Raw genomic sequence first — 57,671 nt, forward strand, 5'->3', positions numbered from 1 at the left:
AAATTCTGGGGTGTATCGTTGTCCACTCATAATGTTCTCTCCTATGCAAAAAGAATAGACGATATTTGTCTAGGAGAGTGGTGGCAGTCCATATCTAACTAAAAGGTGTCTACAAAATTAGTGGCTATTCAATTTGATTGATAAAACAAGTGATGGATTGTCATGATAGATGAAGAAAAGCCTTTAGATTTTGACGATGATAATGAGCCTCAAGATTTCGAAGATGAAGAATTTATCGACGATAAGAAAGAGGATGAGATGTACAACGCTATTACTAAAGATGGCTCAAGTGTTGACCCTGCAGATGATGGAACTCGTCATATTCGACCTGAAGATGGGGATCCGATAGAAGTTGAAGAGTAAAGAATAGCCCAATTCAATATTGGGCTATTTATTTTCTGTGAGGTGGTGGACATGAATGAAACAATATTTCCAATCCCCCGATTCTGACCTCAGCAATGTCACTCGCAACGTGCATCATTGAAACTAAAATTAATGAACTGGTAGATCAACTACTCAATAAAATACCCTAATTTAGGGCATCAGTGTTTTAAAATCCAAAAAAAAGCGAGAGTTTAACTCTCGCTTTTTTAAATCATGCTTGCAGTCGGCAAGCGTGATTTTTAAATTATAGTGCTACGATGTTTACAGCATTCGGGCCTTTTTGACCTTGAGCGATGCTGAATTCAACTTGTTGGCCTTCAGCCAAAGTTTTGAAGCCATTACCAGTGATTTCGCTGAAATGAGCGAAAACGTCAGGGCCATTTTCTTGTTGAATAAAACCAAAACCTTTAGTTTCGTTAAACCACTTAACAGTACCTTTTACAGTATTAGACATAATAAAATCCTTAAAAATGTTTTTAGCTTATTGAAAAGCCAGATAATTTAACTTGAAAATAAGAATGGAACTTTAAATCTGAAAAACGAAGGATTATGACTAAAACTGCGAAATACAAGAAGATTTACCAGAGCAAACTATTTTTCTAGTTGGCTTTAAGCATACAGCTATGTTTGAAATTATGCAAATGAATAGCTACCTATTGCTGCTTTTTATAGCTCAAATTTGTAACTTAATAATTATGTTCAATTAAATTAATAACTTAAAAATTAGTTGAAAATAAAAAATTCAATACAAAGTCTTTTTTAAACCCATGAACTTAAAATAGAGCTTATTCTTTATGTACTTGATTTTAGTTTGCTCATGATTTTTTTGGATATCTTATTTTGATGATTTCGTATTTTGCTTAACTTTGATTATGATAGGAGGCAACAGGAGAACATTGATGAAAAAGTTATTCACTTTGATGGCATTGGTTGCTTTAGTGGGCTGTGCTGAAAAGAAGCCATTAACACCTGAAGAACAGTGGAAAGGTTATTGTACGAGTATGGGTAATGCGGCAAACAATATTATGTATGATCGTCAAAATACCATTACCAAAGAGGCAGCTATAGAACATGCCAACAAGATTGAAGATGAAATCACCAAAACCTTTATTCTGGATATTATTGAACAGGTCTATGCATTTCCTATAGATGAAATTAATAAAGATCCGGAAGCAAGCCGTAATCAGTTCAAGCAGAAAATTACTGAAAAATGTATCGCCACGCCGCATGACAAAATGCCAAATTACAAACCGTTCTAATGAACGGTTTTTTATATTGATGCATAAAATAGCCTAAGCAAATTAAAAAATAAATTGTCACATTTGCTTAAGTAAAAATATAGAAAAGCTTATCTTGTTATTGAATAATGAAATCAAGAATTATAATGACTGGAGTAGAAATATGGATGTGATTGGCTACTTACATCATGAAGATTTGCTCTTGGAAGATGAGCACGGTGTAGCAATTATTGGCGGTGCAAATTATGTCCTGAGTGTGGGAGATAAAGTCTTTCTCCGCAGAAAATTGGCAGATCAGCATTATCCTCGTTATTTAGTTGATATTTCATTCGCCAGTAATCAACATCAAGGCCTGTTTGAAGATGAATGTGCAGTTAAATTTACCGGGAATCGTGCAGAATTAGCTCAATATTTAACAGTCACCACTGTCCACTAAGGTTGAATATTTTTATATAAGCAAAACAGGCAACATGGAGTTGTCTTTTTTGTGTTGAATGTTCCATTAAAAGTAACTTTTTTCATCATTAAAAAGCTTTAAAAGTGAAGGATTTGCTTATTGTGTAATCGATATGCCCATTATTTAGCTATAAAATAATGGGCATCACAAAGAAACACTGTAGTTGCATTAACTTTTAACTGGAATTTTAGTAAAATTTAGCAGTCCATATTATTTGCGAAGCTTTGCATAAGCTGGAATTCGTAAATAATTTTTTAAAAAAGAGGAATAACACTGTGCTAGAAGCTTACCGCCAACACGTTGCAGAACGTGCCGCACTCGGAGTCCCACCGAAGCCACTTGACGATGCTCAAACAGCTGACTTGGTTGAACTATTAAAAAATCCACCAGCTGGAGAAGAAGCATTTTTAGTTGACTTGCTTGAAAACCGTGTTCCAGCAGGTGTTGACCAAGCTGCTTATGTTAAAGCTGCTTTCTTGGCTGCTGTGGCAAAAGGTGAAGCGACTTCACCATTAGTTTCTAAAGAACGTGCGGTTTACTTACTGGGTACTATGCTTGGTGGTTATAACGTTGCGCCTTTAGTTGAACTTTTAGACAATGCAGAATTATCAGGTTTAGCTGCTGATGCATTGAAAAAAACTCTTCTTGTATTTGATGCATTCCATGACGTAGCTGACAAAGCGAAAGCGGGCAATGCAAATGCACAAGCTGTTATGCAGTCTTGGGCTGATGCTGAATGGTTCACTAGTCGTAAAGACGTTCCAGAAGAAATCAAATTAACTGTATTCAAAGTTACTGGTGAAACTAACACTGATGACTTGTCTCCAGCTCAAGATGCTTGGAGCCGTCCTGACATCCCATTACATGCAAATGCGATGTTGAAAAACGAACGTGATGGCATCAATCCTGAAAAACCGGGTGAAGTTGGTCCATTAAGCCAAATTAAAGAACTTGTTGCGAAAGGCAACCAAGTTGCTTACGTAGGCGACGTAGTTGGTACAGGTTCTTCTCGTAAATCTGCAACTAACTCTGTTCTTTGGTTCTTTGGTGACGAAATTGCTCACATCCCGAACAAAAAAGACGGTGGTTACTGCTTAGGTGGTAAAATTGCTCCGATCTTCTTCAACACAATGGAAGATGCTGGTGCGTTACCAGTCGAGATTGACGTTACCAACATGAACATGGGCGACGAGATCACACTTAAAATCGACCATGCTGCTGCTAAAGTAACTGCATTCAAAGATGGCGCTCAAATTGCCGAGTCTGAACTTAAAACTCCAGTGTTGTTAGATGAAGTACGTGCTGGTGGCCGTATCAACCTGATCATTGGTCGTGGTTTGACTGGTAAAGCGCGTGAAGCTTTAGGTCTTGCACCTTCAACTTTATTCCGTACTCCAGTTCAACCTGAGAATACTGGTAAAGGCTTCACTCAAGCTCAAAAAATGGTAGGTCGCGCTTGTGGTCTTCCAGAAGGTCAAGGTGTTCGTCCAGGTACTTACTGCGAACCTAAGATGACAACTGTTGGTTCTCAAGATACAACTGGTCCAATGACTCGTGACGAATTGAAAGACTTGGCTTGCCTAGGCTTCTCTGCTGACTTGGTAATGCAATCTTTCTGTCACACAGCTGCGTATCCAAAACCAGTTGACGTTCAAATGCAACACACGCTTCCTGATTTCATCATGAACCGTGGTGGTGTGTCTTTACGTCCAGGTGACGGTATTATTCACTCTTGGTTAAACCGTATGCTTCTTCCAGATACCGTTGGTACTGGTGGTGACTCACATACTCGTTTCCCAATCGGTATTTCATTCCCAGCAGGTTCTGGCCTTGTAGCGTTCGCTGCAGCGACTGGTGTTATGCCACTAGACATGCCTGAATCTGTTCTTGTGAAATTCAAAGGTAAAATGCAGCCTGGTATCACTCTACGTGACCTTGTACATGCGATTCCTTACCGTGCGATCCAGGAAGGCGATCTTACTGTTGAGAAAAAAGGTAAGAAAAACATCTTCTCTGGTCGTATCCTAGAAATCGACCTAACTGAAATGGAAACTGAATTAACAGTAGAACAAGCATTCGAACTTTCCGATGCTTCTGCTGAACGTTCTGCTGCTGGTTGTTCAATTACGCTTTCTGAAGAGAAAGTTGCTGAATACCTCCGTTCTAACATCACTATGTTGAAATGGATGATTTCTCAAGGTTATGGCGATGCGCGTACTATGGCTCGTCGTGTTGAGAACATGGAAAAATGGTTGGCTAACCCATCACTTCTTAAAGCTGATGCTGACGCTGAATACACTAAAGTGTATGAAATCGACCTAGCTACAATCACTGAACCTGTTCTTTGCTGCCCGAACGATCCAGATGACGCTAAACTTCTTTCTGACGTTCAAGGCATTAAGATTGACGAAGTATTCGTTGGTTCATGTATGACGAATATCGGTCACTTCCGTGCTGCTGGTAAATTACTTGATAAAGTACCTGGTGGCGTATTGTCTACTCGTTTATGGTTGGCTCCGCCAACTCGTATGGACGAGCACCAATTGATGGAAGAAGGTTTCTATAACATTTATGGTAAAGCTGGCGCTCGTACTGAAATGCCAGGCTGTTCATTATGTATGGGTAACCAGGCACGTGTAGCTCCGAACACTACTTGTGTATCAACTTCTACTCGTAACTTCCCGAACCGTTTAGGTCAAGGCGCTAATGTTTACTTAGCTTCTGCTGAACTTGCATCTGTTGCTGCTGTACTTGGTAAATTACCAACTCCAGAAGAATATCAACAATATGCAGCTCAAATTGATAGCATGTCTGCTGACATCTATCAATACTTGAACTTCGACAAGATGGGCGAGTATACAGATGCTGCTAAAGACATCGATACCAAGAAAATTGCTGCTGCTCAATTGTCTTGATTGAATAAGTAGTTGAAAATAAGGGCTGATTTATCAGCCCTTATTTTTTGGAGTAATGACAAGTATAGAGAGTTGGTATTCTGGACTTTTTAAAAGCCTCAATGAATTTATACAAACGTCTGATCTTTGCTGAAAAGTAATGTTTCCAAGCACTCTAATAGAACAATGACTTTAAATATTCAATAAAAGTGCGAATATTTTGTTGAGATGGAATATGAAAAGCGCGTTTAAAAATTACTGAGTTTTTAAAAATAATCAATTAATATTTTCTTATTAAAAATAAATATTTATTGAATAAGTTTAGCTAAACAATTTAGAATAAAAACTACACAGTTCTAGTGGTTATTCAAGTCCGTGAATCTACCAGCTACTCACTATTTCTTGTTGATTTACCCAATTTGCTTAATTCTGATTGGTACGGCCTTTATTGTTGCATATTTAAGGTTTAAAGCACCCAAGTATTTAATGTGGATGGGAATTGGTTGTATTCAGTTATCTGTAGCATTCGCTACACAGACATTGATGACAAATACACAACTACGGCTAACAGCGCCTTGGTTTGCAATTCTGTATATAGGTGGGGTTTGGGCAGTCGTACATGGAATGTTCTTAAAAGCTAATGCTAAATTAAATATATGGATCTCTTCTGGCCTTATTATTGCGGGTATAACTTTACTTCTATATTTCACCTATATCGATGAGAATTTATGGTCACGAGTGGTCATAGTTAGTGTGGTTGTTTTATGCTTGGAAGCTTTAGCCCTACCAAAAGTATATGCTTTATTTAAAAAAACCTATGCTTTAGAAAAACTTTTGTGTTTGAGTTATTTTTTCGTCGTTATCTATGCATTTATTAGAGCTTTAATAGTCATTGTGTATCTTCAAGAACTGCAACATATGACCGTTGCGACCACAACTTGGTGGATGATGCTGATTTCTATAAATGTTTTTATCAGTCTGTGGTTTGCCATTATTCTCTCGGCCGTAGCTGTAAAAGAAATGTTTACTAGCCTTAATGAAGAGCGGTTGAGAGATCCTTTAACCAAATTGTATAACCGGAATGGCTTCCTGGAAAAAACCAAAGACCTGTTTGAGAAAAAACAGTATGGTGAAGTTTATCTTGTGATGTGTGATATTGATAATTTTAAGAATATAAATGATACATGGGGACATGTTGTGGGAGATAAAATTTTATACGCATTTGCCGATATATGCAGATTTAATATTCGGGAAGGTGATATTGTTGGGCGGTTTGGTGGGGAAGAATTTATTATCTTGCTGCAAAGTCCAAATGAGGAGGCTTCATGGGTTTTGGTTGAGCGTTTACGTAAAAAGGTTGAAGATCAAATTTTTATTCATGACATTAAAATTACTGCAAGTTTTGGAGCGGCTAAAATAGAGACAGAATCCCAGTTTATGAGTGCCTTGGAAATAGCAGATAAGCATTTATATGAAGCCAAAAATAGTGGACGAAATCGGGTATGTTTTAATTAAAAAAATTAGATTTACCTTTAATGTCCGGATTTTGAATTAAATAAAAATTATAGAACGCCATTATTTTTGTTCATCATATACAAGTAATAAATTTTAGGCATTAAAAAGCCCCATGGTTAGGGGCTAGTCGTATATAAGATCTAAGCTTATATACTGTAAGAGGCTCATCTCAAACTAAGTGTATTAGAACATAATTTTCTAAAATTGGCGATGTATAAATGCTTAAGCCAAGAGTTCTTTTCCAATCACCGACCATAAATTTTGATGAGACTTCTTAAACATCAGCATATGACCAATCGTTTTATGTCCGTAGCTTTTCGGTTTTAGCTCAATCATTTGAGTGTCGGCATTCGGGTACAGGCGTAATAAATCCTTTACGTTGGCTTCCGTTGCAATTTCATCATCCGATGACCACAGTACCGTAATCGGGCAGCTAATTTGAGTGTGATAATCTTCAAACACGCTTTTGCCAATCGCATTGATTACATAACCCGGTTTACTACAAAATTGTGCCCATTGTGTGGCGACATCTTTAGGTAGATTTTCTCCCATTCCAATTGCTTGAGTCGGAGCATAACCTTTGGTGATGCGAGTCAATGGAAAAAGGACATTAAACATGACAGAAGCCAGCAATTTGGTGCGGCCCTTTAAGCCTTTAACATGCCCGGTTGAACCTGAAACCGCAACAACTTTGGCTACTTTTTCATGATTAGGCACAATCCCCAAAAGCTGACCGCCAGCACTGTGACCGACTAAAATGACCTGATCGGCTTGAGTTTTATATAACAAGGTCTCTATTGCAGCTGGAATATCCAGTTTACCCCAATCTACAATACTGGCTTCAGATTGACTAACCGGACCATGTAAAGAACGACCAATTCCGCGGAAATCGAAACTCAAAACATCATAGCCTTGTGTGATTAACCATTCTGCAAAAGCTTGATAAAAATTCTGGGTAATCCCGGTTGCTGGACAGATGAGGACTGGGTAATTCTTTTTTTGCGTAGCGCTGGCTGCATAAAAGTGGCCGCTAAGTGAATATCCATCTTTACAGGTAATTGTTAATGATTCAAAAGTGTTCATATGGAGAATATGGAATAAGTATATATGGTAACTACTGTAGCCAAGTTCTAAAAAGAAACTTGTATAATTCATGACTTTAAAGTCAAAATAACGATCTAAAAATAAGGATATAAATGAATGGAAGCGGAAAATTTAACACAGGCTGTAGCTTGGGCCGTGTTGTTTAGTGGTATTTTTCTTTGGGTGGGCATGCTGACCGGGGTATGGAAATATTATCAGATTCGTCATTCAGCACAGGTGCGGGCTCATTATTATGTCGATATTGCACATAGAAGTAGCTTGCTCTATGCACCAGCTAGCCTGATTATTGCAATTCTAGCCTATTTTTCAGTTTGGAGTGAGGGACTTAACTTTACTTTTGTATTGATCAATCTTTTCTTTTTTAGCTTTTCAATTTTAAGTTATGTGTTACATGGCTGGCTGAAAGATACGACCAATCAGTTTAAGCAACCTCATCAAATGGGACGTTGGCACTTGCCAAAATGGATGCTAAGTAGTGCAATGATTTTTCTGATCATTGGAGAGTTGGGTGCTACAGCAGGATTATTGCTTGGTACAATGATCGGCCTGGTGAAGGTTTTAACTTGATGGTTGGTGATTTGGGTATAAGTTCTGGATGATTAATTATTATTAAGATGGGTGATAGTTCACCCATCTTTTATTCTGTAGAAGTATTCTGCTTTTGTTGACGGTATTTCTGATCGACCACAGCCCACACATAGAAAGCTACCGATACAATAAAAGCATACATAAAGAATTCAGGTTTTAAGTTGCCTTGAATTAAACCATGAATAATGAGTGTCACAATCAGAGCAACCGTAGTACTCAAATAAGTGACCATATTCTTATTTGCTTTTAGAGCGTTAATGAAGATTTCTTTATTGAAATGTAATGATAACATCTCCACTCCTCCGGTTATATATTGACCTAAACCTAATTGTTTTAGTCAGATTAGTTTCTATTGTTGTACTTGGTATTTCGATTCATTTCAATAGTTGATGTCACTATTTTGTCATAAAAATATGTTAGACATAAGTTTATAGCCTGATTTTATTCAACATATAAATGCTGGATATTTCTTCTGAATATGCAATTATCCTCCTCATTCATTCTTAGCAGTTAAAAAGATGTCAAGATAATCAACAATAGTGAGTATAAAAGAAGCAATATTGATGCCAGTCTAGAAGTGTATCAAGGTTTGGGATGGGATACGGCAAGATCAGTCTAATCGTGACTGATTGTATTTTATATGTTTAAGCAACCATGTTGGATTGATGAGGATGTAAACAATAAAACCCAGTTTGGGTAAAACATGATGTTTTATTGATCACGGTTAAAATCAGGTTTGGGTAAAACCAGATTTTAAGCACATCAACTCAGTTATTTTCTAACTTTATCGATGACGATAGCGATAATCAGCACAATAATAGATGGAATCAGCCATGCTAAGTTTTGTGCGTTTAACGGTAGATTTTGAATGAAACCGGGTAAGTAGGCTTCAAGTCCTGCAACTTTCAGGCCGTCAAAAATACCGAATAACAGGGCTACTGCAGTTACTGGTGCAACCACATAAGCAGGCCTGTTGAAAAATTTCCACAAGAAGCTCAGTAGAATCACTGCAATTGCTGGTGGATAAATGGCACTTAAAACAGGTACAGACACAGCAATCAGTTTGGTTAAACCGAGGTTTGAAATGATGAAAGCGAAACCAACCAGAACAAACACTAAAATTTTATAAGGAATTTTAGTCAGTTCCGAAAAGTATTCTGCACAAGCACAGGTTAAACCAATCGCTGTTACCATACAGGCCAGGAAAATCATGCCGGTCAAGAATACAGAACCAATATCACCAAAAGCATGCTGCACATAGGCATGCAGGATCACTGCACCATTGGCTGCATTTGGAGCGACTTCATGGCTGCCTAAACCGAGTTTAAACAGGCTTAAATAAACCAAGGTTAAACCTGCACCAGAAATCAAGCTGGCAATCACGGCATACTTGGTCACCAGTTTTTTATCTGTTACACCACGTGAATGAATTGCGTGAATAATAACAATACCAAATACCAATGCACCCAAAGTGTCCATAGTTAAGTAACCATTGACAAAACCTTCAGAAACTGGGGCAGTCGCATAGTTGTTAATTGCTGGTGAAATGAACCCAGCAGGAATGACAAATGCAGAGATACCTAATACTGCCAAAGAAATAATCTTTAAAGGTGCCAGGAAGTGGCCGACAGTATCGAGCAGTTTGTTGGGGTATAATGAAATAACAGTGACGACTGCAAAATAAATTGCACTATAAATCAGCAGGCTGCTACTTGATGTACCAAAATAGGAAGAGAAACCGATTTCATAGGAAACTGTGGCTGTACGAGGTGTTGCAAATAGAGGACCAACAGCTAAGTAACATACAATGGTTAAAATCAGGCTGGCGATTTTACCCAGAGGTGAACTTAAATTCTGGATTGATCCTTCTACACGTGAAAGTGCCATAATGGTGATAACAGGCAGGCCAACTGCAGTAATAAGAAAACCTAAAGCAGCTAACCATACATGTTCACCCGCTTGTTGAGCGACAATTGGTGGAAAGATAATATTGCCCGCACCAATAAAAAGTGCAAAAGTCATAAAACCCAAGGCAATAATATCCCTTGTGCGGAGATTCGTCATAAAAAGGGAGAGGAATTAAACAAAAAAGCGATTTTAGAAGATATTAGTGCTTTTTTACAGTTCATTTTATGCAGCTTATAAGTTTTAGAGGTTCAGTAAGCTCTTAAACTAAACAACTGAAGAGTTTAAGTTTATTTATATATTTGATTAATTGGTAAAAAGCATAAAAGTATAGGTGATTATGCTTTTTTAATTTTTTAAGCAGATTTTGATTTTTTTATAATGATCGTTTAAGTGTATATAAATTAACCGCATGGTTGACTAAAAATACTCAAAACTCCGGTGTTTATCTGCTCATATTAAACAAAATTAAAGTAAAAGGACTATAATCATAAGCCTTATTTCTGAGGATGATGCAATGAAAGCTTCCACTATTACCATTAAAACTGAGCAAGATTTAGAGAAACTCCGTATTTCTGGACGTTTGGCTGCTCAGGTTTTGGAGATGATAGGGAAGTATGTCAAGCCTGGAGTAAGTACAGAGTATCTGGATGATATCTGCAATGACTTCATTGTGAATACCTTAAAAGTCATTCCAGCCAACGTGGGCTATTATGGCTATACCAAAACCACCTGTATTTCTCCAAATGAGGTGGTGTGTCACGGTATCCCATCGCCAAACACCATTTTGCAGGATGGTGACATTATCAATATTGATGTGGCGATCATTAAAGATGGGTATTTTGGTGATACCAGCCGGATGTATTATGTCGGAAATGTAAAACCAGAAGCGAAAAAACTGGTTGAAACCACTTATGAAGCCATGGTAGCCGGCATCCATGCGGTGAAACCGGGCGCAACTTTAGGTGATATCGGTTTTGCCATTCAGTCTGTGGCTCATCGTGAGGGCTATAGCATTGTCCGTGAATACTGCGGTCATGGCATTGGTAAGGTCTATCATGAACAGCCGAATGTGCTGCATTATGGTCAGCCTGGTCAAGGTCTGATCCTTAAAAAAGGCATGGTTTTTACCATTGAGCCGATGGTCAATGCAGGCAAGGCGCGTGTTAAAGAGCTTAAGGATGGCTGGACTGTTGTTACAGCAGACCGCTCTTTGACAGCACAATGGGAACATATGGTTGCTGTAACGGATACCGGTTTTGAACTGTTATCTCCTTGGCCAGAAGGTACTGGCTCATATCCTGTAATTTAAGCGAAGAGTTAAATGAAATATACAACTTTATACTTTAGTATAGAATTGTGTATTTTTTGTTCATATAAAGTTTTAATATCTATGATATTAAGACGTAAATTTATGATTTTTTAGATAAAAATGTTTTTGCTATACTTTTTTGATATCTTTTATCTATTAGATATTTACATTTTTTCTTTGTAATATACAACTATAGATTCTAGCTGTAGTTTCTTATTTTCCTTATTTAAAGTTTATAAGCTTATCCACCTCGGATAAGCTTTTTTTTTATCTAAATTTATGTATTACTCAAGTAAATTTTATGTTTTTGTAACAATAAGATTTACGGTTTTTGTAATGTATTCATTAGCAACTCAAAGGCCTCTGTCGATGGGTTGAAGATAGCCCTGTGATTGCTTTTTTTACCCAGATCCATAAAAGCTTAATGCTTACTGAGCTGTTCCACCAAATAGTCGATAAAGACACGGACCGCAGGTAACAGGCCACGGCGTGAAGGATAAACCGCGTGGAAAATCCCATGTGGCGCTTTCCAGTCCGGCAATACACGTACTAATTCACCACTTTGAACATAATCCTGCACAATGCTATCGGGCAATAACACAATTCCGCAATTTTGTCGTGCCAGTTGTGCCAGCATCATCAGGTCAGAACCCATAACTATAGGATTGACCTTGATTTTTTTCTGCCGGTTTTTATCATCATGCACAACAATGTATTGGTCTAAATGTTCATCTGACATACTGAGAATTTGATGATTGCTTAAATCCTCAGGCTGTTTTAAGTCACCAAATTCATTTAGATAGGCTTGGCTGGCAAACAGGTGCTGCTCGATATTTTCAAATTTGCGTAAAACCAGATTCGGGTCATCATCCAGATTGGAACGTACCCGAAGTGCCACATCAATGCCTTCATTGATGATATCGACACGGCGGTTACTGACAATGAGCTGCACTTTAATTTCCGGATAGGTTTTCAGGAATTTTGGCAAAATCTTGGCAATTTCATTTTGCGCAATTGAAACAGGCAAACTGACCTTGATTACACCACGCGGCTGAATGCTGAGATGATCAACCAGATCATGGGCCGCTTGTGCAGCATTCATCATGACCTGGGCATGGCGATAAATATTCATGCCAATATCGGTTACGGCAAAATGGCGGGAACTGCGCTGGATGAGTCGCACCCCTAAGTGTTCTTCCAGATTGTAAACGCGACGGCTTAATTTTGATTTTGGGATATCGGTTGCGCGTTCTGCTGCACTAAAGCCTCCATGTTCAACCACCAAGGCAAAGCAATAAAAATCATCAAGATCAGACAGCATTTAAGAATTCCATTTATGCAACAATAAGCTGATTAAAATTTTATTGTTGCATTATGTCAATATCTGTTTTGTGGTTTTGTTATTCAATAGAAAGGCTTATCGTGATTGTCGCAATATTTTTTTCAGGTATTGCATGCCTTGAGTAGCGATCATCACAATTTTCTGGAATTGGGGCGGAAGCTGCTGCTGATCAGCTTTGGGGTCAATAGAGTAAGCGTTACAATTGGCTGAAATTTCATGGATTAGACCTGCCACGGGATAAACCTGTAGGCTGGTACCAATTACGATAAAAATATCGGCATCCTGTATGCATTCTTGTACATCTGCATAGGCGCAGGCACAGCCTCGCCAAACCAGACCACATGTGGACGTAAAGGATAGCCATCTTTGCAGAAGTGTTTACTCAAATCTAGCTCTGCACCTTCGACCGGAAGAATTCAGTACTGTACTGAGCGTTTGGACTCGAGCTCTTAGCCAGCCGAATATTGCCATGTAGATGAATGACCTGACTGCTTCCAGCACGTTCATGCAGGTCGTCAATGTTTTGGGTAATGACATGCACATCAAAAACATCTTCAAGTTCGGCAATCAGCAGATGAGCAGCATTGGGCTTGGCAGCTAGAATATTTTTGGCCGTTCATTATAGAAGTGCTGTACCAGTTTCGGATCGCGTTTCCAGGCTTCAGGTGTGGCCACGTCTTCAATTCGATACTGTTCCCATAAGCCATCACTGTCCCGAAAAGTGTTGATGCCACTTTCGGCACTCATGCCTGCACCAGAAAAGATCACCAGTTTTTTCATTTTGACTCCTGACATCATTCAATTGTTTAAGGTTTATAAGCCGCATTGGCTTGCAGAAATGCACTAATTTCTCGTGCAAACTTTAGCGGTTCAGTAAGCAAAGGAGTATGTCCAGATTTTTCAAAATGCACTTGTTTGGCATGAGCAATACTCTGCGCAATCAAGGTTTGACCTTTCACCGGATAAAGCTTGGATTGCGTGCCACTGAAAAAAGTCACCGGACATTGCAGTTTTTGAATAGCTTCGCGGTAATCTTCCTGATGGTATAGATAATTGTTGATGTACCAGGCCATATAGTCGACCCGCTTGGAGGGCAGTAATAAACTTTGCAACCGCGACTGGTTTAAGACCCATTCAAAGGTTTTTAAACGGTATCTATTGCTATTTTGCAGGCCAATAAACTGTAGCCAAAGCTTGGCAATCTGTCTGCGGGCTTGGCTATTCAGGTCTTTTATATATTGAATGTGTTGATGCTGAGCCAGTAACTGCGACAGCTCTGTTAGAATAGAAATAAATAACTGATGCTGTTGACCAAATAAACCATAATCCCAGCTATCATCTACCGAAATTTTAGTGGTCTGGTCAATATGTAAATAGGCTGCAATGTGTTCGGAAAAGTTGCCATATTGCATGCCATGCATCGCCGTGGTGGCACCCATGGAATAGGCAATCACCGAAAACTCGTTTAACTGAAGCTGTTCAATAAAGCTGTCAATATCACGCCAGTGACTGGAAATGGCATCCATTTCGGGAATGACACACTCTTGCGAACCACCAAAGCCGCGCCAGTCCGGAATAATAAAGCGATGTGTTTTAGCATGCCGATAAAGAAATGGAAGCCATTGCCAGCTTTGCATACCCAAACCTGATAGGACCAACACCGCTTGTCCTTGTCCAAACTCACGCACAAACAGTTGTTCATTATCAGGCATCAGGTAGTGTGGAATACGCTTATCCTTTCTTTATGTCTTATCTTCAAAGGCTTTTAACTGTGGAATCATGGTTTCTAGCCACTTGATCCAGCCTATTTCCAAGTCAATCCCCAGTTGCAGAATCATTTTATGAATAAACAGGGTACGGTCTTGATCCTGTGCATCGGCAAAATCCTTGGCGAAAATCGTTTGGTAAATTTTTAAATTTTGTTGATGCAAGACCAGATGTCTTTCCAGTTCCGGCAACACGGCATTGCCACCGAGTTGAGCTTCGGCACGCAAACGGACCATTAAGTCGTCACGCAATTGGGCAGGCGGGCTTTGCTTGACCATCCAGTCGGCCAGTTCGGTACGCCCCAGAGCTTCAACCTGATAAGTCTTTTTACGTGTATTGGAGCCGTGATCTTCAAGTGTGGATATCCAGTTCTTTTGTTGCATGGCACTGAGTTCACGGTAAATCTGCTGATGGGTCGCATTCCAGAAAAATCCCATGGAGCGGTCAAAGCGACGAGCCAAATCAATACCGGTACTGGGTTTTTCAATCAGGCTGGTCAATAAAACATGGGCTAAGGACATAAACGGCTCAGTCAATAAATCTTTACAAGTTCATTATGCAACATGTTGCATAAAAATAAAATCTGGAATATAAGTTATGCAACAAGTTGCATTAAAAGATATTCGCCAGCTGAGAAAGCACGCCAAGGAGATTGTATGTCTAATTACCCGCATTTATTAGCGCCTTTAGATTTAGGCTTTACTACACTTAAAAACCGGGTTTTGATGGGGTCCATGCATGTAGGGCTGGAAGAAGCTCCACGTGGTTATGAGCGTATGGCGGCATTTTATGCAGAACGTGCACAAGGAGGTGTAGGGCTGATTGTGACGGGCGGGATTGCACCGAATGATGCAGGTCTGACCTTTGCGGGTGGAGCAAAATTAGACTCTAAGGAAGAAGCGGAAAAACATAAAGTCATTACCCAGGCGGTGCATGATGCCGGGGGTAAAATTGCCATGCAAATTTTACATACCGGGCGTTATTCCTATCAGGCTGATCTGGTTGCACCATCTGCCATTCAGGCACCGATCAACCCGACTAAACCGCATGCCTTAACCAGCGCAGAAGTACAACAAACTATTGCTGACTTTGCCCACTGTGCCAAACTGGCGCAGTACGCAGGTTATGACGGCGTAGAAATTATGGGATCGGAAGGCTATCTGATTAATGAATTTATTGCTGCGCGCACTAACCATCGGGATGATGAATGGGGAGGCAGTTATGAAAACCGGATCAGTTTCCCGATTGAAATCGTCAAGCGTACCCGTGAAGCGGTAGGCGAAAACTTTATCATTATTTACCGCTTATCCATGCTGGATCTCGTTGATGGCGGTTCTACCTTTGCAGAAGTGGTGCAACTGGCCAAAGAGATTGAAAAAGCCGGTGCCACCATTATCAATACCGGGATTGGCTGGCATGAAGCGCGCATTCCGACCATTGCTACCAAAGTACCACGTGCAGCATTTACCTGGGTCACTCAAAAGCTAAAAGGTTTGGTCAAAGTTCCGCTTATTACGTCCAATCGTATCAATACGCCGGAAATGGCGGAACATGTGTTGGCTTCGGGTCATGCAGACATGATTTCCATGGCACGTCCAATGCTTGCTGATGCCTTCTTTGTACAAAAAGCAGAGCAAGGTCGTAGCGATGAAATCAATACCTGTATTGGTTGTAACCAGGCCTGTCTGGATCATATTTTCTCCATGAAGATTGCTTCCTGTCTGGTCAATCCGCGTGCCTGTTACGAAACGGAGCTGATTTTTAAGGAAACTACTCAGACTAAAAATATTGCCGTGATTGGCGCAGGACCAGCGGGTTTAAGTTTTGCTACCTATGCTGCTGAACGAGGACATCAGGTCACCATTTTCGAAGCAGCCAATCAAATTGGCGGTCAGTTCAATATTGCCAAGACTATTCCCGGCAAGGAAGAATTTTATGAAACCTTGCGTTACTTCAAACGTAAAATTGAATTACAGCCCAATATTAAACTCCTTTTAAATCATCCCACGACCTATGAAGCATTAAGCCAGTCCGACTTTGATGAGATTGTGGTAGCGACAGGTGTCACTCCGCGTCATTTAGAGATTGACGGTATTGACCATCCGAAAGTACTCACTTATCTCGAAGTATTAAAAGAACGTAAGCCAGTCGGTCAACGTGTCGCGATTATTGGGGCTGGCGGTATCGGCTTTGATACCGCAGAATATTTAACCCATGAAGGCGATAGCGCCAGCCTGAATCCGGAAAAATTCTATAATGAATGGGGTATTGATACCCGTTATGAAAATGTTGGTGGATTGAAGCACGCACAAGTAGAACAGTCCAATCGTGAAATTTACTTATTGCAGCGCAAGGCAAGTTCAGTAGGTGCAGGCCTGGGTAAAACCACCGGCTGGATTCACCGTACCGGATTGAAACACCGTGCAGTGAAAATGCTGGCAGGAGTCAGCTATGAAAAGATTGATGATCAGGGCTTGCATATTGTAGTGAATGGTCAGCCGACCGTTTTAGAGGTCGACAATATCGTGATTTGTGCAGGTCAGGAACCGTTTACAGCAATGTTCGATCAACTGAAAGCGGAGGGTAAAAATGTACATTTGATTGGTGGAGCCAAAGAGGCAGGTGAACTGGATGCCAAGCGTGCCATCCGTCAAGGTGCTGACTTAGCGGCTGTGATTTAATTTCTTTCAATGAAGTCCTCCTTTGTAAAAGGGGGATTTAGGGGGATTCTTATTAATGAATTCTAAAAATTAATCCTTCCCAATCTTCCTTTCTTGCGCTTCGTTTTAAGGCAATGCTTTAAAACTTGCTCAGGGAGGAGTTTTTTTAAATACCAAAACAAAAAAAGGAAGCTAAAATGACAATCGAGACCACAACACATTCAATTGCGCGCTGGCATGAAATGCTGCAAACAGGCGACATGTCTATTCTGAATGAATTACTGGCTGAAGATGTGGTGTTTCGTTCACCGGTAGCATACAACCCTTATCCGGGCAAACAGGTGGTCTTTTTTATTCTGAGTAATGTGATCCAGATCTTTGAAAACTTTAGCTACCACCGCGAATTCTATACCGAAGATGGAATGAATGTGGTGCTGGAGTTTTCCGCCAATGTGGGTGAAAAAAAACTCAAGGGCATTGACATGATTCAGTTTAATGAACATGGTCAAATTATTGATTTTGAAGTAATGCTGCGTCCGAAGAGTGGTCTGGAAGCATTGGCGGCACAGATGGGGCACGTATGGCTGCTTTTATGCCTAAAGCATAAAGCGTATAGTAAAGGTATGAACTGTTAATGGAATGACATGTACTAAGTATTTTGCGTTACATCATTTTTGAGGTAAACCGAATATGAAGTTTGTGGTCAATAAAATCGGTCAGTTGGTGCAAGAAATTGTCGATCAGATTACGGGTGCGGCATTGCCTACCCTGTACTATGATCCACAAGGTGAAGCAGGGCAAGTGCTTGAAGTTTTGCCCCAACTTAAACAGAAATACCGTCCAACGCCGTGGCTGTCAAATACACATCTGCATTTGATCTATTTTGATTTAATTAAAAAAAAAGCGGTGCAACTCCAATATGATGTTATTGAACAGCTAAACATGTCTGATGGCGGGATCACAGCTATTGCCTGGTATGGACTTCATGTTACTGAAGATACCCCAACTATTGTGTTGATGCCTACCTTGATGGGTACACCGGAAAGTATGGCCGAGCTGGTTCGTGACTTGCATCGACATACCGGATGGCGTGTAGCCTTATGTTTGCGCCGTGGCCATGCCAATTTACCTCTGCCTGTTCCAAAAATTTCCATGTTCGGTTCGACTGATGATTTACGTGAACAGATTGAATATATTGAAAGCAAATTTCCATATTCCAGCCTTTATGCTGTTGGTTCATCTGCGGGCACAGGACTATTGGTCCGCTATTTAGGAGAACAAGGCGAGCAAACACCGTTTAAGGCAGCATTTGCCTTGTGTCCCGGTTATGATACTGAACTGGGTTTTCAAAATGTACATCCTTTCTATAGTAAAGTGATGACGAAAAAGCTATTCGAATCCTTTATTCATCCTTATAGTGAAACATGGCAACAAACCGCCTCCTTGCCCAAAGTGCTTGCTGCCAGGAATTTATTGGAGTTTCAATCTTATTATTTTGAACTGGCAGGCTATAGCAGCTTTGAAGACTATAATCAGGCCACCAATCCGATTCATGTATTTGAAAATGTCAAAATTCCGTTGATGATTTTAAATGCGGAAGATGATCCTGTGTGTCATATCCGGAATCTGGAGCCTTATAAGGAAACCCTTCAGAAGATGCCAAATATTGTGGTTGTGACCACTAAAAAGGGCAGCCACTGTATTTTTTATGAGGGCCTTAAACAGCCTGAATCTTGGGCAGCACGTTTGATTGCAGATTATTTGCGTGTATACCAGTAAAGTAATTTTCTGCATGTTTCTACATGTAAGGATCGATAGGGTAAAAAACCTGAAATCTTTGAATACAATTGTAATTTGTAACACTGATATATTAATGAGACTTAAATCAGTATTTCTGTTATAATAGCTTCAACAATAAAACTGACATGAAAATGTTCTCATTCAAAATTGGTATACGAGAAATCTCCTCTCATTCGAGTGATCCCAAGTTAAGGTTGTTATTTTGAAATGCCAATGGTGGCTTTTCTATCGGTATTAAAAAATTGGTGTAAATGTTGAATAAAACTGAAAATTTAGTTGCAAAATCTGTAAATGGCCATGAAATTGTCGTATCGCTGGTTCCTGTTAAAAAAATGCAAAATACCCGTGACGGGTTTAAATGGGTTGAAGTAGGCAAGAAGGTTTTGCTTGAATCTGGTATTGAAATTGATTTGAATCTTGATGGCCGCAGTTTCTACACAAGTGTAAATGAAATGTTCCGGCTTAATGCACATGTAAATGCGGTGTAAGGGATAAGGGTTAGAGCAATACGAAAACCGTCTTCCAGGCGGTTTTTTAATGCCTGAAAATTTTACTTAAGCGTGCCTGTTGAACAAGTCAGGAAATATTTTCTTGATGGATCTCTAGACAGCAGTCAGTGAAGAAGAGAGCAAGTCTACAAGTTGTAAAAAAATTTAAATCTGAGTCCATGAAACCCCTAAAAATAAGTAGTAAAAATTAACAGGAAAGTTCAATCATATATTATGACCTGAATATTTAAATTTAAGTAAAAAGTTAAAGACTTAAGATTTAAATTGTTGAAAAATAAATAAATATTAAAATAAAGGAAATGTTTTAAAAACAAGCGACATATTTTGCAATGAATTGTTGTATTTGTAATGAGAGAAAGTGTAGATTTTAAAATGTGATATTTATATGTTTAGTATTTTTTGATACATTTATGTCAATAATTGTTATTGTCTGACAAAAAATATCTGTGTATAAAGAAAGTTCCACGATAAGGAAGTGAGAGTGGGTTATGAAAACAATAGAACTCCTTGTAACTTCATCATCTGCACTGATGCTGATGTTTGTGATTTATGCATTTGGGCAAATGTTTAATTAATCAGAAAAAGATATTTCATAAAAAAGCACCCGAGGGTGCTTTTTTCGTGAGTAGGATTTTAAATGAAAATTTTCATTTCTTTATATTCTGTCCCATGCATCTTTTACAGCATGTTTCGCTTGTTGCCACTTTAAGCGAGAGTTCGCCTTAAACTATTCCCATTTGCTTTCAAGATCATTTTCCGAGTCTTCAAAACGGGTATTTTCGCCGTATTCAGAACGTGAATTTCTTCCAAATTCGTAAGCAGGGGATAAATCCTTGTCATAATCAATATCGGGAATATCACGCTGTAAATCTTGATAATAAGGTCGACTTGAATAATTTTCACGCCAATACCGATCAGACTCATTATTTGACGTACGGTTTTGATTTTCTAAAGTTGGGATCAGTCATTTTGTGTAGCTCCTAATTTTCGGAATCAATAGCCAAGCAATGAAATACAATTTCACATTCTAAAATGTGAAATTTAATGTTCAATCAACGCATTATTGCTGTTGATTATTTTGGTCATTCTGATTTTGTCGAAAATCTTGCTGTTGACCAGTTTGCTGACGTTGCTGATCATTTTGCTGTTGCTGACCATTTTGTTGCTGTTGGCCAGGCTGTTGACGTTTTTGGTCGTTCTGTTGCTGCTGTTGGCGTTGTTGATCATTTTGTTGTTGGGGTTGATTTGGATTAGTCATCTCTACACCTCATATATAATATATATTTTTAATAAAATCTGTTTAACCAGATATAATTATTATTAGCATGAATATTTAATTAAAAAATAAAATGGATGTTACATAATGTTTTAAATGTAATTATAATAATTACATCATATATTATATCTATGAGATATATCGATTATTAGGTGTATTGATATTTACAAATTTAAATTTTAATTATTATTTTATTAAATTTTTTTAATAATTTTAATGAGGCTTTTACATATGTGTTGAATCAGCTTGTTTAATTTTTCTATTTTCTTTCTATTACATAAACATCAGTAATTATATATTTTGTTTTTGTATAAAATTAAATAAAAAAAGTTCCCATAGATTTTTCTGAAGTTTCAGAACCGCCAGGTTTGAGTAATCCTGTACATCCTACATAAATATCTGAGGTAAACATATTCTTTGCTTTTTTTACCAATTTTTCAGTAATTTCAATAGATTCAGGTGTATATATTTTGCTATCAGTTTTGGAGAGATTTTCAGTATTTTTTCTTTAACTTTCAGGTCATAACACACTAAACCTCCAATTAAAATTTTGCCAGAGAATGGAGTCAGGGAAAATCGGTAAGCTAAATAACCTGCCGAAGCGCTTTCAATGAAAGTCACCTTTAATTTTTTTAGCCAATAATTCACAACATTGAGGCATCATATTTTTTTCGCTTTATTTTAATTTTCTCTCCATATTCTAAAAAATAAATAAAATATAAACAATAAAATATTTTTTAAAAGGTGACTGGTTTATCATTTTTCAGGAGCATGAATGTTTTAAATATTTGATATATAAAACCTGATTATTTTTTGATTCAACATAAATTAAACGAATAATAACAATTATAGGCTTTTTTCATTAAACCCAAGTGAATTAAGTTTATATGCTAATTACCGCTTGGAGAATAAAAAATGCCAGTAGCAGTAAAAAAGAAATTACTAGAATTGGTTGATAAAAATCATCAAAATTATTTTGATTTGGTTACTTTTTTTCTCAATGGTGAGGTTTCTATTCAAGAAAAGGAAAGAAAAGCTTCATATTTTTTAAAAAAAGAAATCCAAAGCTTAACTTATAACTCCATCGATTTTCCCCCTGATATCAGTAAAATCCAGGACTGGATTCTAGAAAATAATAAGTTTCAATGTGCTGAATATCAGGCTTATTTAGAAAAAAGAAATAGGGGGGCAGGGCGAGAATATTTTAAAAATGTGGGTCAGGCATTCGAATTTCTGATTAAGGTTGCGCCGGTAAAGCGGGTAGACGGTTCATGGTTGTTTAGTATTGTCCATTACTGGAATGATCCGGTTTTTAGAGACTTAATCCAGATTTATCTGGAAGAACTCGGTTTGGGACTCGCCACATCTAATCATGTATGCCTATTTGATGATCTTATCTTAAATTTGGGGTTGGAACATTTTGTACTGGATCTGGAAGATGAATATTATCATCAACCTGCCATTCAACTCGCGCTGGCTTATGCACCCCCCGAGTTCATTCCGGAAATCATCGGTTTTAATCTGGCCTATGAGCAACTTCCGTTACATCTGCTGATCACCAACTATGAGCTACAAGAATTAGGAATAGATTCAAAATATTTCAATCTGCATATCACCATCGACAATATTGATAATGGTCATGCCCATTTATCCATTAAAGCTTTTGAAAAAATATATAGTAAATTCAATGATAAAAAGTCTTTTATAGAGAAAATGAAGATTGGCTTCGCTTTGAATGATAAAGGCTTGTCCTCCAGGAAAATTATTAAAAATCTCCATTTAGACGCCTTGGTAATTAAAATTTTAAAACGAAAAGCCTTGATCGGTAATGTCATTCATAATGAAAAATGCAAGTTTAATAACAAAACGATTAATTCGTGGCTTGCATCACCAGACTCAGTAGAAGAGTTTGTTGATGTACTCATTGATAAAAAATGGATCAAGCTGGGTTGCGATCCTGAAGAAAGCTGCTTCTGGAAGCTGATTAATCAGGAAGAAGGGAAAATGTTTGGCGTATTTACTGCTACTGAAAAGCAGATCATTTATGACTGGATTGCAGGTGAATCTGCTCAAGATGCCAATTTGAACGCTCGAAGAATCCAATTGGAACATAAAGATAAAAATAATTATATGTTCAGTTTTTTATCCGATGGGGAGCTTGAAGATATTCAGCATCAGATTTATGAAACTGGCAACCTTGCTATGAAAATCAATAAACTGCTGCCTTATTTAGCTCCTCATGCCCATCATCGTGAAACAGGACTCTGGTGTACCCAACGTTTGGTTGACTTCCTATTTCCCTTTTTAAGCAATCAGAAATTCACCAATTGATGTCAGCCATAACATCCACGCATTCACGTTATCGAACCCATGTTTATACAATAGAAAAGAGGCGCAAGATGAATCATAAAGCCAAGCAAAGTGAAGTAGCAGGCACTTGTACTTTAGACAAAAAAAATGAAAGTGCAAAAACACAGCAGTTAGATGCTTCACGCAGTGATGCTACAGATCATGCACTGACCACCAATCAAGGCGTAAAAATCGCAGATAATCAAAACAGTTTAAAGGCAGGTGTAAGAGGTTCGACCTTACTGGAAGATTTTATCCTAAGGGAAAAAATCACCCATTTTGATCATGAGCGCATTCCTGAGCGGATTGTGCATGCACGTGGTGTAGGGGCACATGGATATTTCCAGGCTTATCCGGGCAATGAACAATATACCAAAGCGGGCTTTTTGACAGACTCCAGCATACAGACGCCCATTTTTGTGCGTTTTTCTACGGTACAAGGACCCCGCGGTTCTGCCGATACCGTACGAGATATTCGCGGTTTTGCCATCAAGTTTTACACTCAGGAAGGCAATTACGATTTGGTCGGCAATAATGTTCCGGTTTTCTTTGTGCAGGATGGCATTAAGTTTCCGGATTTTGTACATGCCGTAAAGCCTGAACCACATACGGAAATACCAACCGGAGGATCAGCCCATGATACTTTCTGGGATTTTGTCTCCCTGGTACCGGAGTCTGCTCATACCGTGATGTGGGCAATGTCGGATCGAGCCATTCCCCGTAATTTGCGCTCGATTCAAGGTTTTGGCGTCCATACTTTCCGTATGATCAATGCCGACGGCAAAGCCATATTTGTCAAATTTCACTGGACACCGAAACAAGGGTTGAGCCAGCTGGTTTGGGATGAAGCGCAAAAGCTGTCAGGTAAAGATCCGGATTTTCACCGTCGGGATTTATATGAAGCGATTGAGTCGGGGAATTATCCGGAGTGGGAGCTTGGTATTCAGATTGTCGCTGAAGAAGATGAAATGAAGTTTGATTTCGATTTACTCGATCCGACAAAAATCATTCCTGAGGAATTGGTTCCGGTCACGCCAATTGGCAAGTTTGTGCTTAATCGGAATGTTGATAATTTTTTTGCAGAAATTGAACAGGTGGCATTTTGCCCAGCCCATATTGTACCGGGTATAGATTTCACCAATGATCCTCTGTTACAGGCACGTTTATTTTCTTATACCGACACTCAGTTGAGCCGCTTGGGTGGCCCAAACTTTCATCAGTTACCCATTAATAAACCGGTTTGTCCTTTTCATAACAACCAGCGCGATGCCATGCATCAAACTTTTATTCATCGCGGTCAGGCCTCTTATCAACCGAATTCGATTGATAACAACTGGCCAGTCGAAACACCACCCGCTGCACATGATGGCGGTTTTGAGAGTTATCAGGAAAGAATTGATGGTAAAAAAATCCGCCAGCGCAGTGAGTCTTTTTCAGACCATTTCTCGCAGGCTCGACTGTATTACCAGAGCTTGGCACCGCATGAACAGAAGCACGTAGTAGATGCCTATACTTTCGAATTGAGTAAGGTACAACGCCCGCATATCCGCCAACGTGAAGTACAGGACGTGTTGGCCAATATAGATCTGGATCTGGCACAACAGGTGGGTAAAAACTTAGGCATTGAAGTCACTGCAGCGCAAAATCCGGCCAAAGCTTCATCGGTAGAAAAATCGGCACGTCTTTCCATGACGGCATTTGTTCCTGACGATATCAAAGCTAAAAAAATAGCCGTGCTGGTACATGATGGAGTGAGCCAAGCGAATATCGATGCGATTCAGCAATGGGCTATGGCTGAAAAAGCAGTTGCTCATATATTGACGCCAACGCCGGGTCCTGTGATGAATCAACAGCAGTCTGCAGTTGCATCGGATGGTATGCAAAAAGCAGAGCCTTCGATTGCTTATGATGCTGTGGTGATTGTGGATGGTGGTAATTACCAGCAAGTGTTAAAAGATGGCGTGACAAAACATTATCTTTTGGAAGCCTACAAGCACCTAAAGCCGATTGTATTGTTAGGAGATAAGCAAGAACTTTTGCATGAGCTTAAATTGCCCCATGATGATGGAACGCTAAGTACAGATGATTTCGGCTCTGTACAGGAACGGTTTAAAACCCTGATTCGTTATCATCGGGTCTGGTCACGCGAAGCGATTGCCAACGCTGTTCCAGCTTAAATTGCGATATTTTCGCGACTATTTCTCATAAAACACCCATCTTCATGATGGGTGTTTTTCGAATGAATAATGTTAATTTTCTAAAATGCACTTGCAAGTTGGTGTGGCTATTGTTGAGTTGCACATACGATTTGAGGCTAAGCACTTAAATTATCGTTCGATTTAAATTTCGATAGCTTATTGATGAGTTGAATCAGAAGACTGACTTTTAATATATTAGACTTCTTTCATAAGTCTTTTTTACTTCTGTCTATGAGATAAAAATAAAGAAGCTATCAAGAATTATGAAGAAGTCTATTGTATTAAAAATCATAAGCTTTACTTTGGAGCCATTTGATAAATATGGGAGATTTATTTATATGTATTATTTATGTATTCATGTTATTTTAAATTTTGTGAAATAAGTATTATTTTAAGATGATGATAAATTATCATAATTAATATATGTATAAGAATTATCATTATTTTTTTATTTAAAAAATTCTATTAATAATTTATTTATTTGCTGTGTTTAATGTTGTTTTAGCAAGAATATTTAGTTCTACAGTTATATTTTTATTTCAATATTATATTTTGATACATCATGATGGTTTTTATTCGGTTAACTTGAGTATATGCTTAATATTGTCATTAATAATTAGGCTATTGATTGTCATTAAGTAATGGTAATAAAAATAGCATAAGGAATAGTGTTATGTCTAAGTCTCAACCTCAAAATCAAACAGATATGAATCAAAGGAATCAACCGATTAAACAGCCACATCATTTGCCACAGCAAGACCATAAACATAATCAGCAAAAAGAGTCTGGGAAACAGTCTCAAAATGAAAAATAAAGCAGGATTTAATAGGGTGGTCAGTAGGAAGTTTGAAGGGGGAAAGCCCCTTTAAGCAGGACAGGAGTTAAGTATGAATATCAGACCTGTAAAAGCCCATAAAATGAATGAGGATTTTGATACAACACCCACCGTAATTTATACCGGTGAATATGATGAAGAAAATCATTTGCTCAATGTATATGACTCATCACAAGAACAATTAACAAAGATTATGGGCACTAATCAATGGATTTTGAACTCTACGGGAGAGGTATTCTTTATTGAAGAGGATGTACCTTATTTTGCTAATTAACAAGGTCAGGTAAAATGAATAATACAGTAACCACATATCCACAGAAACTCGTTACATTTTATAAACTTGATAGCCCGGACATTCAGCGAGGCGTATGGGCGAATTACGACAAAAATGGAAACTTTCTAAATCTGACCAATTATTATGGTCATAGATTAGACTTGATTGGGCCAGATAGGGTTCGTATAGAAGGTGAAGTTTGGGTGTGTAAAGAAAATTTTAAATAAAATAAACAGATGCGTATGTTGTATAAATAATGATTTTAAATATAAAGAAAATAATTTAATAAACATGAAGCTATTAAAAAAAAGATCATTAAAATAAAAAGTTTTAATATATTTGAAATGGAATTATTCAGCTCAAATAATTTTAGTCATTTCAAATTTAAATAAGCCCTCCATAGTGAATAAAGGGCTTATATTGTTGTGATGTACTTAAGCAGCAACCCAATGATTTTTGACTTCTTCAGCATCTACATTAAGCATTACTTGATTTTCTTTAATTTCACTTACCCATGACAGTGGAATAAGATGATGACTACCTTCTTCATTTCTTGTTAACTTAATTTGATCTGTACCTTGAAGATGATCTACTGTTCCTACTGTTTGACCATCTGAAGCAATTACCTCTGCATGTTTGCTAATGTCATTTGCATTGATCATAGCCATTTCATAGCTCTCCTGATAGTGCTTATTTTGTATCCTCTAATTTAAGACATTCTCCGATATTGCGCGCCCTATATATGCAAAAGGGAACAAATCTTTAAGCAAATTTACCTTAGTATATAAATATCATACTTTAGAAAGTAAATTTTGCGTCTAATTAAAATGTGTAGCTCAATTTAATATTTAATAATCTATGTTCTTTATAATTTTAAGTTTATAGAAATGACGATCAAGAAAAAATTAAATCGAATAGCTTGGATTTTTATCATTTTCAATTAGTATTTAAAATGACTGCAAGGATGAGTGACAGATAAATAGTGGATATTAACGTCATGTCGTTGCTGCACGATTTTTTGGAACAGTAAGATATTCATCCTGCATTTCGAAGAAGAACTGGTTTGCTTCATCATATTTGCAATTTAACCAATCCATTCTCGCATTTTCAGGAATAACAATGACCGAACGCTTTTCATCTTTTGGCGTGTGAAATTGCCGCATAAAAGGATGATGGTCAGCATTGATGGTTAGCAGGCTCATGGAGCGAACTTGCTTATTTTCAATTACTGCATTTTCATAAATGGCGGCAAGGGTAAAAGGGAGTTCATCTTTTCGAAAAATGGCGTACCAGTGCGGTTTGCCATCTATATATTTGGGTTCATAAATGGCTTCGACAGGTACCAGGGCAAACTGATTTTTATGCCAGGCGTGGCGAAAACTGGGCTTATTAGACACGGTTTCAGTTCTGGCATTATAGGTGTGACGACCATATTTTAATTCTTTTGCCCAAGAAGGAATCAGACCAAACTTGGCAAGGTCCCATTCTGGCTGGTCTGCACCATGGATTAAAATCGGGGCATCATATAAGGGATAAATATGATCAGGATATTCAAACTGTGGTTCGGAAAGACCGAGAAGAAATGCTCTATTTCTTTTAATTGCTTCAAAATTTGCGCACATAGATTAGTCTCTATTTTTTATTGACTCTCATTACAGCAAAAAAAGTGGGCTGGCATCATGAATCTTACAAATTTAGCACTATTCGTACTCAAACCAATAATAAGCAGTTGATGGCGATTTTAGCTGCTGGGCTGTCTTGTAAGGCAGACCCAGCTCACTAAATAAAATTGTCGGGCTGGTAATAGATTTGAGTTAAATTAAGTTAATCATATTCATATCTATACAAGTTTATTTCCTCCAGGATAAAAGACTCTCCGTAATGGGTAGTTAGAAAAACTTCTGCTTCAGTTTGGGTTATAAAAATTTTGGCTACATTTTTATCGGTCGTCCAGTACCATGGGCTGGCTAAGGCTAAATCCAGCTCAGATATTTGCCAATTATGGCAGTCATCAAATTGATCTCGATAAGCGAGAAAGCTTTGATTCTTTTTTATGCAATAGAGTGTCATCAGTATTCACCCCTGTGACGGGTAAACTAAGATTTTAACGGTGTTGATTCATTTGAACCTTTAAAAATTGTGAATAATGTCAGCATATATTTTATAAGCTAATAATAATCATGCTGTTAGAGTGTTTTTGTAATTACACCATCCGATAAGCGGTAAAATAGCTGGGTTATAGGCAGATCAATCAAATAAAGCCCTGATGAAAGAGCTTTATAGAATTGTAGACAGAATAATCTTCAATGGTGTCTTTTTTTCTTGCCACCACCATCCTGCTTATTGACGGTAGCCCAAGCAATCCGTTCCGCATCTTCCTCGGAAAGCCCACGCTCTTTTTCACTTTCCTCAATATGTTTGGCTTGCCGTTTCTGCTTCTCTGTATAAGATGATTTATCGCCTCTAGGCATGATGAGTTCCTCTCTAGATTTACTGCTTTATTCATTTAAGCAAAGAAAAATTAATGATGGGTAATAATATGTCAATGTTTGATAGGGGATTTGATTCATCATGATTCAAATTATTTTTACAGTGGGTTAAATGTTTAAATTAAATTTCAACCGATGATTTTAAAGGGCTAACCATTAATAATAGTGCCCCCATTGACATGAATGACTTGTCTGGATATATAACTTGCTTCATCCGATGCAAGAAACAGGTATGTAGGAGCTACTTCACTGGGTTGTCCCATGCGTCTCATAGGCGTTGTCTTGCCAAAATCTTTTAACTGTTCTTCATCAAAACTGCTTGATATTAATGGTGTCCAGATCGAACTAGGAGCGACTGCATTGACTCTAATCCCGGTCTTATTTTTCAATAAATTTGTTGATAAACTTCGGGTGAATGAGGTGATCGCGCCTTTGGTACTTGCATAATCGATGAGTAGATCATGGCCATGATAACTGGCGATACTGCTGGTATTGATAATTGAATCACCTGATTTCATATAGGGAATCACCATTTGGGTTAGATAAAATATGAACAGGATATTGATTTCAAAGGTTTTAAAAAAGTTACTCGGTATTGATATCGGTAATGTATTTTTGCGGGTACTGAACGCCGGCATTGTTGATTAAAATATTGATGGCTTGGAATTTTTGAAGGGTTCTTTCAACTAGCTTGCCTGTTCCATCGTGATGTTGCAAATCGCATTTCAACGCTAGGCAGCGGCGGCCTTCTTTTTCCACCATTTTCCTGGTTTTTTCGGCATCTTCATCTTATCACCACAGGTGATCAAGGCAATCTTGTCTTTTAATTTATTGCTTCCCTGATAGTTGGGTTTGATGACTTCGGGTTGTGGATGCATTTGAGATTGAATACCCGGTTGATGGGCTTGGACTTCAATGGATGGGCTTTTGGGATATTTATTCATTTTGCTTCACTATTTTTTTAACTGCTTAAAACATATTAGAAGCTTTAAAAAATAAATTTAGTGATGCAAACATTAAATAATATAATGTATAAAAAAGTTATCAACGATTCATTTATATATTTCTTTTTATTTGTTCAGTTTTATTAACTAAAAATTTAAACCAGTTTACATTCAAACTAACAAATTAATTCACAGCTTAAGCTCTAATTTCTTATGATAGAGATCAAAATATAAATGAAGATAAATCATTATGATCAAAATTAGAAACCCTAATTCAGGCGAAGAGCGAATGATTAACAAGGTTTTAGGCGATGAAGTCACTCTGGCTCAGGCGCAAGATCACGCTGGTTATTATGATATGGATAATCATCAGTTTATTCCTAAGTTCAATAAAAATGATGAGGTGATAGGTTTCATTGAAACAGCAGAAAATTCTGTCTTATGGAAAATTGTGACCTGAATTTTATGGTTTATAAAAGCTGTAAATAAAAAATTGAATAAATAAGCTGTTTTTATATTTATGCTGCAAAAACTGAACCGGGTAAGTGAGTATCTCTTCTATTCTTAATTTTTAAAAGATTTAAGGATCGACCATGAAAAAACTCGCATTTGTAGGATTACTGATGATGCTGGGCCTAAGTGCATGTCAAAAACAGGATAGTGATACTTCGCAGCAAGATAAAACCACCACTCCTCATTCCATGGATAAAGATCAGTAAAATCAAAATTGCTAAATTATTTTATTATTTTGGTCTGAGTTTTTTATCTTACTGTTTGAAAGTGATGCTGTTTATACCCATATTATTAAGTAGAAATACTTTTCCTAAGCCGGTAGGTGAGGTGAAAAATATGCTTAATACATTTCGTAAACTGTTTTGTATTCATGTTTATGAGTTCAATTGGGATCATAAGCATGGGTACGTCCAGGAATGTCGCAAATGTGGTAAAAATGACTAAGCCATTTTATCGCTTAAATAAAACTATAACGACATTTCCGAAGGGCTTATTCTGCTTCAATTTTATTTGAAGGGGATGGGTTTGGTCTCAGATAAAAGGGTCACATAATAAAAATGTTAAGAGTGATAAAAAGGCTTTATTGCGGATCAATCATATAGATGCATCAAAATTACATTGAATGAAATTGATACAAAGTTAAGATTGGATAAAAAATATTAAATAGTAGATTAACTCATGTATAGATTCTAAATAGATAGAGGAAGGAAATTAAAATGGCTAATCAACAATCCCTACAAATGAGCCAACATAATCAAGAGCATGATCGTGATAAACACAAGCAGCAACAAGAGAATCAACAAGGTCATCAGCAAAATCAACAATCCAATGTACAGCAACAACCTAATCAACAAAATAATCCGAAAAAACAACATAAATAACATGTTGTTTTGTATTTAAATTAAATGCGTTTTGAATGAGTCAGGTGATATGATTAATCCATAAAAGCCCTCTTATGAGGGCTAATGATCTCTATGTTCTATTTAAGATTGTTAAATTTAAGTACCATGCGATGATTGTTATCGAATAACTTTAATTCACTATCGGTTGCATCATAGCTGGCCACTTGGCTTAAGGCTTGGGAAAATTTTTGCGGTAAATCGGTAGGATTTAAACAGGCTTTTTTGGTAGTGACTAAATTGGAAAATTTAATCTGGGTGCCTTTTACTGCATAACCGCCCATAAATTGGTTACAGCCATCACTACCGCTGAGGTGGCTATGACCAAAGCTAAGTATTGGAACTGCAGATAAAGTAGGTGAGGCTTTATAACTTACCTGATTAATTTCGGTCATCACCCAATTTTTGTTTTGCAATTTTGCTAAATTTTTTTCCGTAGAAGAGTTAAGCATTGAGGGTATACAGCCGACTAACACCACAGAGGCAGCGATGCTACTTGCTATCATCATTTTATTTAACATTTGCTTTCTCCCATTGATTTACCTTAAAGGAAATTGTGAGGCAAATAACACATAATAATTTTATAAAAATTTTCTCAATTCATTTGATTATTAACGAATAATCCACATAAATCGATCGAAAAATAAACATGGGTTATGTCAAATGGGCAGCATCAATTTTTTTCTTATCATGATTATTTTATTTCAGTGCAATTGATCTTGATCATGGACATATTAACGTTATGTTATACATGGTCTAAATGTAAGTCATGGACTGGATTGATAAAGAAGCTCATAGAAAGGTAGATTTTTTTCTTTTTGATAAAATTTCGATCAATTCATTTTATAGGTGATTCAGTTTGAAATTTTAGTATGTCAGAATGTATCCTCCAAACAGAGGGTAAATACAGATGTCTGATATAGAACTAAAAAAACTAGATGAATTGCTTGAAGCAGCTGCCAAAAAAGGCAAGAAAGTTGAGAAAATCTTGCTAGGATATAAAGCTTATGTTTGCTTAATGGGGGATACATCATTTCATGATGAGGTGATGAATTCAGCTATAAATCCGAACAAACGTAAATATAAAAAGCATAAAATTAAGGTTACCCAAGATGAGTACCAGTTTGAGTTAAAATATGTATAGCTCATAATTTTAGAGAAAATAGGCCTATAGAAATATGGGCTTTTTATTTCCTGAAAAAAGCAAGTCTTTATGCTAGTCGTCCGCTTAGATACCTCACATTAAGCAGGCTTTTTTCATATTGTATAAATCATTAATTAAGACTTATTAATAATGTGATTTAATTATCATTATTTTATTTTTTGGTATGTTTTGCCACTGAAAAATATTTGAATAGTGTACAAAATAACCATCAGAAACTGCTGTAGTTTCTGAATGACCTCCCAAGGTCCTTAGTTTATAAGCCCACATCGTCTTTCCATGAGTGGGCTTTTTTTTGTATAGGGAAAAGCTGTATACCTTACTTTAATTCCACTTCATACTGGTACTGTGTGGACATAGGTTGTGAGTGGTGTTTAGGGAATTCAGTTAAAAAAATGGTGGGATATGATTAAGAAAATTATTAAATCTATTTTTTGCAAGCATGATTACAAACTGATTCGAACTATTCATGGTGATCAGATTAATCACTTAAATGCTCGTAGTGAGTGGCAATGTGAAAAGTGTAAATGGATCACATATGGTCGATATTTAGATCGAATTAAATAAATCCTGTTTCACCATAATTAAAATATCCTAATGATACATCCATAGCTAATGGGACAATATTCAGGTCTAGTTGTTTGTAATTTAATGTCACGTGATAAATACGATAATTTGTTAAAGTTTCTTAAATGAATAAAAAGCCAAAGAATTAAATTTAAGAGCTCATCGAAAGGTGTGATTTTTATTTGTCACATTCATTTACTATTCTTTGGAAAAAATACCGAGCTGGTGTTATGAGTGCATAAACTAAAGATGAATTACAGCTATTCTTGGCAATGGTGATGCAAGAGAATGAAGAATTAAAGGAAGAAAACCGAAAGTTATTGTTAATGGTTGCTGATTCTACTGAGCAAATAAAGAAAGCTGCTTATATTACTGAAGAGTATCAGCAAATGTTTAATGAGATTACTGAGGCGCTTCGGACTCGTTATGCTGCAGAGTTTATAGTTGTTGAAGATATTCCAAAACACCGCTGAGCTGTCTAAGTATCAGAGTCTAAGTTGTTCAATGTTAGGTTAGAACATGCCATGCAGCTCTGATGCAGATTACGATTAATAAAATGACTATGTATAAAAGAAATCCACCAATTCCAGATGCTTGATCAAGTCTGTAGTGATAAGCAATAAAGAGCAGAAACAGAATCCCAAGGATATAAAGCATTGTGGTTCTTAATTTTTTAATAACTATTGGCAACATGATAAGTATTGAGGTGAGGAAATGCAAAAAGCCGTGTTTCTTATCAATTCCTATTCAGATGACTGAATATTTGAATGGCGGGCATGATTTCACTGTGGCGAAATTTGATATTCATTTGCTTGGGCTTCATTGGTCGCCGTAGCAAAAAAAAGCGTATGGTACTGGGTCTCAATGTGAAAAGGTCATGTTTAACCAAGGTGGATGGAAGAAAGTATGCCAGGAATAGCACTACAAACTCACTTCCATACCCATACTCACCATCAAAAAAAACTATCCCAAACAGTTCAGCCTAATTCTCTCTAGATTTTTTATGTCAATTGAATATTTTTTAAAACAAACAGCTCAATAAAGAAAGCCTCTATAAAATATATTTATATCCATTTTATAAATTTTTACTCTAAAATCAGTAAGGTTAGGGCTACTTAATAGGAGTCTACAAAAAATGAAAAAATATTTATTTTAATTTTTGTAGACTATTGAAGTGCAATTAGTGGCAAAACCATGCAATGTGATGCAACTATTAAATGTTTTAAGTTATTGAAAATACAATGGAATGCAACTAAATGCTAAGCTTGCCAATCCAGTACAAACTGTCAGGATTCTACTTCTTCTACTATTCCATCGTTGGTACGTTCATGCCTTTTTGGAATTTGTATCTGGAAGCTCAAGGCTTTAATTATCAAGAGATTGGATTGTTATCTTCAATCGCAATCATTACCCGCTTTTTCGCGCCGTTCATTTGGGGATGGATTGCCGATAAATCGGGCAAAAGAATGCTGTTGGTCCGTATAGCTACATGGATGGAATCCTGTATCTGGTTCATGATTTTTTTGATCCCAAATACCTTTCAGTCTGTTGCACTGCTTATGCTGATTTTTAGTTTTTTTCAGAATGCCATCTTAGCACAGTTTGAAGGGGTCACATTGTTCTGGTTGGGAGATAAACGCAATCAGCTGTATGGGAAAATCAGAAAATGGGGCTCGGTGGGTTTTATTGTAGGCGTTTTTGGTATTGGTGCCTTACTTGAAATTGTCGCTATTTCCATGCTCCCGCTGATGTTGCTATGTATCGCATTTTTGGCTTTTCTTTGGTCTTTTAGCATTAAAGAACCCAGCACAGCCCCACAATCACAACAACAATTAGAACCGTTATTGCCGATATTAAAACGGCCTGTAGTGGCTGCTTTTTTTGCTATTGAATTTGTTTTGTTATTTTCCCATGCGCCATTTTATAGTTTCTATAGTAATTACTTGCATCAAGCCGGTTTTTCGACGACTGAAATTGGCTTGTTGTGGTCCGTCGGGGTGGTTGCAGAAATTATCATGTTTGCTTTTGCCCATATTTTCTTGACCCGGTTTTCGTGGCGCAGTCTAGTTAGTTGCTGTCTGGTCCTGACCGGTGTACGGTGGATTGTTGTTGGACTATTGCCTCATCTCTTGGTGGCACAGTTTTTAGCCCAAAGCATTCATGCCTTTAGTTTTGGCCTGTTTCATATGATTGCCATGCGCATTATCTTTCAAAACTTTTCCGCAGGTCAGCAAGGCCGCGGTCAGGCCATGTACAGTACCATGTGGGGCTTAGGTGTCGCTTTAGGAAGTATTCTGGCTGGAAGATATTGGCAAGTCATCTCAGGAGAAATGGTTTTTGTTCTTGCCGGGCTTTCAACAGTTGTGGGTTTGCTATTTGTGCGCTGGCTACCGAAATATATTCAACATGGCTAAAAATTTTTAAAAAAAGTCAGTATTTTACATTTATGGCCAAGATTGCCGCTGTGTGGTCTTTATTATACAGCTGCATCAGTACGAAAAATTCTTGTTTCAGTGTTGTGATAAAACTATTGATTCTTTCGGCTTGATAGACCAATTTTTTGTGCAAATTCAACCTAAAATTATATTGTTGTAATATGGTGATAAATACTGGTTTTTCATAAAAATATGCTAAGTTATAACAAAGGATTTTTAGCACTGAATTGATGTATGAAAAAAACATATTTTACAATTTTACTTACATTGTGCTCATCTGTTGCGATGGCAAATGACAATCAAACTGTAGTCGCAACAGAAGAAAATGATCGAGCTGAAAATTCGAATACCATTCGTATTGTGACTCGTCCAGAAATTGTTGGCTTATGGGGGATGCAAGTTGCCAACAATAATAAATGCATTGAATATTATAATTTTAAATCGAATAACAATGTCATTATTAAAAGTGGCCAGGAGTGGTCATCTGGAATTTATGATTTTCAACCAGCTCAAGAGGAACGTTCCTTATTATCTGCACTGGTTTTACAAGTAAAGTATGACAATAATGAAAAGGATTGTTCAGGTCTGCAAGAAGACCAGACTGGCGAGATTTCCCAATATTTCGTGCAGTGGAAAAACGCATCAACAATAAATTTTTGCAGTAACGAGAAAGCTGAACAGTGTTTTGCCACCTTGCGCCGTGTTTTGCCTTAATGATTGTTCATGATTTTATAAATATATCGTTATACAGATAAAATACAGATAAAAAAACCGCTCATAAAGAGCGGTTTTTTTATATCGGTTTATTTAAGACGCTTCTTGATAAGCTTCCAGCTTTTTCAATAAGTGTTTTTCCAGATAGTGAATATCCATCGCTTCTTTACAGAAGTTTTCATCTTCCAGAATCAAATCTCTATGTAAAGGAATGTTGGTTTTCACTCCGGTCAGGATCGTTTCTTCTAATGCCTGTTTCATACGTGCAATAGTCGTATCACGATCTTTACCATGGGCAATGAGTTTTGCAATCATTGAGTCATAATAAGGCGGAATGCTGTAGCCTGGGTAAATATGCGAATCCATACGGATACCAGCACCACCTGGAGCATAATAATTTTCAATTTTGCCCGGAGATGGAAGGAATGTGGTTGGATCTTCCGCATTGATACGGCATTCAATGGCATGACCGCGTACTTCCACTTGATCTTGTTGAATTTCAAGGCCAAGTCCGCCAGCAATACGCAATTGTTGCTCAATAATATCAATACCAGTGACCATTTCGGTAACAGGGTGTTCAACCTGAACACGGGTATTCATTTCAATGAAGAAGAACTCACCATCTTCAAACAGGAACTCGAATGTACCCGCACCACGGTATTGCATAAGCTTACATGCATTAACACAGGCTTCTAAAATTTCAGCGCGAGCTTCTTCTGGTAAACCTGGAGCAGGTGCTTCTTCCAATACTTTTTGATGGCGACGCTGTAAAGAACAGTCACGATCATACAAGTGAATGGCATGGCCATTACCATCTGCCAAAACCTGAACTTCGACGTGGCGCGGCTTTTGCAGGAAACGTTCCATATAAACTGTATCATCACCGAACCACATTTCAGCATCACGCTGTGCGGCCTGAACTGATTCAAGCAGGGTATCGACACGTTCAACAATACGCATACCACGACCACCACCACCAGAAGCAGCTTTAACGATCAGCGGGAAACCAATTTCTTTGGCTTCTGAAAGGGCATTGTGAATAGTCACTGCATGGTCACAGCCTGGTACTGTTGGTACACCGGCTTTCTTCATGGCAATAATGGCAGAAACCTTGTTACCCATCAGACGGATGTGTTCCGGACGTGGACCAATAAAGATAAAGCCAGAATTTTCAACAATTTCTGCAAATTCGGCATTTTCAGACAAGAAACCATAACCTGGGTGAATGGCATCCGCACCGGTAATTTCAGCAGCAGTAATAATTGCCGGGATGTTTAAATAGCTTTCGCTACTTGCACCCGGACCAATACATACCGCTTCATCACAAAAGCGTAAATGCATCAGGTCTTTATCGGCATCGGAATAAATACCTACGGTTTTAATTCCTAAAGTTCTGCAAGCTCGGGTGATGCGTAAAGCAATTTCACCCCGGTTTGCAATTAAAACTTTTTGCAACATTGTGAATCCCCGTGGTCTTAGGCGCGATAGCGGAACAATGGTTGACCGAATTGAATCACTTCGCCATTTTTCACCAGAATTTCTTCAATCACACCACTTTGAGTTGCTTCAATCGGGTTCATGATTTTCATGGCTTCAATAATACCCAGTGTTTCACCTGCAGAAACGGTTTGGCCCACTTTCACGAATGGTGCTTCACCCGGGTTTGGTGCTGCATAGAACACACCAACCATAGGTGATGTTTCAACTGCACCGCGTGGTGTTTTTGCAGCAGGTGCTGCAGCTGCAGTAGCTACAGGCATTGCAGGAACAGCTGCTGCTACCACAGGATTGCGACGGGTGAGGGCGATGGATTGGTCACCCTCTTTAACTTCGATCGCTTGTAAGTCAGATTCAATCATCAGGTCGATGAGTTTCTTGATTTTACGGATATCCATGAGACAGTATTCCTAATTATGATTGCTTAGAAGGTTGAATTTTATCGATGGCGAATTCCAGTGCAGCGCTATAACCTTTTGCACCTAAACCACAAATCACGCCAACGGCTTTATCGGATAAATATGAATGATGTCGGAATGCTTCACGTGCGTGTACATTAGACAAGTGAACTTCAATAAACGGAATGGCAACACCAAGAAGCGCATCACGTACTGCAACAGAGGTATGGGTCAACGCCGCAGGATTGATAATGATGAATTGAACGCTTTCTTTTTGTGCTTGATGAATTCGGTCGACAATTGCACCTTCCCAATTGCTTTGAAAAGTATCTAGGGAAAGAGATGCATTCTGAGCTTGAGCGATGAGCTTTTGATTTATATCGTCTAGGGTAAGGTGTCCATAAACTTCAGGTTCACGCATACCGAGTAAATTTAGATTCGGTCCATGAATAACCAAAATGGTTGAGCCCATTCAGCTTGCTCCAATTATAAGTTTGCAAATATACCTTGCAAGATGTCAGCAAAGTTTGCGTATTATGGCAAATAATCCCGTATTTCTATTATAATTTGTTTAAATTGATACGGAAGCTATGTGTCAAAACTGAGCTATATAATGAGAACTTTGCAGGTAATTGGCAATGTTAAAAAATGACATTTTTTATAATTATTACTAGTTCTTACATTGTAAGCTAAATTGACCAAAACAGTTCATTTATTTTGTGTAACAGTCACGGTAGAGTCATGAATAGGCAGCAGTTCCTTCCAGCAGATGGTATCGCGTGGTGAGTTGTGCTGCTGTTTCATCTGCCAGGCCGAATTGGCAGAATGATAGACCACCTGTATACAATCCGATCCATAGCGTTGTTGCATTTTCAACAAGGTGTTCATTAAATTATCCCATTGTTGAATCAATGCTAAAGGTTGCCCTAAGCCATGAATATAGTGCTGTTTAACAGATAATGCACTAAAATGACTTTCACATTTCCACTTTCAAATATTTATAATTTATTTAAATAAAACATCTATTTGCTTTAATGAAAGCCAGCAAGTCATCGCTTGCATATTCAAGACTTAGCGCGTAAGACAGCCTATTTTTATAGGGTGGGCCAGATACCTTTTCATAGCGTGAACCATGGACACAGCTATACAATTGCTGCCGGTTTAAGCGTTTATGAGCACGGCTGACATGAAAAATCACTGCATGTTTGATAATTGATTTTTTGGTTAATACTGTAGCGAAACTGCGTGATGAAAGAATGCTTTTTGCTGGTGTTACAGGATCATTGAATGTAGTACATGATTGACCTTTTAATTCAGGAATTGTCCGTGCAATCATCACCGAAAATTGTTTGCCGAGATGATATTTATTGGCAAAAGTTAAGTCATAGCAACTATAAAATTTATAGTCTTGAAACTGTTTGCCGTTTTTACGACCAATACCCAAATTTCGATGACCAGTGTTTCTACGAGCAGGCTTTCATAACTGCATAAGTCTAAATGTGGTAAATAGCATAGAGTCTTAAAACAAAGACTTATTTTGACAAAATAACTGGCCTGTTTGGCTTGGGTCTTAGTAATGCCACTCCTATGCAGCATAGTAAACCCAGTGATTGCTCAATGAGCTGGATTAAGACTCGACAATATTGTTCTAGAATTGTTCTAGATCAAAATATTTTACATAACTGCTGTGCTGGATAAAACAATCATCAATTTAAGGGTTAGTTGAGGTTCTAAATCATCAAGTGGAATGCTGTTCCAGAATCCCAAAAAGCGTCGTGACATATCTGTGTATAAAGCATAATTACTGGAAAATACTTTGACTCCTAACAGGCCAAGTCTATTGTTCAATTTTATAAAAATATAAGTACATTATTGGAAAGTATAACCACAGGTTGGCCATTTAAATGAGGATTAAATCTCCGTTCACAGCTTACATAGTAGTTAATATCAGAGTTGGTTAGTCATTTTTCTTATTTTGAAATTGTAACGTTTTCAAGGTGAGGAAAATAAAATCGTTTATAAATTTCAATTTTTAAAAATCCGAATAATCAAGAGGTCATTCGATAAAGAGCTTGAGCAGCATGTAAGGTTCAGTGTAATTAGCGTTAATAGCGTAAAGATGAGATTCAGTGATAGACTAAAAATCAGTAAATTAATCTTCTGATCATTACAATGAATTAAGTCGAAACAGTTTGTAGGTTGGTTAATCAGAAATATCCGCTAGATTAATAAGAGTCGTAATTACATACGGCATATCCCTAGCAATCAGGGCTAGTAATCAATCGAAAGGATGAATATGAAAATGGCTAATCAACAACAATCGAATCCGCAAAGCGAAAATCAAAAGCATCAACAGCAACAGCAGCAACAAGACAATCAACGTCAGCAAAACCAAGGCAATCAACGCCAACAGCAGCAAAAAAACCCTCAACAGCAAAAATAATCCTAAAACTTGCTTAGGATTGATTATAAGCCTCAAGTTTACTTGGGGCTTTTATCTATCTTATCTGCGTATGTTAAAAGTAAAATTTTGATCTGTGCCGGCTATATATCAACTCATTAAATTTATTAGCGCAATTTTTTTAAAATACAGGTCACTACACCCCAGATCATCAATTGTTCTTCACTGCGCAAATAAATATCCGGATATTCTGGGTTTTCTGCTTTTAACCAGATTTTCACTTCTCTATTTTTCTGTTTTTCTATCATTAATCGTTTAACGGTAAACTCATTATTAATTAAAGCCAAAACAATATCGCCATGTTCTGCGTTCAAGCTACGGTCAACTAAAATCTGGTCATCAATGTCTATACCAGCATTCTTCATTGACAACGAATTTACTCGTAATACAAAGGTACTGGAGGCGTTGTGTACGAGATATTGATTTAAGTCGATAACGTCTTCCGTGTAATCCTGAGCCGGAGAGGGAAAATCTGCCCCAACTGATTCCAACGGATAAGGAATATCGAGTTGGGTCTGAATCTGTATTGAATGCAGTTCAATCTTCTGACTACGGTCATCTGCGGGTTTGGGTTTTAACCAGGACTTAATTTCAGATACTTTAGACTCGGGTACGCGCATGACGACAGTTTTTTCCTGATACTGGGTTTTTCGGCCAGCATTTTTACGTTTTCCGCCGTGACTATATTGAGGGCTTATTGTAGATTCTGTTGTATCTTGTGGTTTCATTTACATCTTTTTTGATTTTGTAACCTTTTCAAGATTAGCAAAAAATATTGAAAATAAAAAGTTTAGCCATGTTAAATCGTTCTAAGTTAAACTGGGGCTATTCGGTTTTTATCTGCCAGAGAAGCGCAATGTCAAAAAAATCCCAACAACTTTCACCCTTAGAAGAGCTGATTGCAGAACAAAAGTTATTGTGTGAGGAGTTCGATTCTGCTTATGTCCAGGTGAGTGGTGATGATGTCGTAGCTATTGCGGTACAAACTTTAAATAAGGAACCGATTGTCGGGATTCGTAAAAAGCCTGAAACGGATGAAAATATTGGCTGGTTTATTTACGGGGGCGAACTGGAAGAGGGTGAAGACTTTTTCCAGACCATGACAGTTCGAGAGTTACAGGATATTTTACCTGAAGTGCTGCCATACCTGGCTTTGGCTGAGGGTTTCCGCTTTATGATTGATCGTGAAGACTATGAAGATGTGTGGAAAGAAGACCAATAGTGCATGAGCCACGGAATCTGTGGCTTTAATTAACTTCACTGCAAAGCGTTACATTTCTATGTTGGTGTATTTATAGACAATTATTGCGGCTATGTTAATATAATAATATAATAAGCAAATACACCTTGTGTAAGGGGAGTTGCTCCATGACAGCTTATACCATCATGAAAGCAGGCAAATATGAGGATGACATGATTCCTAAACTTGCCATACATGCCTTCCGTCACGCATTTAACAAAGCATGTGCAGTAGCAACGGTCGTCTATGTAAAAGATCAGCAATTACTACAACACGAAGCCAATGGACAAGAAACCGTGATTGCAGACCTGCACCAAAGCTATATAAGTGTTAATCATCTTCCTAAAGTTTTAAAACGCAAGAGAAAACAAGAGGCAGCTGTATAATAGAATGCCTCAACCAAGAATAAGAATGTTTGCCGGTCCGAATGGATCTGGAAAGAGCACAGTCAAAGAATATTTATTGCCCCATTATATTGGGGCTTATTTAAATGCCGATGAATTGGAACAGAATCTTCGCTTGAGTCAACGACTGGATTTAATGATCTATCATCCTGCCTTAAAAGCTCAATCCCTCATTGCTTTCCTTAAACAGAAAAAGCGTCCTCAATCCGGTCAGCTTTTGGCTTTACTGCAACATGAACCCACTATAATTGATGACTGGAATATCCAGTTTCAGGCATCAGAAATAGATTCTTATCTTTGCGCACGAATTATTGACTATATTCGCCTGGAATTTTTGCGCTTAAAAATCAGTTTTACTTTTGAAACGGTAATGTCTCATATCTCTAAAGTTGAATTTCTACAACAAGCACAGCTGCAGGGATTTAAAACCTATTTATACTATGTTTCTACGGTTGACCCTAGAATTAATATTGCCCGGGTTAAATACCGGGTGAGTGTAGGTGGACATCCTGTTCCGGAGCAAAAGATTGTGGAACGTTATTATCGCAGTATGGATTTACTCATGCAGGCGATTGATGCCAGTGATCGTACCTATTTGTTTGATAATTCTTCTAATGGCGAAAAAGCCGCTTTTATTGCCGAGATTGAAGCGGCTGAAACATTGAAAATGAACCCTGAGGTTCAACAGTTACCGTGGTGGTTTGCAGAAAAAGTATTTAAAGAATTTAGCGAATAATTCTTTATATCAAGATCTCTGGGATTAAAAACCCGGAAAAAATCAAACAAGATTTAACACATGAATGGATATTATCTATCAATGTGCTGGATTATTATGCGCCGTCCAAAGCGACTATATTTATCAAAATAGCCTAAGCAAGAATAAATTTTTGCAGTTTATTTTCATACCAATCCTTCTGTGATTCTCCTAAAAGGGCAGTGCAGTTACTTAACTCAATTCCATTCAAAAGTGTTATACGTTGAATAATCAAATTCAGGTTTTTCTTTATCATGTTGTCACAATTATTGACCCGAAGATAGAAAAGAAGATCACGCTATACAAGAAATATTCTCCTGAATGAAACTACAACAAAAACAGATTTTGTTGAAATGCGTAACCGCCGTGATGCAACATTGTTTATGCCTAAACTGATTTTATCTGCTTAAAATTGCCTCTGAATTATTTTAAATAATTAAATCTAAAGTAAAAAAACAGGCTCAAAATAGGACATTGAGCCTAATTTTTTCATCTTAAGAACTTCCAGTTTTATGCTCTTTTGAACATCTCTTAAAACAGAACAATTCATTAAAAATTTGCCTATACCTACATAAATAGCCTAAGCAAAAAAAATATTTTAGGAAATTAACAATTGATTAAATAGCTAATTTACTCAAAAATAATTTCATCTAAAAAGTAATGAAAGCACTCCATGATTTTAAATCACCAAATACATATTAATGAAACTGCTACAGCAAAAAATACGCTAGTATTTATTCATGGCCTCTTTGGCAGTTTAAGTAATCTAGGTATGCTGGCACGTGCATACTATGAATCTCATTCAGTCATTCAAATAGACATCCGTAATCATGGCCATTCAGCACATGCAACAGAAATGAATTATGCTGTCATGGCAGCAGATATTCTAGAAACATTAGATAGTTTAAATATTCAAAAATTCTCTGCTATTGGTCATTCTATGGGGGGAAAAATTGCCATGCAATTGGCAAATCAGGCAGGGCAGAGATTAGAACAATTGGTGGTTTTGGATATGGCACCATTTGCATACCAGGAAAGCCATCATAAGCAAATTTTTAAAGCTTTGTTTGCAGTCAAAAATGCACAGATTGAAAGTCGGCAGCAGGCGACCCAGATTATGCGTGAATATTTAAATGAAGAAATGGTGATCCAGTTTTTAATGAAGTCTTTTAATAGAGGCCAATGGTTATTTAATGTCGATGCTTTATTTAATCATTACTCAGAAATCCTGGATTGGAAGATGATCCAGCCTTGGCAAAAAGAGGCACTGTTTATTCGTGGTGGTAAATCTGCCTATATCAGTAAGGATGAACATTTCAGTGCCATCAAACAGCAATTTCCGCATGCTAAAATTCAGGTTGTTGATGATGCTGGACATTGGCTGCATGCTGAAAAAACGCAATCAGTTCTGGATGAAATGAATCGATATCTAAACTAAGTTTAGATATCAAATAGGTTCCCTGTTATTCAAAAACTTCATTGATAGAATCGGCCAATAGTTGCCCCTCAGCCGTTAACTGTTCAGCCATTGCAGCAGTTTTTTTGAGCCCCGACATTCGATACTCGCTATGACCATAATCTTGAATGGAGGTCCAACGGCCACCCCAGGTTAAACCGACCGATTCTGAAATGGTTCCATATAACTGGTAACCTCGCATTGCCCAGGGGTCACGTTCTGAAATAACCACTTTACCATTACGCTTAAATGCAACATCGGCAGCCAAACCAAACTGATGATAACTTTGAAAAGCTTTGGCTCGAGTAATATGACTATTGCCAGCCAGGGCATTCTGGCGCTCTGGACTACGGTAACCCTCTAATAAAACCATTTCATAACCATAACGTTGTTGCATGATTTTAAATACCATTAATAAACGCTGTTTATAACGTGGATTCATTTTATGCCATCGACGATCGGCAGATATGACATCTCCATGTAAATGTGAGATAGCTGAAGATTCTATATTTGTGCTAAATATTTTTGTCTGAATACTGGACTGGCTAGCCTCAATATGACTTGCGGAAATAATGGCTTCTTCAATTAAAGATTGTTCTACTTCAGGAGGAGGTGAAAGCATTTGCCCATCGAGCAAGGTATAAATTTGAGGATCTACTTCTTTTAAATAAGCTGCTTCAATTTTAGTCGGACTTACGGGGCGGGTAAAAGCAAAAATTAAGATACTGGCAAATAATGAAAATCCAGCAACCAGTATCCACCATTGTTGTAAATGCCAATGCGACTGGAGTTGTGTAGGTGCAGCAGCATCATTGAACTGCTGAGCAAATTGCTTGGCAGAATATAATTGTTTCTTACTTTGCAGAATAAGAACCCCAAAGAAGTCTTGTACTTTAAAGCGTAAATCATAAAAAAATAACCAGGCCAGACTGCCAGCCAGCACAATAAAACCCGTAAAAATCGCAATAATCATGGAAATACGGCACTTTCTGAAGATATTGCAAGTGTTTTAATCTCAGAAATATTTATAGAAACTTGAGCCAATTCATCCGATTCACGGTCTTTTACCAGACTTTCTTTAGCACTTAGCTGCTGATTAACAAGTACGGTATATGACAAAGAGTCAACATCTTGAGTTTGAGGGAACTTAACTCGATGGTTGTCCTCTTGCACAGGCTGATTTATTTTAAAGTCAGGTGGGCTGCCATGCATTTCTAAGCCTGTCAAAATTTGCTGCTTATTTTGCTTATGTGCTAAGACCTCCTGCTTAAACAAATCTATATTGCTAAATACAGAACGCTCCTGAATTTTCTGCTGATCTAAAATGTTTAAAAAGGTCGGTTTTGAAGTGGTCATGTTCTATTTTCTTTTTTAATTTTTTTATGGCAAATAAATCGTAATATAGGCTTGTTCAGCAGGCTGACTGATAATGTTCTTATAAATAGATAATGACTTATTATTCTGATTTGAAAGCATCAAATTTAAAGATAAAAATGATAATAAAGCAAAAACTGCTAAAAAGGTTAAAACTCCTCTAAATGGTAATTCACGATGAATGATATGTTTAATTTGATCAGGTAACGCGGCAAAGGGTGAAAAAGATGATTTTTTACCTTTTAAAAAATCAATTTCATCTCCAACTCTTGCCATCATATGATTCAAACTTTGTGTGGACTCAATTCTAAATTTACCGTGAAAGCCAAGTAGCATGCAGTAATGAAAGACTTCTAGGGTTACTAATCGCTCTTTGCCTTGACTCCGCAATGACTCCAGAATTTCAAAAAAGCGATAGCCTGCAAGCTGTGAGCCAAAAAGGCTTAACTGTAAAGGACGAATCATCCAGTGATTCTGTAAATCAAAAAATTGTGCATTTGGTTGAGTCACAATGGTTTCATCAAGCAAAGCACAATACGCATATTTTGCATCGTGAATATCAGCTGCTGAAAATTGCAGTTTTCGCGCCTGGTTCTCAAAACGATCTAACAGGGCTAAAATTTTCTCCTTAAATTCATCTGGATTTACTGGAATAAATTGATTCTTCAATAAAAAAACCACATAGAAACCATCATGCAATAAATCAACTAGATTTGTTGCACTTGTGACGTTAGAAGTTGCAGTTTGGTTTAACCCCAAATCAATTTGACCATTTTCAAAAAGTAAAGGCATTTGATTATTCATATACTGCTTCCTTAGCCATTAGTCACTGCAATAACATCAACTGAAATATCCTGAAAGCCGGCTGGGATATAAATACACATTGATTCAGCATCCAACATACGTTGATATAATTCATTATTGGGTTCAACTTCAAAATAACTGACACCAGAACGTACTGGAATTGCTGTAGGGACTTGCATGAGATGATGTAAAGGAATGACGGGAAGGGCAGCTACAACACGTTGTTCTACATCTACGGAATTACCCACTTTAAAACGCAGTGGGACTAACTGAACCAGCTCATGGCTTTGCATCAAACCACTCGAAACTGCAATATAAAGTTTCGTGTCACGGGTAATTTTGTCGGATTCCAGACTTCCAACCCAATACGAAGGACGTACTTCTTTTAAGGGAATGCTGATATAGCGATTTGAAATGATGGTATCGAGTAAATCGCGCAGAATGGCATCGAGCTGTGAAAAGCTTTCTTGTAAATGATGATGTTTATAATGAGGTAATTGATCCACTTCATAGATGGTAGAAAAAGTCAGCAGTGATCCGGTTAAACGCAGTAATTCAAAAAATAATCGTTCAGGATGAATATGCGGATATTGTAAAAGATGATTCAAGGAGGCATATGCGGTGTTTAAGGCATTCACTAACCAGAAAGAAACAATATCACCGGAACGGAACTCTATGAGTTTTTGCTCATTTTCACGATTGTTGCTTTGAATGGCCTTAATTTTCGCTTTAATGATATTCAGACTACGTTTTAAACCTGACATCAGGCTGGCAGATGCATCAATATGCAAGATCGGTGGAATAAACTTGCAATTAAATTCAAAATTTCCCGAACTTTGCCGTTTAACTTTTGCCACGGCTAAATATAGAAATCCATCCAGGTTATGATTGGGTTCAATGCCAGACTCAAGTAATTTAAATTCTGCACGGCGTCTTAACAAGGTAATATCTGCGGCTGTAGCATCGGTAAATAAATCATGTGTTTCAGTTAAGTGTGAGTGATAACGGCTAGGCTGGCTACTTTCTGCAAACGAGACATTGCGCTTATTGGACTGAATTATAGGTAAGGCCAAATAGATCGTTATTTCTCCGCGTAAAGTTAAGTTATCCAGTTGAATGGGCTCTGGTAATAAGTCATGTGCCGGTGCCTGATAAATTTCGCCATCTTGCCAAAGCATTTCTATTTTTTCTAAAGCCAGAACATGCGTACTTAATTGCACCTCATCAAATTTAATGGATTGAATTCCGTAAGCAAAAGGAATGGTTGATCGGATGGTGTGATTTAAACGCTGTTCATGATAGGCATCTTGCAATTGAAAATGTTGTGGACGTAAAAATAAGCCTTCGCCCCAAAGAATTTTTTCTGCTTTAAACATTAAATTTACCCGTTGTTATTCGTATTATGAGTCGTGTTATAAGGATTGTTTTTGTACACCCAAAAGTTCATGTACTGTTTCTAAAGGGTTCTCATTTTTAATCACATGGTTTAGCCATTCATGTAGAGGCATCTTGCTCCATTTAATTGTTTTTTGTAGTAAGTAGCTGACAGGGCTATGCGGTTCATTGACCTGGAAGTAATCAGCAATATCTTGTAAAAGCTGCATGGCTTGTTCACGATTTGCTAAATGATTTTGTGCGTGTAGCTGAAATTTTTGTGCACTGGTTATCGCTGTCGATGGGTCAACAGCTTGGTTTACGGTTTTAGCTGAATCGGTCAGGTCAGTGATAGGGCTGTATGGATCTGTCATGCATACTGAACCAAATGCATCAGTTTTGTAGATTTTTTTCAGGCTGCCATGAATCGATTCCAGCTGAGAATCGATAGCTGCAAAACATGGAGCATCTACACCCATGAGGCCATCTATTACATTTTTTAAAATATTCCACTGATTCAAAATTTCCAAAAAAGCCTGATAATTTTGATATTGGAAAGATTTTGACGTATTCAATAATGCCTGTTCAAATTGCTCTAGAGCTATATTGACATGACTGGTACTATTTTCTTCACTATGTTTGCGGTGTAGATTTTGTTGATGTAATAATCCATCATAGTCAATTAAAGAATAAAAAGGCGAAATATTTACCAAGGGAATATTCTTAATCAACATTGGCAGTTGATTAATCAGTCCTTGCAACAATCCCATACGTTGATCCAAATCATCCTCTTCAATTTTTGGATATAGGAGTATCCAGAAATCGCTTAAGCTACGTTGGGTTAATTCTAAACCTTTGGCTACTCCATCAAAACCGTACAGATTGGACCAGGCTTCAACTAACCAGGTATATAAACGAATATCTTTGGTTTTTTCAGTCAAAAGTTCAATGGATTTATCCTTTACAAAACTCCAATCGGCCAGTTTCGGTTCTGTAATCCAATCACCTTGTTCTAAAAGTAAATTATCCTGAGTTCGTGCTTTTTTAATGGCATGGAACTCATTGGAAAAAGAACAATCCATCCCGCAAGGGGCTTCATCTGAAATTGCTTTTAATAATCTTTCCAGTTCTAAACTCATGTTCTGCCTTCTGTTTTTTTAATTATGCTTCAGTGATACGGAGCTTTTTTCTCGGTTTTTTTATGGATTTAACTACCGGATTAACTTGATACAATATTTCATTGTCTTGAACATCGATAAAGATATGTTGTGGCATTTTTTGTTCCGCCAATCCGAGTAAAATTTGTGTGGCTAAAGCAGGTAATACGAATGAATTGAGGATGTTATCAACATTACGTGCACCACTATCAACTTCAGTACAACGGCTGAGCAGTAATTCAATCAAGTTTTCACTATAGCTAAGTTTGGTGATGTATTGTTGTTCTAAACGTGCAGTAATTTTGCCCAGTTTATGTTTGATAATGCTGAGCAGTAATTCATCATGTAAAGGGAAATAAGGCACAACACGCATACGACCTAAAAATGCCGGTTTAAACTGTTGATATAAACTTGGCTTTAAGTGTTCTATTAATTGTTCTGCTGTTGGCCATTCCTCAACTACTGAGTTCAAGCAGGCTTGCATAATGACACTGGAACCGACATTGGAGGTCAGCAGGATGATGGTATTTTTAAAATCAATTAAACGCCCTTCGCTATCTTCAATCATGCCCTTGTCAAAGACCTGGTAAAATAATTCCTGGACATCGCTATGGGCCTTTTCAATTTCATCCAACAAGACCACACTATAGGGATTACGGCGTACCGCTTCAGTTAAAATACCCCCTTGACCATATCCAACATAGCCGGGAGGAGCTCCTTTTAGTGTAGAAACCGTATGTGCTTCCTGGTATTCAGACATGTTGATGCTAATCAGATGAGATTCGCCACCATATAACTCATGAGCAAGTGCTAAAGCTGTTTCTGTTTTACCTACACCACTTGGACCCACCAATAAAAATATGCCTTGGGGTTTATGTGGATCTTCTAGTTTTGCTTTAGAGGTTTTTATGCCCTGAACTAGCTGATTTAAGGCATTCTCCTGTCCAATAACTCGTATTGACAGCTTATCTTTTAAATTCAAAATCTGTTTAATTTCATCATTGGCCATTTTTCCTACAGGAATCCCGGTCCAGTCAGAAATAATTTCATGAATCATCTGCGCATTTACGCGTTCAAAAACCAGCGGAGTGGTGCCCTGAAGCTGAGCAAGAGCTTCACGACATTGAGCAATATCTGGATTTGACTGACCTATAGCATGTTGTTCCAGTTCTTTAATCCTGTTGACCAATTGTAGCTCTTTTTGCCACTGAGCTTGTGTATCACTGATTTTCTTGGCTAACTCAGCAATTTTAGCTTTTAGCGCCATGATGCGTTCATGGTGAATAGGCATATTTTGTTGTTCTTTTTCTAGAATATCCTGTTCCAGATTCAGGTTATGCCATTGTGCCTGTAATTGATCCAATTTCACCGGTTGTGCATTTTGCGTTAAAGCTACTCGGGCTGCTGCCGTATCCAGTACACTGATGGCTTTATCTGGAAGCTGACGCCCACTGATATATCGATGAGAGCTATGGACTGCTGCAACAATCGCTTCATCTTCAATGTTTACACTAAAATGATGAGTCATGACAGGAATCATGGCGCGCAGCATATCAATAGCCACTGCTTCTGTTGGTTCTTCTACTTTTACCACTTGAAAGCGGCGACTCAGAGCCGCATCTTTTTCGAAAAACTGTTTATACTCGGCCCAAGTTGTCGCTGCAATGGTGCGTAATTCACCACGTGCAAGCGCTGGTTTAAGCAGATTGGCCGCATCGTTTTGTCCCGCCTGACCACCTGCACCAATTAAGCTATGAGCTTCATCAATAAATAAGATAATGGGGTGACTAGAACTTTGAACTTCCTGAATGACCTGTTTTAGACGATTTTCAAATTCACCTTTGACACTGGCACCTGCCTGTAAAAGCCCTATATCAAGCATATGTAAATGAACATTTTTTAAAGCTTCGGGAACTTGATTGTTAGCAATTTTAACAGCCAGGCCTTCCACTACAGCTGTTTTACCGACCCCTGGATCACCCGTCAAAATAGGATTATTTTGACGACGGCGCATTAAAATATCCAGCATCAGGCGAATTTCGAGTTCCCGACCAATCACTGGATCAATTTCTCCCTTTTGAGCTTTTTCGGTTAAATCAATGGTGTACCGATCTAAAGCAGGTGTTTGCAATATCTGTTTGGATAATTGTGGGGTTAGTATCCTATCTGGATGGGCTGCATTCTGTTCGTATTGTTGCTCGATACTTTGTGTACATTCATTTAAAAAGTTATGTTTCATATGGTCTATTGGTAACAATTCAAATAGGCTAGAAGCTCGGATCGCTATTTGATAAAGATCTGGTGCAGTTAATAATGCGACCAGAAGATGACTGGTTCGAATCAAAGTTTTTTGTTCTGCTGAGGCTAATAACCAGGCTTGTTCTAATAGACGTATGATGGATTTTGCAAAAATTGGAGTCCGTGTATTGCCTTTAGGCAATTGTGCAATACTTTTCTTTAAATCATCCATTAACTCAAGACGTGATATTTTGTAATTTTCTAATAGCAATTGGATATCATTATTTTCTTGATTGTATAGAATTTCTAAAAATATGTGTTCAATTTCTATTTCGTAATTGCGTTGGGCTATACAGGTGTTGGCTGATTTCTCTAGTGCCAGACGAGCACAAGAAGATAATTTTGTAATCAGAATTTTTAAATTATTCATAACATACTCAATATCATTAAAAGAACATCAGTTTTTATTCTGTTTATTTACTGAATGATTCTGGTTTTATTTCTAGTTTGATTGTTTTTTAAATTTATTTATTTAAAACAATGAATTACATTTATTTTTTCTAAAAATAATCTGCACATAATACACATTTTTTCTAAAAATCAAAAAAATATATGATGATTTTTTGTATCTTTTACATAAAAAAACAATAAAAAGTGTGGTTTTTACTTAATTAACTGTTGACTTAAGCTAGTTGTTTTTTGTTAAATCTGCGCATTGATTAAGAATCATAATAATAAATTAAAGATTATAAAAATCATTTAATGTTCTTAAACCTATACTAATAATTAAATTTAAAGCTATAAAATTAGAGGCATCTTTTGAATAAATATAAATTTTTTTTATCCTTAGTAATAGGACTATCTATCACTCCTTTAACCTCCGCGAGTGAAAAATCTATTGAACTCAAAAGAGGATGCGTTAAGAATTATCCTTTAGTTCGTGATGAAATCGATTCTGAATTATTAAATATCTATCGTCAGATATGTGATAGAAAAAATAAGAAAAATATTGAATTGAAAAATGATTTATCTATTCAAGCTGCTCAAAGATTTCAGGCCATCGGGAAAAATCTGAAAGCATTGCAATGGGTCGAGGAGTTGCGTAAACAGAATGTTCAGTGCAGAGAGCTGACCGATGTTGCTTTTCTTGCAGGGATAGGGATTAGCGAGAATAATTTACAGTATATGCGTAATAATGAAATGCGTTATCTGAATGCAGAAAATACTTATCCTGCAGCAAAAAAATTGTCTGATCATATTCAAATTTCCTTACCTGAACCTGATACCTCTAATGCTAAAGTCGTTACTGCAAGCACGGTCAGACTAAAACAACGGCTGAAAAGCAGTACTTTATCAAATCGTACCGTTGAAAAAGCCAACTCTGTAAGCCATCCCCAAAGTGTCAATTTACAGAGCAGAGCAATTAAAACATCTGCACGAGATACGACAGCGGCAAAAAAACCGCAAAGTAACAATTCTATAACTTCGGGTTCAAGCCCATTTGCTTCATTTAATAAGAACTAAAATAGGACAGTCTTCATGGCTAAACGTGAAAGTGTACAAAAGAAATTACAACGTATCCGTCCACCACGTGTACAGCTCACTTATGATGTAGAAGTCGGAAATGGTAAGGAAATAAAAGAGCTGCCTTTTGTGATTGGGGTTTTAGGTGACTTTTCGTCTGCCTCGGAATTAGAAAAAACTAAATTAAAGGATAAAAAATTTATCAATGTTGATTTGGATAATATTGATGAGGTCATACAATCACTGGCACCTCGTGCAGCTTTTCAGGTTGAGAACACCTTAACCGAAGAAGGAGGCCACATATCCGTGGATTTAACTTTTAATTCAATGGCAGATTTCCGTCCAGAGAATGTCGTACAACAAGTCGATCCATTACGTCAATTGGTGGAGGCACGAGAACGCCTAACTGATTTGCGTAACAAAATTTCAAATAATGAACGTCTTGAAGATTTGTTGGATGAAATTCTGCAAAATACAGATCAAGTTCGCAAGTTAAGCGTGGAGGCAGAACATGAATAATTTTCATACTGCCACTGCAACAGCTACAGATATTCAAGAATTTACTTTGCTGGATTCGATTGTTGAGCAAAGTCGCATCGCACGTAATGAGGAAGAACATCATCGGGCCAAAAGCCTGATAGCTGAATTGGCTAAAGAAGTGATGGCTGGAACCATAACGGTTTCCGAAAATATGACTTTGTCTATTGATAAGCGAATTGCAGAAATTGATGCCTTAATTTCCAGCCAGTTAAGCAAAATTATGCATCATGAACAATTTCAGAAAATTGAATCAACCTGGCGTGGCTTATACTATTTCTGTCAGGAAACACCATCGCATTCTTTAATTAAAATTCGTATGCTCAACACCAGCAAAAAAGAACTGATTAAAGACTTTCAGGGAGCAACTGATTTTGATCAGAGTATGCTGTTTAAAAAAATCTATGAAGAAGAATATGGTTCGTTTGGCGGTGCACCTTATGCCACATTAGTGGGTGATTTTGAATTTGATCGTACTCCATCTGATATGTATTTGCTGGAGCAGATTTCCCATGTCGCTGCAGCAGCACATGCACCCTTTATCTCAGCAGCAAGTGCCAATATATTAGGCCTAGTGTCATTTACCGATATTGATCGCCCACGTGATGTTTCTAAAATTTTTGAAACTGCTGAATATGTTCAGTGGCGTTCATTCCGCGAAAGTGATGATGCCCGTTATGTGGCATTGACTATGCCTCGCGTATTAGGGCGTCTGCCATATCATCCCAAAGATGGAACTGTGACACAAGGCTTTAACTTTATAGAAGAAGTGACTGGTCAAAACCATGCTGAATATTTATGGATGAATGCAGCTTATGCATTTGCGACACGCTTAACCAATGCTTTTGATATGCATGGTTGGTGCGCAGCCATTCGTGGCGTGGAAGGTGGTGGTCTGGTTGAAGGTTTGCCAGTGCATACGTTCAAGACTAATGATGGTGAAGTAGTATTCAAATGTCCCACTGAGATTGCTATTACTGACCGTCGTGAAAAAGAACTCAGTGATTTAGGATTTATCCCTTTGGTACATTGCAAAAATACCGACTATGCTGTTTTTTTTGGTGCGCAATCGACTCAAAAACCGAAAAAATATGAGAGTGATAGTGCAAATGCCAATTCTGCTTTATCGAGTCAGATTCAATACATTATGGCCGTTTCACGTATTGCGCATTATCTAAAGGCTATGATGCGCGACAAAGTGGGTAGTTTTGCATCTGCTGGTAATGTTGAAGCATTTTTAAATGAATGGCTATCGCAATACGTTTTGTTGGATGATGGTGCATCGCAAGAGGCAAAAGCACAGTATCCGCTTCGCGAAGCTTCAGTAAAAGTTGTAGAGAACCCAGCTCAACCTGGACACTACAAGTCTGTGGTCTTTTTACGACCACATTTTCAATTGGATGAGTTGTCAGTTTCTTTGCGACTTGTTACTGAGTTATCTCAGTCCTCTAACTAATCAGAGCGCAATTTTATAATAATTTAAAAATAAAACAGGAAAATTAAAAAAATGAAAGATATATACGTACAATTTCGAGGTAAATATAAAGTTGATGGTGAATCTCGTGACTCCGAGCACAAAGATTGGCTAGAAGTAAATTCTTGGGCACACAATATTCGTCAACCCAAATCAGCGACATCTTCAAGTGTAGGGGGCCATACTGCCGAAAGGGTTGAACATTCAGATATGCTATTTATGAAAGATTTAGATGCAACCAGTCCAAAACTTTGGGAAGCATGTTCAGCTGGATATACCTTTGACGAAGTTCAAATCGATTTTTATCGTGCCAATGGTGATAAACGGATTAAATATCTTCAAATTAAATTAAAGGACGTGCTTGTTTCAAGCGTTACCCCAAACGTCAATGAAGAAGGGGTTCCGACTGAATCTTTTGGTTTGAAATATGCTGCAGTAGAGTGGACTTATAATCAGCAGGATATTAACGGTACACAAAAAGGTGCGGTGACCAAGAAATGGTCTCTTTCTAATAATACAGCTTCTTACGCTGCATAATGTACTAACCCAAATAGTGGCCAACTACCGTTGGTCGCTATAAATGATTTTTAATTTATAATTAAATAATAAGAACATGAATTTAGACCAATTATATCCCTACGGCTTTAAAACCACTTTATTCGACCGACTATTAGCTGAAACTGAAAAGAATGACCATGGGATTTCGCTTCAAAAATTACGAGAATCTGTAGCCTTGGATCTAGAGGATTTACTGAATAGCCGCATGTCACTATTGGATGGCGTAATTGATGACTTTCCTTTAGCAAAACAGTCCGTTCTGCAATTTGGGATTATTGACTTTGTGGGGCTATCAACAGCCAATCCCATAGACCGGGATAAAATTTGTCAATCTATCGAGCAATCGATTGCTGCGCATGAACCGAGATTAAAACAGGTTAAGGTCACCATGTTATTTGATGGTCATAACATGGGAGGATTATCTTTAAGTATTCAAGCTTATTTAAACATTCAGCCTTTATTTGAGCCGGTCATTCTGGATGTTTTATTGAAGCCCACAACACAACAATATGTTATTTCAGCAAGATCTTAAGTAGGTTTGCCGTGATTGAAGAACTCTTACCTTATTATGAAAAGCAATTACAAGAATTTGGACAACAATCGCGTGAATTTGCACAGAAATATCCGAAAATTGCTCAACGTCTATCGCTCAATCAAGAACAAATTGACGATCCGCATATTGAACGTCTGGTTCAGGCTTTTTCACTCATAGCTGCACGTATTGATAAAAAACTAGCAGACAGTTATGAGGTTTTTACCCGTTCATTATTTGAAGTCATGTTTCCTCAATATCTTAAGCCATTTCCAGCATGTTCAGTGGTCAGTTTTGAAGATATAAATAAGATAAAACAGTTGACGGAGGTACATGAAATTCCTAAAGCAACTTCCTTAAAGTCACGTAATTTTAAAGGCGTACAGTGTGAATTTAGCACGACCCAGCCTGTACGATTATTACCGATCGCTTTAAAAAGTCTGAATTTTAAAACCCATCCTCGTACACATATGTATTTAAATCAGAATGCGACGCTTAATTTAGGCTTTGAAATTTATCAAGGAAGCAGACAACTTTTAATTAATGAAAATTTACCGATTTACTTAGATGCGATTGCAAATTTTCCCTTGCAGGTCCTGGATAGCATATTCCATGCCAGCACAGGATTTTCATTAAGAATTGGCAATCGCGTTATTGAAATTGCTCATCCATTTGCAGTCATGGGCTTTGCTGAATCTGAAAGTTTATTACCGATTGATCAACATACCCATCATGCTTATCGTTTACTGATGGAATACTTTTGTTTTCCTGAAAAATTTAATTATCTCAATCTTAATTTAAATTTCTTGAAACATTTAACAGAAGAAGAGACAGCATTTGAAATATTGATTCATTTAAAAATTAATTTAAATGATCAGGCCTGTATCCGAAACTATACTGAGCTGAATGTTGCAAACTTTAAGCTATTTTCAACGCCTGTAGTGAACCTATTTTATAAGCAGGCTGAACCACAGAAAATCAATCATAAACAATTAGAATACCCATTGCTCACTGATGCACATCATCCCGAATTTTATCAGATTTATTCAATAGTTGAGATGAACATGATTCGGGAAAAAAGTAATCAGGATCAGATTAGGGTTCCCATTCTACCATTTTTTGCCATGAGTCATTATCATCAGCATAATGAGCAATATTTTTATAGTCTGAATCATACACAATTGCAGAATAATGGGGTTGAAACCCATTATTCCATTGTTTCTAAACATTTATCACCCCAAAGTACCAAGTCTGATTTTATCAGTACACAATTGCTCTGTTGTAATCAGGATTTGCCGCATGAAGCTTTAAGTCAGGCCAATAATGTTCTGAATTTAAATGAGAGCCACCTTGCACGGCGTGCGATGATGTTAAAGCGACCGTCCAAGCCATATTACTTTGAGCAAAATAAAAATGAACAATGGCGCGTTATTTCTCATTTATCCTTAAATACCTTATCTCTGATGAAAGGAGATGCCGTTAGCCATATTAAAGAGCTTTTAGTGCTTTATAACTTGCCTAAATTAAAAGAAAACCAGCTTGTTATTGACGCCATCAAAAAGATTGATTTCTCTTTGACACAAAAACTGGTTGAAGCACAACCTTTTCCCTTATTTGTCCGGGGTATTAAAGTGAGTTTAGCCATAGATTCACAAATTTTTAAAGGCCATAGTCTGTATATTTTCAGCCAACTTTTAAGTCATATTTTTAATTTAAAAGTTCAAATGAATAGTTATGTTGATCTTGTGGTCAGTGATTC

General features: G+C 37.5%; 58 protein-coding genes and 5 pseudogenes (1 of these 63 running past the window's edge). 34 read left to right on the top strand and 29 right to left on the bottom strand.

Annotated elements, in window-relative coordinates; genetic code table 11:
• Positions 1 to 162: 162 nt before the first annotated feature.
• On the top strand, positions 163 to 363 hold the full coding sequence (locus GTU69_RS08925) for a hypothetical protein (RefSeq protein ID WP_086197297.1): 201 nt from the start codon (positions 163 to 165) through the stop codon (positions 361 to 363).
• 265 nt (positions 364 to 628) lie between these two features.
• Here the strand turns inward: GTU69_RS08925 and GTU69_RS08930 are convergent, their stop codons facing one another.
• Positions 629 to 838: a cold-shock protein gene (locus tag GTU69_RS08930; RefSeq protein ID WP_086175076.1), complete on the bottom strand. Its 210-nt coding sequence runs from the start codon at positions 836 to 838 to the stop codon at positions 629 to 631.
• Positions 839 to 1,283: 445 nt separating this feature from the next.
• Between GTU69_RS08930 and GTU69_RS08935 the strand changes: the two genes are divergently transcribed.
• From GTU69_RS08935 to GTU69_RS08950, 4 genes are all read left to right on the top strand, one after another.
• Positions 1,284 to 1,643 (top strand): hypothetical protein, encoded by a 360-nt coding sequence (locus GTU69_RS08935; RefSeq protein WP_166169877.1) that lies wholly within the window; start codon positions 1,284 to 1,286, stop codon positions 1,641 to 1,643.
• 142 nt (positions 1,644 to 1,785) lie between these two features.
• A complete protein-coding gene (locus GTU69_RS08940) occupies positions 1,786 to 2,058 on the top strand; it encodes a hypothetical protein (RefSeq protein WP_166169879.1) in 273 nt (90 codons plus the stop codon).
• A 296-nt stretch (positions 2,059 to 2,354) separates the two neighbouring features.
• Positions 2,355 to 4,994, top strand: a complete 2,640-nt coding sequence (locus GTU69_RS08945; protein WP_166169881.1) for a bifunctional aconitate hydratase 2/2-methylisocitrate dehydratase — start codon at positions 2,355 to 2,357, stop codon at positions 4,992 to 4,994.
• 354 nt (positions 4,995 to 5,348) lie between these two features.
• Complete coding sequence (locus tag GTU69_RS08950; protein ID WP_166169882.1) at positions 5,349 to 6,488, top strand: GGDEF domain-containing protein; 1,140 nt, start codon at positions 5,349 to 5,351, stop codon at positions 6,486 to 6,488.
• 222 nt (positions 6,489 to 6,710) lie between these two features.
• Here GTU69_RS08950 and GTU69_RS08955 read toward each other — a convergent pair whose 3' ends face one another.
• Positions 6,711 to 7,571: an alpha/beta fold hydrolase gene (locus tag GTU69_RS08955; RefSeq protein WP_166169884.1), complete on the bottom strand. Its 861-nt coding sequence runs from the start codon at positions 7,569 to 7,571 to the stop codon at positions 6,711 to 6,713.
• A gap of 117 nt (positions 7,572 to 7,688) precedes the next feature.
• On the opposite strand from GTU69_RS08955, the gene GTU69_RS08960 reads away from it, so the two are divergent.
• The gene (locus GTU69_RS08960) at positions 7,689 to 8,159 is read left to right on the top strand and encodes a hypothetical protein (RefSeq protein WP_166169886.1); all 471 of its coding nucleotides are present in this window, start codon (positions 7,689 to 7,691) and stop codon (positions 8,157 to 8,159) included.
• A 70-nt stretch (positions 8,160 to 8,229) separates the two neighbouring features.
• On the opposite strand, the gene GTU69_RS08965 is transcribed toward GTU69_RS08960, so the two are convergent.
• On the bottom strand, positions 8,230 to 8,472 hold the full coding sequence (locus GTU69_RS08965; protein ID WP_086197385.1) for a hypothetical protein: 243 nt from the start codon (positions 8,470 to 8,472) through the stop codon (positions 8,230 to 8,232).
• A 479-nt stretch (positions 8,473 to 8,951) separates the two neighbouring features.
• Positions 8,952 to 10,244, bottom strand: a complete 1,293-nt coding sequence (gene brnQ, locus GTU69_RS08970) for a branched-chain amino acid transport system II carrier protein (RefSeq protein ID WP_166169888.1) — start codon at positions 10,242 to 10,244, stop codon at positions 8,952 to 8,954.
• Between the two features lie 358 nt (positions 10,245 to 10,602).
• Between brnQ and map the strand changes: the two genes are divergently transcribed.
• On the top strand, positions 10,603 to 11,397 hold the full coding sequence (gene map, locus GTU69_RS08975; RefSeq protein ID WP_086197383.1) for a type I methionyl aminopeptidase: 795 nt from the start codon (positions 10,603 to 10,605) through the stop codon (positions 11,395 to 11,397).
• Between the two features lie 421 nt (positions 11,398 to 11,818).
• Here map and GTU69_RS08980 read toward each other — a convergent pair whose 3' ends face one another.
• From GTU69_RS08980 to GTU69_RS09000, 5 genes and pseudogenes are all read right to left on the bottom strand, one after another.
• Positions 11,819 to 12,718, bottom strand: a complete 900-nt coding sequence (locus GTU69_RS08980; protein ID WP_166169890.1) for a LysR substrate-binding domain-containing protein — start codon at positions 12,716 to 12,718, stop codon at positions 11,819 to 11,821.
• Between the two features lie 96 nt (positions 12,719 to 12,814).
• The gene (locus GTU69_RS08985; RefSeq protein ID WP_166169892.1) at positions 12,815 to 12,973 is read right to left on the bottom strand and encodes a hypothetical protein; all 159 of its coding nucleotides are present in this window, start codon (positions 12,971 to 12,973) and stop codon (positions 12,815 to 12,817) included.
• 77 nt (positions 12,974 to 13,050) lie between these two features.
• Positions 13,051 to 13,519, bottom strand: a pseudogene (locus GTU69_RS08990) (Sir2 family NAD-dependent protein deacetylase); the annotation flags it as partial.
• A 26-nt stretch (positions 13,520 to 13,545) separates the two neighbouring features.
• Entirely contained in the window at positions 13,546 to 14,466 is a 921-nt protein-coding gene (locus tag GTU69_RS08995) for an alpha/beta hydrolase (RefSeq protein WP_166170091.1), read from the bottom strand.
• A 15-nt stretch (positions 14,467 to 14,481) separates the two neighbouring features.
• The gene (locus GTU69_RS09000) at positions 14,482 to 15,027 is read right to left on the bottom strand and encodes a helix-turn-helix transcriptional regulator (protein WP_166169894.1); all 546 of its coding nucleotides are present in this window, start codon (positions 15,025 to 15,027) and stop codon (positions 14,482 to 14,484) included.
• A 135-nt stretch (positions 15,028 to 15,162) separates the two neighbouring features.
• On the opposite strand from GTU69_RS09000, the gene GTU69_RS09005 reads away from it, so the two are divergent.
• The 4 genes and pseudogenes from GTU69_RS09005 to GTU69_RS09020 all read left to right on the top strand — a co-directional run bounded on the left by GTU69_RS09005 (position 15,163) and on the right by GTU69_RS09020 (position 19,454).
• Positions 15,163 to 17,187, top strand: coding sequence for an NADPH-dependent 2,4-dienoyl-CoA reductase (locus tag GTU69_RS09005; protein WP_166169896.1), 2,025 nt, complete (start codon positions 15,163 to 15,165; stop codon positions 17,185 to 17,187).
• 176 nt (positions 17,188 to 17,363) lie between these two features.
• A pseudogene (locus GTU69_RS09010) lies at positions 17,364 to 17,773 on the top strand (nuclear transport factor 2 family protein).
• An 83-nt stretch (positions 17,774 to 17,856) separates the two neighbouring features.
• Positions 17,857 to 18,945 carry an alpha/beta fold hydrolase gene (locus tag GTU69_RS09015; protein ID WP_166169900.1) on the top strand — a complete coding sequence of 363 codons (1,089 nt, stop codon included), beginning with the start codon at positions 17,857 to 17,859 and terminating at the stop codon, positions 18,943 to 18,945.
• Positions 18,946 to 19,220: 275 nt separating this feature from the next.
• The gene (locus GTU69_RS09020) at positions 19,221 to 19,454 is read left to right on the top strand and encodes a hypothetical protein (protein ID WP_166169902.1); all 234 of its coding nucleotides are present in this window, start codon (positions 19,221 to 19,223) and stop codon (positions 19,452 to 19,454) included.
• A 676-nt stretch (positions 19,455 to 20,130) separates the two neighbouring features.
• On the opposite strand, the pseudogene GTU69_RS17160 reads toward GTU69_RS09020, so the two are convergent.
• From GTU69_RS17160 to GTU69_RS09030, 3 genes and pseudogenes are all read right to left on the bottom strand, one after another.
• Positions 20,131 to 20,439: pseudogene (locus GTU69_RS17160) on the bottom strand (hypothetical protein).
• Between the two features lie 96 nt (positions 20,440 to 20,535).
• Positions 20,536 to 20,733, bottom strand: a complete 198-nt coding sequence (locus tag GTU69_RS09025; protein ID WP_166169904.1) for a hypothetical protein — start codon at positions 20,731 to 20,733, stop codon at positions 20,536 to 20,538.
• A gap of 212 nt (positions 20,734 to 20,945) precedes the next feature.
• Positions 20,946 to 21,415 (bottom strand): annotated as a pseudogene (locus GTU69_RS09030) (CinA family protein).
• A gap of 251 nt (positions 21,416 to 21,666) precedes the next feature.
• On the opposite strand from GTU69_RS09030, the gene GTU69_RS09035 reads away from it, so the two are divergent.
• From GTU69_RS09035 to GTU69_RS09055, 5 genes are all read left to right on the top strand, one after another.
• Entirely contained in the window at positions 21,667 to 23,082 is a 1,416-nt protein-coding gene (locus GTU69_RS09035) for an iron-containing redox enzyme family protein (protein ID WP_166169906.1), read from the top strand.
• Complete coding sequence (katE, locus tag GTU69_RS09040; RefSeq protein WP_277343567.1) at positions 23,082 to 25,277, top strand: catalase HPII; 2,196 nt, start codon at positions 23,082 to 23,084, stop codon at positions 25,275 to 25,277. Before GTU69_RS09035 ends, katE begins: the two co-directional genes overlap by 1 nt.
• A gap of 694 nt (positions 25,278 to 25,971) precedes the next feature.
• The gene (locus GTU69_RS09045; RefSeq protein WP_166169909.1) at positions 25,972 to 26,112 is read left to right on the top strand and encodes a hypothetical protein; all 141 of its coding nucleotides are present in this window, start codon (positions 25,972 to 25,974) and stop codon (positions 26,110 to 26,112) included.
• A gap of 73 nt (positions 26,113 to 26,185) precedes the next feature.
• The gene (locus tag GTU69_RS09050) at positions 26,186 to 26,407 is read left to right on the top strand and encodes a hypothetical protein (RefSeq protein ID WP_086197372.1); all 222 of its coding nucleotides are present in this window, start codon (positions 26,186 to 26,188) and stop codon (positions 26,405 to 26,407) included.
• A gap of 14 nt (positions 26,408 to 26,421) precedes the next feature.
• Positions 26,422 to 26,634, top strand: a complete 213-nt coding sequence (locus GTU69_RS09055; protein WP_166169910.1) for a hypothetical protein — start codon at positions 26,422 to 26,424, stop codon at positions 26,632 to 26,634.
• 207 nt (positions 26,635 to 26,841) lie between these two features.
• On the opposite strand, the gene GTU69_RS09060 is transcribed toward GTU69_RS09055, so the two are convergent.
• The 4 genes and pseudogenes from GTU69_RS09060 to GTU69_RS09075 form a co-directional block, all read right to left on the bottom strand.
• The gene (locus tag GTU69_RS09060) at positions 26,842 to 27,075 is read right to left on the bottom strand and encodes a DUF2171 domain-containing protein (protein WP_166169912.1); all 234 of its coding nucleotides are present in this window, start codon (positions 27,073 to 27,075) and stop codon (positions 26,842 to 26,844) included.
• Between the two features lie 327 nt (positions 27,076 to 27,402).
• Positions 27,403 to 28,029: an SOS response-associated peptidase family protein gene (locus GTU69_RS09065; protein WP_166169913.1), complete on the bottom strand. Its 627-nt coding sequence runs from the start codon at positions 28,027 to 28,029 to the stop codon at positions 27,403 to 27,405.
• A 681-nt stretch (positions 28,030 to 28,710) separates the two neighbouring features.
• A complete protein-coding gene (locus tag GTU69_RS09070) occupies positions 28,711 to 28,878 on the bottom strand; it encodes a hypothetical protein (RefSeq protein WP_086197367.1) in 168 nt (55 codons plus the stop codon).
• 167 nt (positions 28,879 to 29,045) lie between these two features.
• Positions 29,046 to 29,840: pseudogene (locus GTU69_RS09075) on the bottom strand (SDR family oxidoreductase).
• A 250-nt stretch (positions 29,841 to 30,090) separates the two neighbouring features.
• On the opposite strand from GTU69_RS09075, the gene GTU69_RS09080 reads away from it, so the two are divergent.
• The 3 genes from GTU69_RS09080 (at position 30,091) to GTU69_RS09085 (ending at position 31,234) form a co-directional block, all read left to right on the top strand.
• Positions 30,091 to 30,300, top strand: coding sequence for a hypothetical protein (locus tag GTU69_RS09080; RefSeq protein WP_166169915.1), 210 nt, complete (start codon positions 30,091 to 30,093; stop codon positions 30,298 to 30,300).
• A 133-nt stretch (positions 30,301 to 30,433) separates the two neighbouring features.
• Complete coding sequence (locus GTU69_RS17165) at positions 30,434 to 30,559, top strand: hypothetical protein (protein ID WP_240921614.1); 126 nt, start codon at positions 30,434 to 30,436, stop codon at positions 30,557 to 30,559.
• Between the two features lie 510 nt (positions 30,560 to 31,069).
• The gene (locus GTU69_RS09085; RefSeq protein ID WP_166169916.1) at positions 31,070 to 31,234 is read left to right on the top strand and encodes a hypothetical protein; all 165 of its coding nucleotides are present in this window, start codon (positions 31,070 to 31,072) and stop codon (positions 31,232 to 31,234) included.
• A 98-nt stretch (positions 31,235 to 31,332) separates the two neighbouring features.
• Here GTU69_RS09085 and GTU69_RS09090 read toward each other — a convergent pair whose 3' ends face one another.
• Positions 31,333 to 31,773 carry an META domain-containing protein gene (locus GTU69_RS09090; RefSeq protein ID WP_166169918.1) on the bottom strand — a complete coding sequence of 147 codons (441 nt, stop codon included), beginning with the start codon at positions 31,771 to 31,773 and terminating at the stop codon, positions 31,333 to 31,335.
• 389 nt (positions 31,774 to 32,162) lie between these two features.
• Between GTU69_RS09090 and GTU69_RS09095 the strand changes: the two genes are divergently transcribed.
• From GTU69_RS09095 to GTU69_RS09110, 4 genes are all read left to right on the top strand, one after another.
• Positions 32,163 to 32,396 (top strand): hypothetical protein, encoded by a 234-nt coding sequence (locus tag GTU69_RS09095; protein WP_086197365.1) that lies wholly within the window; start codon positions 32,163 to 32,165, stop codon positions 32,394 to 32,396.
• 863 nt (positions 32,397 to 33,259) lie between these two features.
• Entirely contained in the window at positions 33,260 to 33,454 is a 195-nt protein-coding gene (locus tag GTU69_RS09100; protein WP_166169919.1) for a hypothetical protein, read from the top strand.
• A 783-nt stretch (positions 33,455 to 34,237) separates the two neighbouring features.
• Positions 34,238 to 35,395: an MFS transporter gene (locus GTU69_RS09105; RefSeq protein ID WP_166169921.1), complete on the top strand. Its 1,158-nt coding sequence runs from the start codon at positions 34,238 to 34,240 to the stop codon at positions 35,393 to 35,395.
• Positions 35,396 to 35,650: 255 nt separating this feature from the next.
• The gene (locus GTU69_RS09110) at positions 35,651 to 36,130 is read left to right on the top strand and encodes a hypothetical protein (protein WP_166169922.1); all 480 of its coding nucleotides are present in this window, start codon (positions 35,651 to 35,653) and stop codon (positions 36,128 to 36,130) included.
• Between the two features lie 93 nt (positions 36,131 to 36,223).
• On the opposite strand, the gene accC is transcribed toward GTU69_RS09110, so the two are convergent.
• The 5 genes from accC to GTU69_RS17175 all read right to left on the bottom strand — a co-directional run bounded on the left by accC (position 36,224) and on the right by GTU69_RS17175 (position 39,469).
• Positions 36,224 to 37,588 carry an acetyl-CoA carboxylase biotin carboxylase subunit gene (gene accC / locus GTU69_RS09115; protein WP_166169924.1) on the bottom strand — a complete coding sequence of 455 codons (1,365 nt, stop codon included), beginning with the start codon at positions 37,586 to 37,588 and terminating at the stop codon, positions 36,224 to 36,226.
• 17 nt (positions 37,589 to 37,605) lie between these two features.
• Positions 37,606 to 38,025, bottom strand: a complete 420-nt coding sequence (accB, locus tag GTU69_RS09120) for an acetyl-CoA carboxylase biotin carboxyl carrier protein (RefSeq protein WP_086197358.1) — start codon at positions 38,023 to 38,025, stop codon at positions 37,606 to 37,608.
• Between the two features lie 16 nt (positions 38,026 to 38,041).
• Positions 38,042 to 38,497, bottom strand: coding sequence for a type II 3-dehydroquinate dehydratase (gene aroQ, locus GTU69_RS09125; RefSeq protein ID WP_166169925.1), 456 nt, complete (start codon positions 38,495 to 38,497; stop codon positions 38,042 to 38,044).
• 236 nt (positions 38,498 to 38,733) lie between these two features.
• Complete coding sequence (locus tag GTU69_RS17170) at positions 38,734 to 38,913, bottom strand: DUF4113 domain-containing protein (RefSeq protein WP_240921615.1); 180 nt, start codon at positions 38,911 to 38,913, stop codon at positions 38,734 to 38,736.
• Between the two features lie 121 nt (positions 38,914 to 39,034).
• On the bottom strand, positions 39,035 to 39,469 hold the full coding sequence (locus GTU69_RS17175) for a hypothetical protein (protein WP_240921616.1): 435 nt from the start codon (positions 39,467 to 39,469) through the stop codon (positions 39,035 to 39,037).
• Positions 39,470 to 40,327: 858 nt separating this feature from the next.
• On the opposite strand from GTU69_RS17175, the gene GTU69_RS09135 reads away from it, so the two are divergent.
• Complete coding sequence (locus tag GTU69_RS09135) at positions 40,328 to 40,468, top strand: hypothetical protein (protein ID WP_166169875.1); 141 nt, start codon at positions 40,328 to 40,330, stop codon at positions 40,466 to 40,468.
• 125 nt (positions 40,469 to 40,593) lie between these two features.
• Here the strand turns inward: GTU69_RS09135 and umuD are convergent, their stop codons facing one another.
• Positions 40,594 to 41,214, bottom strand: coding sequence for a translesion error-prone DNA polymerase V autoproteolytic subunit (gene umuD / locus GTU69_RS09140; RefSeq protein WP_166169927.1), 621 nt, complete (start codon positions 41,212 to 41,214; stop codon positions 40,594 to 40,596).
• A gap of 128 nt (positions 41,215 to 41,342) precedes the next feature.
• Here umuD and GTU69_RS09145 point away from each other — a divergent pair, with 128 nt between their 5' ends.
• From GTU69_RS09145 to GTU69_RS09160, 4 genes are all read left to right on the top strand, one after another.
• Positions 41,343 to 41,708, top strand: a complete 366-nt coding sequence (locus GTU69_RS09145) for a hypothetical protein (RefSeq protein WP_166169928.1) — start codon at positions 41,343 to 41,345, stop codon at positions 41,706 to 41,708.
• A gap of 146 nt (positions 41,709 to 41,854) precedes the next feature.
• Complete coding sequence (locus tag GTU69_RS09150) at positions 41,855 to 42,112, top strand: hypothetical protein (protein ID WP_166169930.1); 258 nt, start codon at positions 41,855 to 41,857, stop codon at positions 42,110 to 42,112.
• Positions 42,113 to 42,116: 4 nt separating this feature from the next.
• Entirely contained in the window at positions 42,117 to 42,866 is a 750-nt protein-coding gene (locus GTU69_RS09155) for a zeta toxin (RefSeq protein ID WP_166169931.1), read from the top strand.
• Between the two features lie 691 nt (positions 42,867 to 43,557).
• Positions 43,558 to 44,322: an alpha/beta fold hydrolase gene (locus GTU69_RS09160; RefSeq protein ID WP_166169933.1), complete on the top strand. Its 765-nt coding sequence runs from the start codon at positions 43,558 to 43,560 to the stop codon at positions 44,320 to 44,322.
• A gap of 25 nt (positions 44,323 to 44,347) precedes the next feature.
• Here GTU69_RS09160 and GTU69_RS09165 read toward each other — a convergent pair whose 3' ends face one another.
• From GTU69_RS09165 to tssH, 6 genes are read right to left on the bottom strand one after another with little or no spacing between them, the layout of a single operon-like run.
• On the bottom strand, positions 44,348 to 45,313 hold the full coding sequence (locus tag GTU69_RS09165; protein WP_166169935.1) for a M15 family metallopeptidase: 966 nt from the start codon (positions 45,311 to 45,313) through the stop codon (positions 44,348 to 44,350).
• Complete coding sequence (locus GTU69_RS09170; RefSeq protein ID WP_166169937.1) at positions 45,310 to 45,696, bottom strand: hypothetical protein; 387 nt, start codon at positions 45,694 to 45,696, stop codon at positions 45,310 to 45,312. Before GTU69_RS09170 ends, GTU69_RS09165 begins: the two co-directional genes overlap by 4 nt.
• A gap of 24 nt (positions 45,697 to 45,720) precedes the next feature.
• Positions 45,721 to 46,518, bottom strand: coding sequence for a DotU family type IV/VI secretion system protein (locus GTU69_RS09175; protein ID WP_166169939.1), 798 nt, complete (start codon positions 46,516 to 46,518; stop codon positions 45,721 to 45,723).
• A gap of 11 nt (positions 46,519 to 46,529) precedes the next feature.
• Positions 46,530 to 47,894, bottom strand: a complete 1,365-nt coding sequence (gene tssK / locus GTU69_RS09180; protein ID WP_166169941.1) for a type VI secretion system baseplate subunit TssK — start codon at positions 47,892 to 47,894, stop codon at positions 46,530 to 46,532.
• Between the two features lie 36 nt (positions 47,895 to 47,930).
• Complete coding sequence (gene tssA, locus GTU69_RS09185; RefSeq protein ID WP_166169943.1) at positions 47,931 to 49,031, bottom strand: type VI secretion system protein TssA; 1,101 nt, start codon at positions 49,029 to 49,031, stop codon at positions 47,931 to 47,933.
• Positions 49,032 to 49,053: 22 nt separating this feature from the next.
• Positions 49,054 to 51,717 carry a type VI secretion system ATPase TssH gene (gene tssH, locus GTU69_RS09190; RefSeq protein WP_166169945.1) on the bottom strand — a complete coding sequence of 888 codons (2,664 nt, stop codon included), beginning with the start codon at positions 51,715 to 51,717 and terminating at the stop codon, positions 49,054 to 49,056.
• 389 nt (positions 51,718 to 52,106) lie between these two features.
• Between tssH and GTU69_RS09195 the strand changes: the two genes are divergently transcribed.
• The 6 genes from GTU69_RS09195 to tssF all read left to right on the top strand — a co-directional run.
• Positions 52,107 to 52,811 carry a hypothetical protein gene (locus tag GTU69_RS09195; protein WP_166169947.1) on the top strand — a complete coding sequence of 235 codons (705 nt, stop codon included), beginning with the start codon at positions 52,107 to 52,109 and terminating at the stop codon, positions 52,809 to 52,811.
• Positions 52,812 to 52,826: 15 nt separating this feature from the next.
• Positions 52,827 to 53,330: a type VI secretion system contractile sheath small subunit gene (tssB, locus tag GTU69_RS09200; protein WP_166169949.1), complete on the top strand. Its 504-nt coding sequence runs from the start codon at positions 52,827 to 52,829 to the stop codon at positions 53,328 to 53,330.
• A complete protein-coding gene (tssC, locus tag GTU69_RS09205; RefSeq protein ID WP_166169951.1) occupies positions 53,323 to 54,804 on the top strand; it encodes a type VI secretion system contractile sheath large subunit in 1,482 nt (493 codons plus the stop codon). Before tssB ends, tssC begins: the two co-directional genes overlap by 8 nt.
• A 51-nt stretch (positions 54,805 to 54,855) precedes the next feature.
• Complete coding sequence (locus tag GTU69_RS09210; RefSeq protein WP_166169953.1) at positions 54,856 to 55,359, top strand: type VI secretion system tube protein Hcp; 504 nt, start codon at positions 54,856 to 54,858, stop codon at positions 55,357 to 55,359.
• A gap of 76 nt (positions 55,360 to 55,435) precedes the next feature.
• Positions 55,436 to 55,912 (top strand): type VI secretion system baseplate subunit TssE, encoded by a 477-nt coding sequence (tssE, locus tag GTU69_RS09215; protein WP_166169955.1) that lies wholly within the window; start codon positions 55,436 to 55,438, stop codon positions 55,910 to 55,912.
• Positions 55,913 to 55,923: 11 nt separating this feature from the next.
• On the top strand, positions 55,924 to 57,671 hold the 5' portion of the coding sequence (gene tssF / locus GTU69_RS09220) for a type VI secretion system baseplate subunit TssF (protein ID WP_166169957.1). Its footprint extends 61 nt past the window's final position; 1,748 of the gene's 1,809 nt are visible here — the first part of the coding sequence; its start codon is at positions 55,924 to 55,926; its stop codon lies off the right edge, out of view.

It is taken from the genome of Acinetobacter sp. SA01 (genome assembly GCF_011319235.1).
In the GTDB taxonomy this organism is placed as follows: Bacteria; Pseudomonadota; Gammaproteobacteria; order Pseudomonadales; family Moraxellaceae; genus Acinetobacter.

Bases quoted from the DNA above. Each gene is read 5' to 3' on its own strand.
- GTU69_RS09045 (WP_166169909.1), top strand. From the start codon at position 25,972: ATGTCTAAGTCTCAACCTCAAAATCAAACAGATATGAATCAAAGGAAT.
- GTU69_RS09160 (WP_166169933.1), top strand. From the start codon at position 43,558: ATGATTTTAAATCACCAAATACATATTAATGAAACTGCTACAGCAAAA.
- GTU69_RS09015 (WP_166169900.1), top strand. From the start codon at position 17,857: ATGAAGTTTGTGGTCAATAAAATCGGTCAGTTGGTGCAAGAAATTGTC.
- GTU69_RS08980 (WP_166169890.1), bottom strand. From the start codon at position 12,718: ATGCTGTCTGATCTTGATGATTTTTATTGCTTTGCCTTGGTGGTTGAA.
- tssA (WP_166169943.1), bottom strand. From the start codon at position 49,031: ATGAGTTTAGAACTGGAAAGATTATTAAAAGCAATTTCAGATGAAGCC.
- GTU69_RS09105 (WP_166169921.1), top strand. From the start codon at position 34,238: ATGCTAAGCTTGCCAATCCAGTACAAACTGTCAGGATTCTACTTCTTC.
- map (WP_086197383.1), top strand. From the start codon at position 10,603: ATGAAAGCTTCCACTATTACCATTAAAACTGAGCAAGATTTAGAGAAA.
- GTU69_RS09060 (WP_166169912.1), bottom strand. From the start codon at position 27,075: ATGGCTATGATCAATGCAAATGACATTAGCAAACATGCAGAGGTAATT.
- GTU69_RS08925 (WP_086197297.1), top strand. From the start codon at position 163: ATGATAGATGAAGAAAAGCCTTTAGATTTTGACGATGATAATGAGCCT.
- GTU69_RS09175 (WP_166169939.1), bottom strand. From the start codon at position 46,518: ATGAATAATCAAATGCCTTTACTTTTTGAAAATGGTCAAATTGATTTG.
- tssC (WP_166169951.1), top strand. From the start codon at position 53,323: ATGAATAATTTTCATACTGCCACTGCAACAGCTACAGATATTCAAGAA.
- GTU69_RS09070 (WP_086197367.1), bottom strand. From the start codon at position 28,878: ATGCCTAGAGGCGATAAATCATCTTATACAGAGAAGCAGAAACGGCAA.
- GTU69_RS09145 (WP_166169928.1), top strand. From the start codon at position 41,343: ATGTCAAAAAAATCCCAACAACTTTCACCCTTAGAAGAGCTGATTGCA.
- GTU69_RS09090 (WP_166169918.1), bottom strand. From the start codon at position 31,773: ATGTTAAATAAAATGATGATAGCAAGTAGCATCGCTGCCTCTGTGGTG.
- GTU69_RS09055 (WP_166169910.1), top strand. From the start codon at position 26,422: ATGAATAATACAGTAACCACATATCCACAGAAACTCGTTACATTTTAT.
- brnQ (WP_166169888.1), bottom strand. From the start codon at position 10,244: ATGACGAATCTCCGCACAAGGGATATTATTGCCTTGGGTTTTATGACT.
- GTU69_RS17165 (WP_240921614.1), top strand. From the start codon at position 30,434: ATGAAAAAACTCGCATTTGTAGGATTACTGATGATGCTGGGCCTAAGT.
- GTU69_RS09025 (WP_166169904.1), bottom strand. From the start codon at position 20,733: ATGACTAATCCAAATCAACCCCAACAACAAAATGATCAACAACGCCAA.
- GTU69_RS09165 (WP_166169935.1), bottom strand. From the start codon at position 45,313: ATGATTATTGCGATTTTTACGGGTTTTATTGTGCTGGCTGGCAGTCTG.
- GTU69_RS08940 (WP_166169879.1), top strand. From the start codon at position 1,786: ATGGATGTGATTGGCTACTTACATCATGAAGATTTGCTCTTGGAAGAT.
- GTU69_RS08955 (WP_166169884.1), bottom strand. From the start codon at position 7,571: ATGAACACTTTTGAATCATTAACAATTACCTGTAAAGATGGATATTCA.
- GTU69_RS09035 (WP_166169906.1), top strand. From the start codon at position 21,667: ATGCCAGTAGCAGTAAAAAAGAAATTACTAGAATTGGTTGATAAAAAT.
- GTU69_RS09135 (WP_166169875.1), top strand. From the start codon at position 40,328: ATGGCTAATCAACAACAATCGAATCCGCAAAGCGAAAATCAAAAGCAT.
- GTU69_RS09100 (WP_166169919.1), top strand. From the start codon at position 33,260: ATGCAAGAGAATGAAGAATTAAAGGAAGAAAACCGAAAGTTATTGTTA.
- katE (WP_277343567.1), top strand. From the start codon at position 23,082: ATGTCAGCCATAACATCCACGCATTCACGTTATCGAACCCATGTTTAT.
- tssE (WP_166169955.1), top strand. From the start codon at position 55,436: ATGAATTTAGACCAATTATATCCCTACGGCTTTAAAACCACTTTATTC.
- GTU69_RS08965 (WP_086197385.1), bottom strand. From the start codon at position 8,472: ATGTTATCATTACATTTCAATAAAGAAATCTTCATTAACGCTCTAAAA.
- GTU69_RS09080 (WP_166169915.1), top strand. From the start codon at position 30,091: ATGATCAAAATTAGAAACCCTAATTCAGGCGAAGAGCGAATGATTAAC.
- tssK (WP_166169941.1), bottom strand. From the start codon at position 47,894: ATGTTTAAAGCAGAAAAAATTCTTTGGGGCGAAGGCTTATTTTTACGT.
- tssB (WP_166169949.1), top strand. From the start codon at position 52,827: ATGGCTAAACGTGAAAGTGTACAAAAGAAATTACAACGTATCCGTCCA.
- GTU69_RS17170 (WP_240921615.1), bottom strand. From the start codon at position 38,913: ATGAACACCTTGTTGAAAATGCAACAACGCTATGGATCGGATTGTATA.
- aroQ (WP_166169925.1), bottom strand. From the start codon at position 38,497: ATGGGCTCAACCATTTTGGTTATTCATGGACCGAATCTAAATTTACTC.
- GTU69_RS08930 (WP_086175076.1), bottom strand. From the start codon at position 838: ATGTCTAATACTGTAAAAGGTACTGTTAAGTGGTTTAACGAAACTAAA.
- GTU69_RS09085 (WP_166169916.1), top strand. From the start codon at position 31,070: ATGGCTAATCAACAATCCCTACAAATGAGCCAACATAATCAAGAGCAT.
- tssH (WP_166169945.1), bottom strand. From the start codon at position 51,717: ATGAATAATTTAAAAATTCTGATTACAAAATTATCTTCTTGTGCTCGT.
- GTU69_RS09210 (WP_166169953.1), top strand. From the start codon at position 54,856: ATGAAAGATATATACGTACAATTTCGAGGTAAATATAAAGTTGATGGT.
- GTU69_RS09155 (WP_166169931.1), top strand. From the start codon at position 42,117: ATGCCTCAACCAAGAATAAGAATGTTTGCCGGTCCGAATGGATCTGGA.
- GTU69_RS09170 (WP_166169937.1), bottom strand. From the start codon at position 45,696: ATGACCACTTCAAAACCGACCTTTTTAAACATTTTAGATCAGCAGAAA.
- GTU69_RS08935 (WP_166169877.1), top strand. From the start codon at position 1,284: ATGAAAAAGTTATTCACTTTGATGGCATTGGTTGCTTTAGTGGGCTGT.
- GTU69_RS09005 (WP_166169896.1), top strand. From the start codon at position 15,163: ATGTCTAATTACCCGCATTTATTAGCGCCTTTAGATTTAGGCTTTACT.
- GTU69_RS09000 (WP_166169894.1), bottom strand. From the start codon at position 15,027: ATGTCCTTAGCCCATGTTTTATTGACCAGCCTGATTGAAAAACCCAGT.
- GTU69_RS09110 (WP_166169922.1), top strand. From the start codon at position 35,651: ATGAAAAAAACATATTTTACAATTTTACTTACATTGTGCTCATCTGTT.
- GTU69_RS08960 (WP_166169886.1), top strand. From the start codon at position 7,689: ATGGAAGCGGAAAATTTAACACAGGCTGTAGCTTGGGCCGTGTTGTTT.
- GTU69_RS09050 (WP_086197372.1), top strand. From the start codon at position 26,186: ATGAATATCAGACCTGTAAAAGCCCATAAAATGAATGAGGATTTTGAT.
- GTU69_RS09150 (WP_166169930.1), top strand. From the start codon at position 41,855: ATGACAGCTTATACCATCATGAAAGCAGGCAAATATGAGGATGACATG.
- accB (WP_086197358.1), bottom strand. From the start codon at position 38,025: ATGGATATCCGTAAAATCAAGAAACTCATCGACCTGATGATTGAATCT.
- accC (WP_166169924.1), bottom strand. From the start codon at position 37,588: ATGTTGCAAAAAGTTTTAATTGCAAACCGGGGTGAAATTGCTTTACGC.
- GTU69_RS09095 (WP_086197365.1), top strand. From the start codon at position 32,163: ATGTCTGATATAGAACTAAAAAAACTAGATGAATTGCTTGAAGCAGCT.
- umuD (WP_166169927.1), bottom strand. From the start codon at position 41,214: ATGAAACCACAAGATACAACAGAATCTACAATAAGCCCTCAATATAGT.
- GTU69_RS09065 (WP_166169913.1), bottom strand. From the start codon at position 28,029: ATGTGCGCAAATTTTGAAGCAATTAAAAGAAATAGAGCATTTCTTCTC.